Origin of the sequence: Bowmanella yangjiangensis (assembly GCF_017255015.1) — a bacterium.
Taxonomy (GTDB): Bacteria; Pseudomonadota; Gammaproteobacteria; order Enterobacterales; family Alteromonadaceae; genus Bowmanella; species Bowmanella yangjiangensis.
Genome location: NZ_JAFKCS010000019.1, coordinates 57672 through 100684 on the forward strand (window position 1 = coordinate 57672; position 43013 = coordinate 100684).

Genomic DNA, 43013 nt, shown 5'->3' on the forward strand with positions numbered 1-43013 from the left:
ACTGGCGTTGCTTACTACCTTTACCCAACACCCGCAGCTCGCGTTCACGGACGTCCAACAGATTCAAACCTGTGAGTTCGGCCAGACGCAACCCGCAGCCATAGGTCAGCTCTAACATGGCTTTATCACGAATCGCCAGAAGGTCATCACCTGGTTCAAAGTCGAGCAAACTAGCCATTTCGTCCACATGCAGCTGCTTAGGCAACGGCTTGCCACGTTTTGGCGCCTGAACGCCACTGGCAGGATTAAGTGTCAGCACCCGCATATGCACGAGATACTGACAGAAGGTGCGCAAGGCCGATAAACGCAAGGCAATAGAACTGGCGCTCAGACGCTGTACACGGGCTTTGTTTAATACGTTGCGGATATGCCCGGTTTGCAGCTGTGACCAGTCGTCAATAGGCAGGATTTCTGCCACCTGCTGCAGCTGGCGACTGTAATTTTCCAGGGTTTTGGGGGACAGATTTCGCTCATAGCGCAAATGGGCCAGAAACGTATCCAGCCGCTGTTCAAGGGCTGGTTTGAGCATGGGTTAATACTCCGCCAACTGCGGCACAACCAGGGTCAAAAACTTCTGCAACTGCGTGATCAACAAGGTATCCATGCCGGGGTGAAAGTGGTGCCCTTCATCACTGCCAATAGCTAGCAGGCCCATCTCACCACGTTCACCAATCAGCATCATGGCGACTGATTCAATGCGCTTTTCGCCGAACAACAACGCCTGTTCCTGCTGACTTAGCCGCCCCAGATAGTAAATGCCGTGATTAAAACGCTTATCCAGCAACAGACGCTTGCTGGTTTCCGGTAGGTCGTCGTCAAAACCAAAGAGTTTCAAAGACAATGCATGCAGTTCAAGTTGATGCAACAACACTTGTTCCAGGGTGGAACGTACCTCAAACAGGCTCTTGCAGCTAAACAAACGCAGATTCAGATCAGCATAGATCCGATAGATCCGCTCATTTTGCTTAGCGACAGACATCAGTTCATTAATTTGATGTTGCAGTTGGCGAACCTTCAAGCGCAGCTGTTCTGATTGACGCTCAACCAGAGAAACGGCACCCTTTTGCTGATGAGGGATGCGTAATGTATCCAGCACTGTCGGATAAAACAGGAAAAAGTCGGGGTTTGCTAACAAATAATCTCTGACCTGTTCGGAGGTCAGATTCTCGTTGTCGCTTAGCAACGCATCCGCACGTTTTTCCTGTCTCGACATATCACTCATAAACTGATGGTTCCATCAAACACATGGTCCGCCGGACCGGTCATTTTGACTACCTTGTCCCGTCCTTGCCAACGGATATTCAAGGTACCGCCGGGTAAATCTACCCGCACTTCGCTTTCCAATTTCCCCCACAACTGACCTATCACCACAGCCGCACACGCACCACTTCCGCAGGCCAGGGTTTCGCCGCTACCGCGTTCGTATACGCGTAATTTAATGTGATTGGGTGAAAGAATTTGCATGAAGCCAATATTGGCTCCTTCAGGAAATCTTTCATGTTGTACCAGCAAAGGGCCTAAGGTTTCAACTGGTGCCGTGTCAATATCAGGCACTTCAATCACACAATGAGGATTACCCATGGAAACGGCCCCGCAGAACACCGTGTGATCTTCGGCACGAATAATGTAGGTGGCTTCTTCTTTATTGGCTTTCAAAGGAACTTGGGCAGGCTCAAATTGCGGTTTGCCCATATTCACCGTCACCTGGCCGTCTTTTTCCAGGTAAAGCACCATACGACCGGCACGAGTGCCCACCACAATTTTGTTGCGATTGGTCAGGCCCTTTAACTTCACAAAACGCGCGAAGCAACGTGCGCCGTTACCGCACTGCGACACTTCGGAACCATCCGCATTAAAAATGCGATAATGGAAATCCTGATCCGGGTCATAGGGCGGCTCAACCATCAACAGTTGGTCAAAGCCGATACCGAAATTTCGATCCGCCAGTTGTTGAATCCTGTCCTTGGTAAAATACACGTTCTGGGTCACGTTATCGATGACCATAAAGTCATTACCCAGACCATGCATTTTTGAAAAGTGAATCTGCATCGGCACCACAGCTTTGTCCAATTGCCTTGTATTACGGAAGTTTATACTCGCCTTTATAGAGGTCTGCGAGCTTTTCTCGCTCTCGGATTAGGTGCATTTGCTCACCATCCACCAAAACCTCTGCCGGACGGCAGCGACTGTTGTAGTTGGACGCCATGGCGAATCCATACGCACCGGCGCTACGCACGGCAATCAGGTCACCTTCAACAAGCCCTAACTCTCTGTCCTTGCCAAGAAAATCGCCGGTCTCACAGACCGGACCAACAACATCATACAGGGCTTTAGTGCGATCTTGTGATCTGTCCACCTCGACGATGTCCATCCAGGCGGAATATAGCGCAGGTCTGAGCAGGTCATTCATGCCGGCATCAACCAGGGCAAAGTTCTTCTGTGCCCCCGTTTTCAGGAACTCTACCTTACTCACCAGGATACCGGCATTGGCCATGATGGCGCGGCCAGGTTCAAAGATAAGCGGTAGGTTGGGCCTGTCTTGCATACGACTAACAATAGCCTGGACATAAGCATCCGGATTCGGCGGTGTTTCATCCTTGTAGGTCACACCTAAACCGCCACCTACATCCAGGTGTTCAATTTCAATACCGATGGACGACAGTTCATCCACCAGTTCCAAAAGCCGGTCCAGCGCATCCACAAAGGGGGCGATATCGGTTAACTGAGAACCAATATGGCAATCCATCCCGACAATTTTAATATTGTCCATGGCCGCCGCTTCACGGTACACCGCCACCGCTTGCTCACGCTCAATACCAAACTTATTGGCTTTTAAGCCTGTAGAGATATAGGGATGAGTTTTCGCATCTACATCCGGATTAACCCGCAGTGAAATAGGTGCTTTTTTACCTAGCTCTCCGGCTACCTTATTAATACGTGACAGCTCGGAAGGTGACTCAACGTTGAAGCATTTAATCCCCTGATTAAGGGCGTAGGCAATTTCCTGCTCGGTTTTACTCACCCCGGAAAACACCACTTTACCTGGGTCACCACCGGCTTCCAGAACGCGTGTTAATTCACCACCGGAAACGATGTCAAAGCCCGAGCCTAAGCGAGCCAGCAAATTCAGTATGCCAATGTTGGAATTGGCCTTTACCGCATAGCAGATCAGGTGCGGGTGATTACCGACCGCGGCATCAAAGGCATGCCAATGGCGCTCAATAGTAGCGCGGGAATAGATATAACAAGGTGTACCGTACTGGGCGACAATATCAGCAACGGCGACATTCTCAGCATGCAGACGCTGATCCTGATAGGAAAAGAAATCCATCTATTTTTGCTCTTGTGGTTTGCTGCTTGATTGGGAGCTGCTTTGGGCCTCGGGATCTTTATTATCCTGAGCCTGGTCGGGTAGATACAGCGCGCCGTTTTTTCCGCAAGCGGTCAGCAACAGCACCAGAAATCCCACCGCATATTTCAGCTTCTTCACAGACAGTCTCATAACTATTCATAGGGTCTGCTATGATGGCATTGCCGGTAAAAAAAGCAAAGGCTGCCGTAACAGATTCACGGCAAGCTGTCGGTATCCTGATATCTGCTGCAATTTTCTTTGTCTGCGCATAAAAATTCTGGGGTTCTGTCATAAAGCCCATTTATAATAAGCGCCGTTAGACTACAGAGATTTTCTTCCGCTGCGGGCAAGCCTAGGGCTGCAAGCGCCAGAAATACGCATAAGTGGTACGGAATCAGTTCAGCATCTGACACCTTGCGCCTTAAATAATCAGGCGCACTCGCATGGAGCCTTGAAAGGTTTCACCCTGTTTTTCTTATCGACCAAAGGGAGACAATACCTTGGCAGATTGGACTATTGACGATGCAGAGCGTCTCTATCGTGTAAAGCGTTGGGGCGGCGGGTATTTTGAAATTGGCGAAAACGGCAACCTGCATATTACGCCGGTTCCGGGTAACCCCCAGGTTCGCATAGATTTCAAAAGCGTAATTGAAGAAATGAAGCAAGAGGGAATTCAATTCCCTGTGGTGGTGCGCTTCCACGACATTCTTCGCTCTCAGGTTGCGGAGTTAAACCAAACCTTCCGCAACCAGATTGAAGAAGCCGAATACCAAGGCAAGTACATGGGTGTGTATCCGGTTAAAGTTAACCAGATGCGTGAAGTGGTTGAAGAGATCGTCGATGCCGGCGCACCATTTGACTATGGCCTGGAAGCAGGCTCTAAAGCCGAGCTGTTGACCGTACTGGCCTTCAACACCAATGAAGCGGCCCTGACCATTCTGAATGGTTACAAAGACGAAGAATTTATGCGCCTGGCGCTGCTCGGACGTAAATTGGGTCGTAAGATCATTGTCGTGGTTGAAAAATACTCAGAGCTGCTGTCTTTGGTACGCATTGCCAAAGAACTGGAGATCGATCCTATTATCGGTCTGCGCTCCAAGATGACAGTGAAAGGTCGCGGCAAGTGGGAAAGCTCGGGGGGCGACCGTGCCAAGTTCGGCCTGACCATCGCAGAAATTATTAATGCTGCCCGGTATCTTGAACAGCAGGGTTTGGCGCATACGCTTAAGCTGCTGCATTTCCATATCGGCTCCCAGTTAGTGGATATCCGCTCGGTAAAAGATGCCGTGGCAGAAGGCGGCCGGATTTATGCAGAGCTACGCAAAATGGGTGTAGACCTGGAGTTTGTTGACGTGGGCGGTGGCCTGGGTATTGATTATGACGGTACACAATCTACCAGCGACTCTTCGCGCAACTACAGCATGCAGGAATATGTTGCCGACGTAGTGTACGGCATGAAGGAAGTGTGCGATTTGGAAGGGGTACCACACCCTAATCTGGTCAGCGAAAGTGGCCGTGCTATTACCGCGCACCATAGCTGCGTGGTGGCCCAGATTGTAGGCGAGATCAAAAACAGCACAGTACAGTTTGATACCTCAGAAGAGCAAGATGAGCACGTATTTGTGCGCAATATGCGCGATCTGGTGAACTCACTGGAAGAAGATGGTGACAATCTGCAGGAAATCTTCAACGATGCCTCGCAATGGAAAGAGCAAGCCATTGATGCCTTCAAACTGCGGGTGATTTCACTGTCTGAGCTGGCCAAGATCGAGACCTTCTACTGGCAGTTAATGACCTATCTGCACAGAAAGATCAAGGAAGTGGAGTTTGTACCAGAAGAGCTACAAGAGCTGAAGTACGATTTATCGTCCCAGTACCTGTGTAACTTCTCGGTGTTTCAGTCGGCTGCCGATACCTGGGCTATCGACCAGGTGCTGCCCGTAGTGCCGCTGACCCGCATGAATGAGAAACCCACAGTCAACTGTTCACTGGTGGATATTACCTGTGACAGCGATGGTAAAATTGACCAGTTTGTCGGTGAAAACGGCGTTGCCGATGTATTGCCTATCCATCCGCTTAAGCCGGGTGAAGATTACTTTATTGGTTTGTTCCTGACCGGAGCTTACCAGGACGTTATGGGTGATATGCACAACCTGTTTGGCCGCTTAAATGAAGTACATATCTTCAGTGATGATGACGATCCGGAAGACTTCTACATCGAAGAAGTCGTCACAGGTTCATCGGTCAGCAATGTGCTGTCGATTATGCAATACAATCCTTCGGCCATGGCCCAGGATGTAAAACGCATCATCGACAAACATGTCGCCGCCGGCAACATCAAACCTCGTGAAGGGGTGAAATGGACAGACTTCTATGAAGACTGTCTGCATGGCTACACTTACCTGAAGACCAGTAAGTAACGTCCTCTCAGGGCGCAGCCTGCGCCCTGATTTTCATCTGTTCAAAGAAATCTGCCCAGAAATTCACGGTGATCTCATTCATCAAATTGGACTCGGCATTCATTAAAAACACCATGGCAGTTTTATATTTGGGCGAAAAACCGATATCGGCCCGATAACCTTTTACCCAGCCACCATGATGCACTAACAGCTCACCATCAAACTCATAAACTCGCCACCCCAAACCATAATGGGCTTCTTTTAAATGCTCTCGCCAATGTCGGCGATGCAGTTCCTTACTGGTGCGTACTTTGGGGGTCACCAGTTGATCTATGGCATGACTGGATAACAAATGTGGGTATTGGCCCAGCATCAGTTTTGCCCATTGCCCCATATCGCGAATGCTGGCATTTACCCCTGCGGCAGGCGCAAAACGGTAATAGTCTTCGCTGACATTAACCTTGTGCCAGCGATTTTTAGCCAGCAGTACATGGGGTTTAGCCCAGTTGTCATCGCGCATCAGAGCCTGGCGCCCAACACCTGAGCGCGACATACCAAGGGGCATTAACAGATTTTCTTGTAGAAGCTGAGCATAATTTTGCTGCAGACTGTTGTTCAGCCCTTCTTCAACCACGGCGAACAAAGCATTCTGGTAGGTGTAGCAATTACCCGGTGCGCAGATGGGTTTGAGCCCGGCTAATTCATTCAGTACCCGCTTAACCGGATAATCCGCTTCAATAAGGTTATCGTAAGCGTTCGGCATATAGCCGCTGGATTGGCTGAGAATATGCCCTAAGGTCATTTTATTGGCTAATTCGGGCTTAAATGGATAATCCGGGGCTAGCCTGGATACGGGTTGATCCCAACTTAGCTTGCCTTGTTCCACCAGCTTGGCCGCTAATACTGAGGTAAAGGTTTTAGATACCGAGGCCAGTCTGAAAACGGTGTCTTGATCAACCTTCTGCTTACCATTCTTCTCGGTTTTTCCCTGGACAAAGATCTGGTCCGGCTGTCCGGTTGATACCACCAGAAAGGCATAGCCAGGAATGGCTTTATGCCGCGCAGCGGTTTTCACTTCATCTGCAAAGGCACCCAGCCAATTGTCCTGAGCGTTAGTGGTCAGACTGGTGGCGCACAATAACACCAGCCACAAAAGATGCTTCATTCTGCTTATTCTGTCTTGATCGCGAACCAGGCTAACCTGATTGTTACAACTATCCGATGATTCTGTCGGCCATTCTATCATCTGAATAACAATTTTGGCTTGAGTTCCGTTTTCATCGCATCTTTTCTCACAGACTCGTTACAATTGCGCCAAGCCAATCAGGATGCCGATCATGAACCCACTGCAATATCAACAAGCCAGACTGTCTCGCGACAGACGCTTTGATGGGCGTTTTTTTGTTGCAGTGAAAACTACCGGTATTTTCTGCCGGCCCATTTGTCCGGCCGTGGCGCCAAAAGAACAAAATGTAGAGTATTACCCACTAGCCGAACAAGCCATGCAAGCGGGTTATCGGCCTTGTCTGCGCTGCCGGCCAGATAGCTCTCCCCAGTCCTGGGCCTGGAAAGGGGTAGATACCAGTGTAGAAAGGGCCCTGCGCTTACTCAGTGAACACCCTGAGTTAAGCCTGGGACAGATAGCCGACAAGTTAGGGATGACGGATCGCTATCTACGCAAATTGTTCCAGGAGCGTGTAGGTATGGCACCCAAGCGCTATCAGTTATTTAAGCAACTGCTGCAAGCCAAACAACTGCTGCATCAAACTAATCTTAATGTAGAGCAGGTCGCTTTAGCCTGTGGCTTTCAGTCTGCCCGTCGATTGCAAGATAACTTTCGCCAGCATCTGCAGTTAAGCCCGGGGGAAATCCGTAACCACGCTGTACCAGGACAAAAAATGCAAGTGCAACTCAGTTTTCGCCCTCCTTACCACTGGCCAATGTTACGCGATTTTCTGGCACTTAGAGCCATTACCGATATGGAATGGGTAACAGACAACAGCTATGCGCGGGTGTTTCGCCATGCAGGCGCCAAGGGTTACTTTTGCGCTGAATATCAGGCAGACAAGCACTGCTTTAATGTCAGTCTGGAGCTGGATGATCTTAGTCAGTTTACCGGCGTAATAGCCCATATACGCCGTGTTTTGGATGTGGATGCCGATTCTGGCCTGATTGGCGAACGCTTGCGCCAGGCTGGCATATCTGCGGAGCAGCACGTGCAAGGTTTACGTTTACCCGGCGTTTGGTCTCCCTTTGAAGCAGGCTGCCGCGCCATACTTGGTCAACAGGTGTCGGTAAAGGCCGCCATCGGCCAGGTTAGCTTGTTGGTAACCCAACTAGGTGAACAAGGCGAAAAAGGCAGGTACTTTCCAGCCCCTGAGGTCATTGCTCATGCCGATTTGTCATTTTTAAAAATGCCGGCCAGCAGGCGTGATACCTTGCGCCGTTTTGCCGAGTACTGGGCTGCCTTTGGTGAACCAACAGAGCCCGATGAACTGCTGGCACTCAAAGGTATTGGCCCTTGGACGGTTAACTATATGAAGCTCAGGGGGTACTCTAACCCGGATGTCTGGCTGGACACGGACCTGGTGATCAAAAAGCAACTGCAACAGCAACCCGTGGATGCTGACTGTGTTGCCCCGTGGCGCAGTTATCTGACTTTTCAACTCTGGAGCCAGGCGTGAACAACCACTATTTGTATATGCCAAGCCCCATTGGCCTGATGGAATTATGCGCTGTAGAACAAGGCCTTCAGGCAATCACCTTTGTGGATGCACAGACCCAAGCCGAAACAGACACCCCCATATTGAAAAAGGCTGCTGAGCAGTTGGCTGAATATTTTGATGGGCGCAGGCAGGACTTCGATCTGCCGTTGGCCGCAAGAGGTACAGCCTTCCAGCAACAGGTTTGGCATGCGCTAGTTAGTATCCCTTTTGGCCAAACCGGCAGTTATCTGGATATCGCCAGAAAGATTGGCAATCCTGCCGCAGTCAGGGCAGTAGGTGCGGCGAATGGCAAAAATCCACTGTCTATTGTTGTGCCTTGCCATAGAATAATTGGCAGTAACGGTAATCTAACGGGTTACGCCGGAGGGCTGGAGCGCAAAGCCTGGTTGCTGCAGCATGAGCAAAGCCAGCAAAGGCTGGCAGACTGGTAGGGGTTCTCACTCGATAATGCCTGATCCTTATCTTCAACCTGACTGACCACCTGGTAACCCGTGGGGAATTTGGCTGCATCCAATGGGCGTTAAGTAAGATGAGTCAAACCAGCCAAGAAATAAGCTTCATTGCAATCCTTCCATTAAAGTGCATTTTCCGCTTATGGTTCAGCTTTATGAGCGTCGCGACTGGCACAAATCTCTACCTTGGTTAGAATAGCTGCCAAACAGGATCTAAAAGGAAACAACATGGCATTTTCTGTGGTTATTCTCGCAGCGGGCAAGGGAACCCGCATGAAATCCTCGTTACCCAAGGTATTGCACCCTATCGCGGGCAAACCCCTGGTTCAGCATATTATCGATACGGTAAATGGCCTGGGCGCCCAGAACATTCATCTGGTATACGGCCATGGCGGTGAACAGCTCCAGCAAGCGCTGGCCCACAACCAGCTCACCTGGTGTTTGCAAGCCGAACAATTAGGCACTGGACATGCCGTTCAGCAAGCGGTTCCAGCCCTGAAAGACGAAGAGGATGTCTTGATTCTGGTCGGTGACGCGCCATTGATCAAAACACAAACCTTGCGCCAGTTACTCGATGTAAAGCAGGACTGTGATCTGGCGTTACTGACAGTAGAACTGGATGACCCCACTGGCATGGGACGGATTATCCGTAACGGTGACCAAGTTGTGGCCATAGTCGAACATAAAGATGCCAGCGAGGCACAGCGCCAAATCCGCGAAATTAATACCGGCATGATGATCATGAAAGGTGCCGACTTGAAACGCTGGCTGGCAAACCTGAACAATGACAACGCCCAGGGCGAGTTTTATTTAACTGACGTAATTGCCATGGCCGCCGCGGAAGGTAAACAAATTCGTGCTGCGCATCCGCAAACCGCCACCGAAGTGGAAGGTATCAATAATCGCAAGCAACTGGCAGCGATAGAGCGCGCCTATCAGGCAGAGCAGGCTGAGCGCTTAATGATGGACGGGGTGAGTCTGCTGGATCCTGCACGTTTTGACCTGCGTGGCGAGCTAAGCTGTGGACAGGATGTCAGCATTGACGTCAATGTTATCGTGCAGGGCAAGGTACGGATTGGCAACAATGTACAGATTGGCGCTAACTGCATACTGATTGACTGCGAAATTGGTGACAACTCAGTTATCGAAGCCAACAGTATCGTGGAGCAGGCTAAAGTTGGCGTAAATTGTCAGGTGGGCCCCTATGCCAGATTACGCCCCGGTGCGGTGCTGCATGAGAAAGCCAAAGTCGGCAACTTTGTTGAGATGAAAAAATCCACCTTAGGTAAAGGCTCGAAGGCCAACCATTTGACTTACCTGGGTGACAGCGAGGTGGGCGAAGGTGTCAACATTGGCGCTGGCACTATTACTTGTAACTATGACGGCGTAAATAAATTCAAGACCGTCATTAAAGACGGTGCCTTTATCGGTTCCAACAGTGCACTGGTTGCTCCCGCCGTGATTGGCGTTAACGCCACCGTAGGGGCGGGCTCTATCATCACGCAAGAAGTACCAGATGAGCAACTGGCCGTCGCCCGCGCCAAACAACGCAATATTACTGGCTGGAAACGCCCGGTAAAAAAATAAACTACGCGAATCTTAGCACACGAGTAGGCCCGGCTTTACGCCGGGCTTTTTATTGCCTGTCATCTGCGGATGAGTTAACCAGGTGTGCGCCATGCTTTACATCGCGTAGAGGTGAATGCGCTTCGTTACAATATTTTTTACTTGCATCGAATAAATAATCACCTATCATAAGTTTCGTTGTGAAACTTTTAATTTCGATTTGATGTATAAACGAAACACTCAGCTACGTCGCCGCGCTATTGTTGATCGCCTGATGTCTCAGGGCGAAGTGACAGTAGAAGCGCTAACCAAAGCTTTCAGTACCTCTGAAGTGACTATCCGCAAGGACCTTACCGAGCTTGAACGGAATGGTCTGTTGGTACGCAAATATGGCGGTGCCATGCTGTTACCTCAGGATACTCACGAACTGGAAGAAGAACTTTCGATTCGAAAGCTATCTATTGCCAAAGCGGCCAGTCAGCTCATTCGTGATCATAATCGCATCATTATCGATAGCGGCAGTACCACCTCGGCACTGATTCCTGAGCTGAACCAAAAGCGCGGCCTGGTAGTGATGACCAATGCGCTGCATGTGGCCACCAGCCTGCTGGAGCTTGAGAACGAACCCACCGTCTTAATGACCGGCGGTACCTGGGATACCCAATCCCATTCCTTTCAGGGTCAAATGGCTGAACAGATGCTCAGAGCTTATAACTTTGATCAGGCATTTTTGGGCGCAGCCGGACTGGACCTTGAAAAAGGCACCACCACCTTTAATGAATTGACGCAGTTGTCCAAGGTAATGGCGGAGGTCGCACAGCAAGTCATTGTGCTGGCGGAGTCAGAAAAGTTACAACGCAAAATCCCAAATCTTGAGCTGCCCTGGTCGCTGATCTCTGTTCTGGTAACCGATGATCAGATACCGACAGAGGCCAAACGACAGATAGAACATAAAGGCGTAACGGTGATTTGCGCCGCCAGCGAATAAACGGAGAAAGACTATGTGTGGAATAGTAGGAGCCATTGCCGAGCGCAACGTTGTCAGCATACTGCTGGAAGGCTTAAAGCGACTGGAATACCGCGGCTATGACTCGGCTGGTGTCGCGGTACTGGACGCCCAGGGACAGTTACAGCGTGTGCGCCGTACTGGCAAGGTTCAGGAATTGGCAGATGCACTATCAGACAATCCCATTAAAGGCAGCACAGGTATTGCCCATACCCGCTGGGCCACCCACGGTGGTGTTACCGAAGCCAATGCGCACCCACACTTTTCCACCGCTCGCGTTGCCGTTGTACACAACGGAATTATCGAGAACTATCAAAGCTTACGTGAACAATTACGTGCCGAAGGTTTCCACTTCAGTTCTGATACCGATACCGAAACCATTGCGCATCAGGTAGAGCTGGAACTTAAAAGCACCGACAACCTGCTGACGGCAGTGCAGCGCGCAGTGAAGAAATTTCACGGCGCCTACGGTACTGTGGTTATCGACCAGCAAAACCCAGATAGCATGGTGGTGGCCCGTTCAGGCAGCCCCTTGGTAATAGGTCTGGGTATTGATGAAAACTTTATTGCCTCTGACCAGCTTGCGCTGCTGCCGGTAACCCGCCGTTTTATCTTCCTCGAAGAAGGAGATGTGGCTCGTATCAGCCGTACCGAAGTGCATATTTTTGATAAAGACGGCAAAGAAGTGCTGCGCCCCGTGCATGACTCAGAAATTGAACATGATGCCGGTGACAAAGGTGGCTACCGTCACTACATGCTTAAGGAAATCCATGAGCAGCCCACCGTGGTGCGCAACACACTACAGGATCGTCTGACCCAAAGCGGCGTTGACCCACAAATCTTCGGTGCCCTGGCGCCGGATCTATTGGCAAAAGTTAAACACGTGCAGATTATTGCCTGCGGCACCAGCTACCACTCGGGTATGACAGCCCGTTACTGGTTGGAACAATACGCCAATGTATCCTGTAACGTCGAGATTGCCTCTGAGTTCCGCTATCGCAAATCTTTTGTGCATCCCAACAGCCTGCTGGTGACCATTTCCCAGTCAGGTGAGACAGCGGATACCCTGGCTGCACTGCGTCTTGGTAAAGAACTGGGTTATATGGCCAGCCTGACCATCTGTAACGTGCCTGGCTCATCACTCGTACGTGAATCCGACCTGGCCTTTATGACACTGGCCGGCGCGGAAATTGGCGTGGCTTCCACCAAGGCTTTTACCACACAATTAACCGGTCTGCTGATGCTGACTCTGGCACTGGGCCAGTTTAACGGCATGGCAGAGAAGGATCAGCACAAAATTGTTAGCGCCCTGCATAGCTTGCCTGCCAAGTTGGAAGAAACCTTGGCATTGACCGGCAATATCGAAAAACTGGCAGAAGAGTTTGCCGACAAAAATCACAGTCTGTTCCTGGGTCGTGGCGATCAATACCCCATTGCGATGGAAGGTGCCCTTAAATTAAAAGAAATCTCTTATATTCACGCAGAAGCCTATGCGTCAGGTGAGTTAAAGCATGGCCCGCTGGCCCTAATCGATGATGAAATGCCGGTCATAGTAGTGGCACCCAATAACGAACTGCTGGAAAAGCTCAAATCTAATGTGGAAGAAGTGCGTGCCCGCGGCGGCATTATGTATGTATTTGCCGACAAAGATGCGCGCTTTGAGAGCGACGCCACCATGCGGGTGATTAACCTGCCGCATGTGGACAGCGTGATCGCCCCTATTGTTTATACCATACCACTACAGCTTTTAAGCTACTACGTGGCCATTATCAAAGGCACGGATGTGGACCAGCCGCGTAACCTGGCCAAATCGGTCACGGTGGAATAAGTTTCCAACCAAGAGTATCGGGGCCTTCGGGCCCCTTTTTAACGCTTTTATCATCACTTGATATGCTTATCCCAAAACGCACGGATAACGGAAATAATCACGTAACCATGTGTTTCCAGTGCAAAATGCCCGGTTTCGTAAAAGCGAATATCTGATTTAGAGATATCACGATTTAACTAAGTCGCGCCGCCGATGGTGCAGCATAGCAACCTGAGGAAACCGTATGAAAGTGGCTGCATTCCGCTCCAGGAAAAAAGAACAACGCCGATTTAGCCAATTCAGGCTTAAGACAGTTGATAGGCGCAAATACTCACGGCACAGGCCAGATTGAGTGATTCGATTTGGCCATTACCGAGAATGGTAAAAGCATCGGCTTGAAAGGCCTGCAGCGCTTCTGATGGCACGCCTCGGGCTTCGTTGCCAAATAAATAGCAGTGGTAATCAGCAAAGCCCGGCGCACTGATGTTCTGCCCCTGTAAATCCAGGTAGGCAAAGCGGCTAAAGCGTCGCGACAGGTCCGTCAGTTCCACATCCAGTTCAATGGGCAGATGGAAAATAGCGCCCATACTGGCGCGCACCACTTTGGCGTTAAAGGGGTCCACGCTATTGGGACTAAGCAATAAACGAAACTGCCCGAACCAGGCCAGAGTGCGAATGATGGTGCCCAGATTGCCGGGATCCTGTACTTCATGCAGATAAATGCAACGCTCGCCTTGTTGCAGTGAGGTGGCTTGGTTGCTCAAATCAGGCAGTGGCACACAGGCAATCATACCCTGCGGCGATTTAGTATCGCTAAGCTGGGCCATTTGTTTGTCATTAAGTACCACTTGCTGAAAATCAACATCCAGTTGGCTGGCCCATTCCTGCTGTGCTTCAGTGATATAAAGCGTGACCCGGCGTTTCTCGGTTCTGGCGTTAAGGGCCTTTTGCAGCTCCAGAATCAAATGCTCGCCTTCAACCAGATAATGGCCAAACTGGGTTCGGTACTTTTTCTGATGCAGCTTTTTAACGTCGTCTAGTTTCATATTTATCTGCCTGTCAGGCCTTTTATTTGGTATGTCACAGAGTTCAAGGAGAAAACCTAAGCCCTTTGAATTAGCGCCCCAACGTGCTTAAGGTTGCAAGCGCGCCGATGAACATTGGGGCTCTATCAACCCCTTCGAGCTTTTCGTGCCCTTTGTAGTCAGCAGACGCTTATACTCCCACTATCACCACCAAGAGTTGAAGAAACACGCAGCCAGCGACTTTTCAACAACGAGCCCCAGCTCGAGAAGCTGAACTGAATAGCCTTTTTTGCTCAGTGTTCGTTGTGGTTGGCCGTCTTTTCGCTCTAACACTCGCGGATTTTGCAATTCAGGGGCGCAAGCTTACAATATGCGCCGTTTTAACGACAGCAGACTCAGCTCATGGCCCGATCAAAAACCAGTAAAAAGTGGATGGACGAACACGTCAACGATCCCTATGTGAAAAAAGCCCAGATCGACGGTTACCGTTCGCGTGCCAGCTATAAGTTGTTGGAAATAAACGAAAAAGACAAGCTGTTCCGGCCTGGCAGTGTGGTAATGGATCTGGGCTCTGCTCCTGGCGGCTGGTCACAGATTGTCGCACCAATCGTAGGCGACAGCGGGCGGGTTATCGCCTCAGATATTTTGCCCATGGACGGCATTGTCGGCGTCACCTTTATCCAGGGTGATTTTACCGACGAAGCGGTTTACGAGCAGATCCTCAATTCCCTCGATGGCGCTCAGGTGGATACTGTGGTTTCCGATATGGCCCCCAATATGAGCGGGGTGAATACCACCGACCAGTATGCCTCCATGTATCTGGTGGAACTGGCGCTGGATATGGCCCGTAATGTATTAAAGCCGGGCGGCAGTTTCTGCGCTAAGGTATTCCAGGGCGTGGGTTATGAGGAGTACGTTAAGGATGTACGCACTTCCTTTAATCAGGTGCTGGTGCGCAAACCGGCCGCGTCCCGCCCACGCTCCAGAGAAGTGTATCTGGTCGGTAAGGGCTTTAAGGGCTGAGAAGGCCCTTAACGTTCAAGCAGATGCAGTTTGTCGGCCACGCCATTCCATTCATCGGCGTCGGCCGGTGGCGCTTTCAACTCGTTGATATTTGGCCATTCCTGACAAAGCTGCGCATTAATCTCTAAGTAATGGGATTGTTCCACTGGCAGCTCGGTATCCTGAAAAATCGCCTCTGCAGGACATTCCGGCACACATAAGGCGCAATCAATACAGATAGCCGGATCGATGACCAAAAAATTCGGACCTTCAAAAAAAGCGTCTACCGGGCAAACGGCTACACAATCTGTGTATTTGCATTTTATGCAGTTGTCGGTCACTACAAAGGCCATGGCGGGCAACTATCTCCAAGGGTTTGTGTTGGCGGCAAGTGTAAAGTAGCCTTCCCAAAACACAAGTTTGTTTGTAGCAAAAGCCCGTTTACCGGGCTGTTTACCTACCTAAAGCATAGCAACTGTTTTAAAATGCTTGGCCCTGATCCAGGCACCGCCCGGCAAGTAGACGAGTACCTTAATATGTTACGTTTAACCGATATCAAACTTCCCCTTAATCACGATGAGCAGGCGCTGGAATTGGCGATTTTGCGCAAGCTGGCCATCAGTAAGGAGCAGTTACAGAGCTTTACGGTTTTCCGGCGGGGCTATGACGCACGCAACAAGAAAGATATTCAGCTGATCTACACCCTGGACGTTGACGTCACCGGGCAGGATGCGCTGTTAAGCCAGTTTGACCAGGATCCGGCTGTGCGTATTACCCCGGATATGGAATATAAGTTTGTGGCCAAGGCGCCTGAGGATCTGGCTGAACGCCCGGTGGTGGTCGGCCTTGGCCCATGTGGGCTGTTTGCCGCTCTGATCCTGGCGCAGATGGGCTTTAAACCCATAGTGCTGGAACGCGGCAAAGCCGTAAGGGAGCGCACCAAAGACACCTTCGGGTTCTGGCGCAAACAGCCGCTTAATCCCGAGTCCAACGTGCAATTTGGGGAAGGCGGCGCCGGCACCTTCTCCGACGGTAAACTCTACAGCCAGGTAAAAGACCCCAAACATTACGGTCGTAAGGTGCTACACGAGTTTGTTGCCGCCGGAGCACCGGAAGAAATTATGTATGTCAGCAAACCCCATATCGGCACCTTTAAACTGGTGAATATGGTGGAAAAAATGCGCCAGCAGATTATCGACCTGGGCGGCGAGATTCGTTTCAGTACCAGGGTAGAAAGGCTGGAACTGGAAACGCACAATGACAGCCATAAACTCAAGGGCTTGCATTTATCGACCGGTGAATTTCTGAGCGCCTCCAAAGTGGTGCTGGCTGTGGGGCACAGTGCGCGGGATACCTTCGAGGCGCTCTACGAGCAAGGCGTTTACATTGAAGCCAAGCCTTTTTCTGTCGGCTTTCGGATTGAGCACGAGCAAAGCATGATTGACCAGTGCCGCTTTGGTGACAATGCCGGTAATCCTATCCTCGGCGCCGCCGACTACAAGCTAGTGCATCACTGCAAAAATGGCCGCAGCGTATACAGCTTCTGTATGTGTCCGGGAGGTACTGTGGTGGCCGCCGCGTCAGAGCCGGGCCGGGTGGTCACCAACGGTATGAGCCAGTATTCCCGCCATGAGCGTAATGCCAACAGCGCCATTGTGGTGGGCATCGAGCCAGAAAAAGATTACCCCGGCCACCCACTGGCTGGCATAGCGCTGCAACGCAAGTTAGAAGAGCTGGCCTTTAAAGCCGGCGGAGAGAATTATCATGCACCGGCCCAGCTTATCGGTGATTTCCTGGCTGGTAAGCCCAGCAGCGAGTTGGGGGAAGTGAAGCCGTCTTACACGCCGGGTATCACCCTTACCGATTTAAGCAAAGTGGTGCCTGATTTTGTTACAGAAGCTATTCGCGAAGCGATTCCGGCCTTTGATCGCCAAATCAGAGGCTTTGCCAAGGCCGACGGTATGCTGACCGGGGTAGAAACCCGCACCTCGTCGCCCGTGTGTATCAAGCGCGGTAAAGATTATCAGAGTATCAACGTGCAGGGCCTGTATCCGGCCGGTGAAGGAGCCGGTTATGCCGGTGGTATCTGGTCGGCCGGTATTGACGGCATTCGGGTGGCCGAAGCATTGGCTTTGGCGAGTCTGGCAGAATAACGCAAATGTAGACGCCGCCGCATAATCCGGCGGCGTTGGTTTTAGCGGCGGGCTTTTTTCAGCCGCTTGCTTTGCTCTTCGCGTTTCTCGGTGCGCTTTTCTTTGCGATCCTGCTTTTCAGGGGTTAACGAGCCTTCCTTAAAACGTTGCTTACGCTTAGCTTTATCCGCGGCTTTTTTAGCGGCAGCCTGCTCCATCTCGACCTTTTCCTGCACTAGCATCTCTGGGGTCTCCAGGCTGATGCGGCCCAGCTTGCCCGATTGCAGTTCGTTGAGCAGTACTTCGCAGATCTTATGTAAATTAACCCGGCCTCCGCTCATAATGGCGCCGCGCTTTTTAGCGGCCGCTTCCAGAAATTCCAGCTCGGTATCCGGCAGTTCTTCAAGCTTAAAGCGCTCCTGCATTTGCGCCGGATAAGCTTTGATCAGATAGTCTGCGGCATAAAAACCTACATCATCGTATTCCATCGCGGTATTTTTTACCGCGCCCGAGGCGGCTAAGCGATAAATGGAATTGGGGTTTTCGGGCTTGGGCCACAGCACCCCTGGGGTATCAAACAATACGATGCCGCTGCCCAGATTAATCCGCTGCTGCGCCTTAGTAACCGCTGGCTCGTTGCCGGTTTTGGCAATAGTACGCTCGGCCAGAATATTGATAAGAGTGGATTTCCCTACATTGGGAATGCCGGTGATCATGGCGTGGATGTCTTTTACCGAGGCGTCTTTTTGCGCACAGATAGTGCGTATCAGCTGCATGATTTGTTTAGTTTCGCCGGGCTTATCACTGGAAGTGGTGATGGTAGTCACACCACGCTCACTTTCCAGATGCGCCTGCCACTGTGCGGTAACCTCAGGGTCGGCCAGGTCATACTTATTGAGAATCTTAAGGCAAGGCTTATCACCGCGGATCCTGGCTATCTCAGGGTTTTCACTGGAGTAGGGAATACGTGCATCCAATACTTCAATCAGGATATCAACCTGACGCAAAGACTCCTTTATCTCTTTGAGGGCCTTATGCATATGCCCGGGAAACCAATGTAAAGCCACTTAAGCCGTCCTCAGAATATCAATTACCGGCATTCTACTGCATTTACTGGTTTAGTTTCGCATTCTGTTATTATGACCCCCGAGCAGACAATTAGCTCTACCATGCCAGAGCAAGCCTTCGGCTCATCACCAGCCAGTCCAGAGTGATGATCATCAGTATGGCCAGAGCAGAAAGTGGAAAGCACAGTGCGGCCAGCAACATCAGACCGGCTGCCACTTTACTGTATGAAGGCCTGGCCGGAGGGGGCGCAGCCAGCGCACGGCGTTTGGGACGCCGCTTCCACCACAATATCAGGCCGCTGATGCTCAGCAGCAAAATCAGGCAAACCAGCAACACATTCAGTAGCCAGTTCCATACCCCCAAATCACCCTGGTGAAATGGAATGGAAGCGGCCATGGCCTGTCCCATCAGGGGGTAATCAGCAAAGCGGATATCCGCCAGTACCGCGGCATTGGATTTATCCAGATGTACAATGCGTTCTTGCAAGGGGTTGTTGATATCACCGGCCATGGTGGTGGCGGAAATAGTCCATACGCCGCTGTCATCCAACGGGAAATGCACCCTATAGCTACTCAAGCCCTGCTGAGCGGCAATAGCGATGACCTGATCAAGCTCCAGCGTTTGCGGGCCACTTGCCGATGCCGGCATAAGGGTTTGTTCCATGGCCCAGGGCACCTGATGCATGCCTGTATGATTCATGCTCTGATGCTGTTGTGCGCTTTTTGCGCCTTTAAAACTGGTACCTGGCAATGACCCCCAGGGTTGCACCAGCATACCGCCCCAGACATTGGTCCAGGCCAGCCCGGATAGCAGGAAAAACAGCAGCGGCAAGGTTACCAGCAACCCCACCACTTTATGGACCTGCCGCCACTGACTGCGGCTGGCCGGGCGCAAGTTAATGCTTAGCGCCCGCCATCCGGTTCTGGGCCAGGCCAGATAAAGCCCGGACAACACCATCAGGATACCCAGCCCTGCAGCGGTCTCAATCAATGCATCACCCAGTTTGCCCAGAAATAAACTGCCATGCAGATCCTTCAGCCAATTATACAGGCTGTGAGCAGGCTGCTGGCTGGCCAGAATCTCGCCGTTGTAGGGATGAATAAACACCTGTTCACCACCTGCGCCATGGCCAGCATGGCCGCCCTGATGATGAGCTGCAGGTTGCAGATAAAACTGCGCCGCACTGCTGGCATTGTGTGGGGCAATATACAATTTAACACTAGCATCAGGGTAATGCTGGCGGACCTTTGCCAGCAACTGTGAGGCTGGTAGTGGTTTGGCGTTTTCCTCTACCTGTATACTGGACTGTGCAAACAACGACTCGGGTGGTTTGCTCAGCAGCATTAGCAGCCCGCTTAACAGCAGTATCAGCATAAATGGCATCACCAGCAGCCCGGCATAATAGTGCCAGCGCCAGACCGCCTGATAAAACCGGCCATTTTGTTTGTCTGTCGGCGGGGATACCGACTTGTTGATAGCAGTGCTTAACACTTAGAACCCCATCCTGAAACCGGCATAAAAAGAACGGGGTTCACCGGCCTGTAAGATCGCCGCATCAGCACTGGCCTGATTTCTGACACTGACCAGTGACACATAGGCGCGATCGGTCAGGTTGCGCAGCTCGGCAAAAATCTCCCAACTATTGCCGCTGTAACCACCGCGCAATCCCAGCAGACTGTAGCCGTCAACCTCGTAGCTGTTGTTAAAATCGGCATAGCGCGCATCCACTTTGTCAAAGGTGGGGCCAATAAACCAGCCATTGTCGTGCCGGTAAATCACCTCACCTCTGAGCACATACCCCGGTGCGGCGGGCAACGTATTGTTGCCATAGTGGCTATCCTTGTCGAAGGAGAATTCATTCAGGGTCAGACTGAGTTTAGGTTCGAGACGATGCGTGCCTTTGCCAAGTTCCAGGCTGGCTGCCAACATGGCTTCCAGCCCGGCGTGAATGGTGTTATCCACATTGGTGGCCAAGCTGGTTCCTGGTGCATTTGGATCGTCCACCGACAATATCTCATCCTGTAATCTGGCGTAATACAGCGCCAACTCCCAATGCCACAGCCCACTTTGCCCCAGGTTGTTAGTGCCGCGGCTACCTATCTCAAAGACTTCACCCTGCATGGCCTTAAGGGCACTGTCATCGGGGCTGGCATCGTCTTCCAGTTCGTAGTTTGTCGGCGGCTCGTATAAACGACTGAGATTAGTGAAGAGTTCGATATTGTCATGCCACTGATAAATCAGACCAAACCTGGGATTAATACTCTGATAGTCAGCATCCGGGTGATACAAGGCACCAGTGTCGACGTTCAGATTGCGCACCTCGCGACTGGCCAGTACGCCCTGCACGCCGTAAATCAGCTTCCAGTTTGGCGCAAATTGCCAGCGATCCACCACAAAGGCTTCCAGACTGTCGGCATCATTGTCCACCCTGGTCATCAGCTCGGTTCTGCGCCCCTTGTCATGACGGTAATTTCCACCTTTGACACTGGTCTGGCCGTAATTCAGCCCCATTAGCACATCATGCGCATCCCATTGATGGTTGTAGCGCAGCGACAAGCCGCTGTTGTGCTGGTCGGTGTCAATCAGCAGGCTGAAGAACGGGTTATACACTATGGGGTGATACAGGGCCTGCTGCTCGTGGGACAATCCCACCGACAAGCTGCTGACGGGACTGATATCCCACTGCGTTTTACTCGCCACACGCCAGCTGCGCACATTGTATTGATAATGCCCAAGCTGAGCGCCAGCCTCGCCCTGATAAGGGTCCTGATCAAACTCAGCACGGCTTAGTGCACCTGGCAGTTCCTGATCATTGTCGATATAGGTCAGATACAAGCGGGTGGAGATGTTATCACTGGCCTGCCAACCGCCATTGGCATACAGGCTTTGCCTGTTTTGTTGCTGATGGCCGCGAAAACCATCCCAATTGCGACTTTCCAAAGTGACCACCCCATCCAGATTACCACTCACCTTAGCCGCACTTAGCCGCCCTTGCCAAAGACCATGGCTGCCGCCGTTTATCACCAGTTGCAGTGGCCCTAAATCATGGGCCGTGGGGGAAATGAAATCAATCGCGCCGCCCAGCGTGCTGGCGCCGTAAGTCAGCGCATTGGCACCGCGTGCTACCACCGCATAACGGGTACTTAGCGGGTCAACGCTGCGATTGTGATTATTGCCGTCGGCGGCGGTGATGGGCAGGCCGTCCTGCAACAATTTGATGCCGTTGCCGTCATAGCTGGTGGCGTCCAGATTCGAGCCCCGGCTGGAAAAAAAACTGGAGTCGCCGGTGGAGCCGCTGGCCACCCACAGGCCAGGCACAAAACGCAGCATATCGGCCAGATTCGCCACATAACGCTGATAAAAGTCTTCGCTGTCGACAATGCTGACGCCGCCTGGCGTTAAGGCTTGCTCAGACTCAATATCCAGCTTGCTCTGGGCACCTTTCACCAATATGCGTTCGAGTAGCTGATTATGGTTATCAGGGTTGGCATCATCCGCATAGGCTTGTGGTACCAGGCATAGGGCAAGGCAGCTTGCCAGAAGGTTGCGCCGGGTGGTGAGCATTGTGTTTCCCTTGCTTGTCAGTGAGTTAGAAAACCTTACTGAAAAAAGCCATTAAGGGGGATGCGACAAAATGTCGCAGGTGGCCAATTTGGCCAGCTTTAAGGTGCGACAATATGCCGCATTGCCTGCAGCGCCGGAGTTTTTACAATATGCCGTATCATCCTGTTGATAGAAAACGGATTTCCAGATGCGTCATGTATTGAGATTACTGCTGACCCTGCCTTTTGCACTGCTGTCTGTCAGCGCCTTTACCCACAGTTATGCCAACAGCAAACTCAGCATTGACCATCCCTGGGCTCGGCCTACCCTGGCGGTCACCGGCACGGGGGCAGTGTATATGAATATCGATAATCCGTCCGAGCACGAAGAACGTTTAATGACTGCTACCGTAGCGGATAGTCTGGCGGAAACCGTTCAGATTCATCAAACCCTGATTCAAGACGATATGGCCTTGATGCGAGAAGCGCGAGAGGGCCTGATTATTCCTGCCAAGGGCAATCTACATTTAAGCCCAGGCGGTGCGCACATTATGCTGATTGGCCTGAAGACACCGTTGAAAGAGGGGGATACCTTTCCCCTGACCTTACACTTCGCACACAGCGGCCAACTGGAGGTTCAGGTGAAAGTGGAAGACAACCCCGGTGCCTCCACCATGCAGCATCATCACCATCACTGACAGTGAGTGAAAAATCGGTACACTGGTGAACAATTTCCATCCGCCGGGGCGACTTGCTGCTGAGTACGTCCTGGCGGACTTCTAACTAAATCGGATGTCACCGGATGCTGACCCAGTACTTGCAGACCAACCGCCACCTGCTTCAACTGATTAAACTCAGATATGGCTTTATCCTGCTGCAATTGCTGGCCATTTTATTAGCACAATACTGGTTTGGTTATGAATTACCCTATATCAGCCTGAAAATTGTGATAGCGGCTGAACTGGCAGTAAATATGATTCTGTACTTTTGCTATCGCGGCAATCGTAACGCTCATCCAGCAGAGTATCTGTTGCAGATCCTGCTGGATATCATGTTTTTGACCTTACTACTGTATTTTGCTGGCGGTGCTACCAATCCTTTTGTGTCCCTATTACTGTTGCCTGTCGCTATCGCTGCCGTAACCTTATCACGCGGTCTGCTAATGTTGGTCAGTATGTCTGCATTAACGGCCTATACTGCGCTACTGCTAAGTATCAGCCCCCACCAATTGCACAATATGGATATGCAACAACACTTCATTGGTATGTGGGTGAACTTTGTTTTATCAGCCTTAGTGGTGGTGCTTGTTGTCGCATCGCTCGCCAGGGCGATGCAACAACAAGAACGTTTCTTCGGTCAATTGCGCGAAGAGCAATTGAGGCAGGAACAATTGGTAGCTTTAGGTACCACAGCGACACAGTTTGCCCACCACATGGCCACACCACTGGCAACAGCCACTCTGCTTACCGAAGAATTACAGGAAGACATGCCCGATAAGCCCTTGTTGCTGCAACAGCTTGGTCAACAACTCCAACATTGCAGTCGTCACTTGCAAAGTTTTCGCGCTATCGCCGAGGAAGTAAAACAGAATAAAAAGCGTAATATTCCGGTGGCTCTACTATTTAAACAGTTGAAGGAGGAAGTACAGCTGAACTTTGCCAATATTCAGCCTCAGTATGATCTGATCGCAGAGCAAAATCAGGCTGTCCGTGCAGATACGACCTTGCTACCGGCACTACTAAACCTAATCCAGAACGCTGTGCAAGCCAGCCTAAAAAACCATCATCAACGCATACAGCTTAGTAGTCAGACAGATCAAGAGCACCTGACATTGCGTATCCGCGACTTTGGCAAAGGATTTCCAGCACAGAGTTTGCTTGCGCTGGGAGCCAGTCTGGTAGAAAGCGAGCACGGTTTGGGTATAGGTGTCATGCTCAGTCATGCCACCCTAGATCGACTGGGCGCGCAGTTGAGACTTTATAATCACAAGGAGGGAGGGGCAGTAGCCGAAGTCAGCATGAATCTGGTGCCAGCAGTATGAATACCTTGTTATTGATCGAAGACGAACAAAGCTTCGCCGATGTATTGCAGCGACGGTTGACCCGCCATGGTTACGAATGCCTGCATGCGTCGGATCTGACACAAGGCCTAAATTTGGCACATCAATACCATCCCAGTCATCTGGTACTGGATATGAAAGTGGGCATACAAAACAGTCTCAGCATTTTGCCTTCCTTGCGGCAAAGTTTACCTGAAGCCCGAATTATCCTGCTAACCGGCTACGCCAGTATCGCTACAGCCGTAGAAGCGATCAAAATAGGCGCTGATGACTATCTTGCCAAACCGGTGGACACCCAAGCCCTTATTCAAGCACTGAATGGAAAGGCCCCTGCGGTAGAGACCCTGCCGACCATGTCCACATCCCGACTGGAATGGGAGCATATTCAGCAGGTGATGATGCAAAACCAGGGTAACATCTCGGCAACGGCACGCCAGCTAGGTATGCACAGGCGTACGCTACAGCGCAAATTAGGCAAAAAGCCCAAGGGCGAATAACACCAAAATATCAGGCCGTTCTATGCCAAGGGAAGGCGAAAAATCAGGGTAAGGCGCTTAACATAGGTATCAACTGCCTGGCAGCGGCGCGGGCCACATCGGCAATATCCTGACGATCGGTATTGTCACCCACTTCATAGGTGACCGCATGCACACCGTAGGTATCGGCGATATACTGCTTAAACACCCCTCTGTCTTTGTTATGGCCAGGCTTGATATTGACCGGATAAGGTTTAATTACCTCGGCTAACTTAGCCAGCCAGTTATCCACCAAGTCTGGCGGCGTCAGGCCATAATCCGTTGGCATGGTGTAGAACACATCATGATGGGTGGAATGAAAATCCATCGCGAAGCGAATCTTGCCGCCGCTGGCGACAATCTTTTGCAGATATTGGTGTACGGCCTGGACTTCCGGCTGCTCACGGCTGAACCAATCACGGTTTAAGTCCACCCCACCGACATTGTGCCGCCAGTTTCCGGCATAAACGCCGTCCGGATTCATATTTGGCACCAAAAGCAGATTAAATCTCTTACGCAATTGAGCTGCCTCAGTGGATGCACCCAGCACCTCATCAACAAAATGGTCCATGGCCATGGCACCAGTAATTTCCGGCGGATGCTGGCGGCCTATAAAGACCAGCCAGTCGCGGCTGTCGGCATAAGAAACTAGCCCCTCTATGGGTTTACCTTGCACAGACTGACCCAACTGTATCAGCGCCAAGCCTTTTTCCTGCCACTGTTTTTGCCACTGCTGGTAATCATCGTTATCCAGAATTTCCTGGCCCGCCAACCACAAGGTGCCCTCGGGCAGAGTCAGTTTGATATGCATACTTTGGCCATCAATCTGATAATCCACGGGTTGCCAATGCTGTTTGTCCAAACTGATCTTAGGCAGATAGCGGGGTTTGCCGTGTTCAACCAACAGCTCCAGTTCGATATCTTGAGACTGGCTACTTACCAATTTCAGGGCATACCAAGGGCTGGGGTTAATCGGCAGATTTTCTGGCTTGAGGGTTAAACGGTAGCTATCTGGTGCCAATTGCTGACACTGATTGTAGCGCCCCATGGCAAAGTTCTTATGGATACTCAGCTTGTCAGACTGGCATTGGTCAGCAATAGCCAGATTGCTGACCAATGCCAGCAGTATTAGCGCATACTTCATGGGCACTCTCTTACTAAAATGGTTTCTGCCACCTTAGCCAAGAATGCCCCCCTGCGCTTATTCAATAAAATTGGCTACTCATACCCTAAAGCCATCCACTGCATTGGCTGTTATCCTGCCTTTGCCAAGCTATCATCAAACAGTGCTGCCAACTTACTACGCAATGCCTCTGGCGCATTAATGTTGAACTGCTTACGCAGGCAGACGATAACCTGTTCAGGTGTGGTCAGGGTTGTCACATCCAGCAACTCACCGCCCTGATAGCGTTTAAACTCGCGGTTGCGCAGGGTGTAACGATATTGGCCAGCGATCCTGGCCGCCACCAGATTGCGCACAAACACAGAGTCAGGGTGGGTGGACACATACCAGTTAAATACCTTGTAATCGGCATCCTGCTTAGGCTCCAGGTTGAATTGATAGAGGGTTTGCCAGCCACGGCTTTGCTCAAAGGCCAACTCGTAGTACCCCTGCTCTTCGGTGATTTTGTAATTACCATGCGCGGTAACCTGCACGTCGCGGCTATCCAAACGCAAAGGCACTGAAGGTGTAGTCACCCCAAAGCCCACGTCCACCAAGTACTTCACGTCTGACAAAGTCAAAATTAGCAACATATGCGAGGCCGGGGTTTGCACTTCCGGGGGCACTCCCCACCTGACCCTGGCGGCCAGCCCTATTACCTCAAAGCCAAGAGACATTAATACATCACGAAACAGCGCATTCTGCTCATAACAATAACCCCCTCGGCCTTCGACGACTAACTTGTTCATCACGCTGTCCGCAGATAGATCGACTGGCAGCGACATAAAGGCGTTGAGATTTTCAAACGGGATACTTTGCGTATGCCTGGCGACAAGGCCTGACAAGCTTGGTAAGTCCGCTGTCAGGGTTCCCTGATAGTCGATACGTTGTAAGTAGCGCGAAAGTCCAAGTTCAGTCATTGGGATACTCCTTTAGTTGATACCCCAACAGGCTAAAACCTCAACTTAAGCTGAGGTCAAGAGCAGGTTTACCTTATCAGCCACATATTCATCTTTGCTTACATCTTTACCAATAATCAAAAACGCCATTTTCTTATTAGAGGAATTCACTTATATGTCAAAATCTTAGTAGATACATTGGTCGCGCAGATGGCGCACTGAAAGTTCAAAAACTCGTCTGATTGCATAAATAGCAAGGTAGGCGCCATTGCTTACATACATTCCTGTATGTATATTCGCGAACCTATGCTGCCAAAAGTGTCAGTTAACTAAATTTGAGGTATCGAATATGCAGAGCAAACTAAGGTGGGTGCTGACTGGCATTGCGGCGGTCGCGATGGTGGGTTGTGAAAAGCCCCAGGCTCCAGGTATGGCACCTGGCGTGCCGGAAGTGGAAGTCGTTACCCTGGCACCTCAGGCAATAAACCTTTCCACAGAACTACCTGGACGTACCGTGGATTTCCGTCAGGCAGAGATCCGTCCACAGGTCAGCGGTATACTGCAAAAACGCCTGTTTGAAGAAGGCCAAATGGTTGAAGCGGGGCAGGTGCTGTATCAGATTGACCCCGCGCCCTATCAGGCCACACTCAGCAGTGCCGAAGCCACGTTAGCCAAGGCCAAAGCCGTGCTTCGTAATGCGCAATTAAAAGCCAAACGAATTAAAGAGCTGCTTGCCACTAAAGCAGTGAGCACACAGGACTACGATGATGCGTTGGCTGCCGAGTTGCAGGCAAAGGCCGAACTAGCCAGTGCCGAGGCGAGTTTGCTGAGCGCACAAATTAATCTCGACTACACCCAGATTAAGGCCCCTATCAGTGGGCAGATCGGCCGCTCCTCAGTAACCGAGGGCGCATTATTAACGGCCAACCAAGCACAGGGGCTGGCCACTATCCGCCAGTTAAACCCTATTTATGTGGATTTAACCCAATCCAGCACAGAGATACTTAAACTCAAACGCCAGTTGCAGCAAGGTGAGTTAACGGCAGTACCGGAAACCGCTGTCACGCTCAAACTTGATGACGGCAGTGTTTATCAGCATCAGGGCAAATTGCAGTTTTCTGAAGTAAACGTAGACCCCAGTACAGGCATGGTCACTATTCGCGCCGTATTCCCTAACGAGCATGGTGAGCTGCTGCCAGGAATGTTCGTTCGTGCTGAGGTTCAGTTGGGTGTAGAGCCACAGGGCTTGTTGATCCCACAAAAAGCACTCATCCGCACGCCCAAAGCGCAAGCCTCGGTCATGCTGGTCAATGGGCAAAACCAGGTTGAAGCCCGCATTATCGAGGTGAGCCGGGCCATCGGCCAATATTGGTTAGCCGAATCCGGTATTCAGGCTGGCGATAAAATTATTGTTTCGGGCTTGCAGAAAGTTCGCCCCGGCGCCCCCGTAAAAGTGCTTGAGCATGCAGTAACGCAGGGCGAAACGGCGAGCGCAGGAGAGTAATTAATGGCAAATTTCTTTATCAACAGGCCGATCTTTGCCTGGGTTATTGCCATCGTCATCATGCTGATGGGAATCCTCTCCATTAAGCAGTTGCCGGTGGAACAATACCCCAAGATCGCGCCGCCAGCGGTAACCATCAATGCCAGTTATCCTGGCGCGTCAGCTAAAACCGCCGAAGATGCCGTCACGCAGGTTATTGAGCAGTCTATGAATGGCCTGGACAACCTGATGTATATGTCTGCACAGAGCGATTCTGTGGGCAATGTTACTGTTACCCTGACCTTCGAGACCGGTACCGATCCGGATATTGCGCAAGTCCAAGTGCAGAACAAGCTACAGCGCGCTATTCCATTGCTTCCGCAGGAAGTGCAGCAACAAGGTGTATCCGTTGCTAAATCCAATGGTAGCTTCCTGATGGTCGTCGGATTTATCTCCGAAGACGGCAGCATGAAGCGCGATGACATCGCCGACTTCGTGGTATCCAACGTTAAAGATCCGGTCAGCCGGACCCCTGGGGTAGGAAACGTCACCGTTTTCGGCAGCCAATATGCTATGCGCGTCTGGCTGGATGCCAATAAGCTCAATCAATACAAGCTCACGCCCACCGATGTCACTGCAGCAATTCGGGTGCAGAACAATCAGGTGACGGCGGGTCAGTTGGGTGGCGCTCCGGCATTACCCGGCCAACAGTTTAACGCGGCTATACTGGCTCAGAGCCGTCTGAGCAGCCCAGAGGAATTCGGCAATATTTTGCTACGCGTCAATGCTGATGGTTCACAGGTGAAACTGCGGGATGTGGCAAAAATTGAACTGGGTGGTGAGAACTATTCAGTAATAGGTCGCTACAACGGCATGGAAGCGACGGGTATCGCCATCGAAATGGCGACTGGTGCCAATGCGCTGGATACCGCAGAGGCCGTTAAGGCCAGTCTTGAGCAACTTAAGCCTTATTTCCCCAATGGGCTTAAAATCGAGATCCCCTATGACACCACGCCGTTCGTAGAAATCTCCATCAGCTCAGTGGTACAGACACTCTTTGAAGCCATCATCCTGGTTTTCGTAGTGATGTATTTGTTCCTGCAAAATCTGCGCGCTACCTTGATCCCGACCCTGGCCGTCCCCGTGGTATTGCTCGGAACCTTCGCCATTATGACGGCACTGGGATTCTCAATTAATACTTTGACTATGTTTGGCATGGTGTTGGCCATTGGCCTGTTGGTAGATGACGCCATAGTCGTAGTGGAGAACGTTGAGCGGGTAATGAGTGAAGAAGGCTTGTCACCTATTGAAGCCACACGTAAGTCCATGGGCCAGATCACCGGCGCCCTGATCGGTATCGGTCTGGTGCTTTCCGCGGTCTTTGTACCTATGGCCTTTATGGGCGGCGCAACCGGGGTTATTTATCAGCAGTTCTCCATCACTATCGTATCGGCCATGGCACTATCGGTGTTGGTGGCATTGATTTTCACACCAGCACTCTGCGCCACTATGTTAAAGCCAATTAAAAGCGACCATCATGCCAAAGGCGGTTTCTTCGGTGCTTTTAACCGCGGCTTTGATCGCTCCAACCAAAGTTACCAACGCATGGTAGGAGGAATGCTAAACCGTCCGACCCGTTCCATGCTGGTATACGCCGCCATCGTAGTAATTATGGGTGTGATGTTTATGCGCCTGCCGTCGTCTTTCCTGCCGGAAGAAGACCAGGGTATTTTCCTGACGATGGTGCAATTGCCGACCGGCGCCAGCCAGGAAAGAACTGAAGAGGTCATGAAAAAGGTTGCTGATTACTATCGTGAAGAGTCCTCTGTGCGTTCGGTATTTACCGTCTCCGGCTTCAGCTTTGCTGGTCGGGGTCAAAACGTGGGCTTGGCTTTCGTGCGTTTAAACGATTGGGATGAACGAGATAGCAGTCAGAGTGTGCAAGCCACTATTGGCCGGGCGATGGGGTATTTCTCGACTATCAAGGAAGCACAGATCTTTGCCTTTAACCTACCGCCCATTGTGGAACTAGGCAGAGCCAGCGGCTTCAGCTTATTCCTGCAGGATCGTGGTGCCCTTGGTCATGAAGCCTTGTTGCAAGCCAGAAATCAACTTCTGGGGATGGCTGCACAGCAATCCGATTTGGTTGCCGTGCGTCCCAACGGTATGGAAGATGCGCCACAATTACAGATTGATGTCGACCAACTCAAGGCTCAGGCACTGGGTATTTCACTGTCAGAAGTAAACCAGACCTTGTCCATCGGCTGGGGCTCGACCTATGTCAATGACTTTGTAGACCGTGGGCGGGTGAAAAAGGTCTATGTGCAGGCTGATGCTCAGTTCAGGATGACACCGGAAGACCTTCAGCATTGGTACGTGCGTAACAATCAGGGGGAGATGGTGTCCTTCTCATCCTTTGCTACCAGCCGCTGGGTTTATGGCCCACAACGCCTTGAGCGTTACAACGGGGTATCCGCCATGGAGATTCAAGGGCAAGCAGCACCAGGATTCAGCTCAGGTGATGCTATGGCGACAATGGAGCAGCTTATTGGTGAATTACCCAGAGGCATAGACTTCGAGTGGACTGCCACCTCTTATCAGGAAAAACTATCTGGCTCTCAGGCTCCCGCCCTGTATGCGTTGTCCGTATTAGTGGTATTCCTGTGTCTGGCTGCACTGTATGAAAGTTGGGCTATTCCTTTCTCTGTCATTCTGGTGGTGCCACTGGGCATTATCGGGGCGTTGAGTGCCGCATTTCTGATGGGCCTGCAAAATGACGTGTACTTCCAGGTGGGTCTGTTGACCACTATGGGACTGGCTTCCAAAAACGCTATCTTAATTGTGGAGTTTGCTCGGGAGCTGCAAGGTCAGGGGATGGCGTTGATGAAGGCGGTACTGGAAGCAGTGCGCTTGCGTCTGCGCCCCATCATCATGACTTCGCTGGCCTTCTCGCTGGGTGTACTGCCCCTTGCGATCAGCAGTGGCGCGGGTTCTGCCAGCCGCAATGCGATAGGTATTGGGGTACTGGGAGGCATGCTGTCGGCCACCTTCCTGGCCATCTTCCTGGTACCAGTATTCTATCTGGTAGTGCAGAAACTCTTCGTTAAACAGCGAACCTAGTAAAAAAGCCGGACTTAGTCCGGCTTTTTTAATCCTAGCAATAATCCGTCAATCAGTTCTGCGGCATGGTTTGCCAAGTCGCACTGCTCCGGGTGCAACAAATACTTGGCTATCAGCCCCCCCAGATAAGCGTTTAAAGCACTGGCTGCCAAGGCCGGCGTTATGGCTGGGTTTAACAAACCTGCCTGGGCTGCTCGACTAAACGCTCGCTGCATAGTGTCATGCACTTCGTTGTTCAGATGTTCTTGCTGACGTACGGCCGGGTTAAGCTCGTCGATGTATTCACAGCGATGAAAGACTATGGTGAGTACCCGACGATGCTGCTCACTCTGCCCAACAATTTCCAGAGAGCGAATCATCACATCGCGAATACGCAAAAAAGGATCGGTCTCGGTGGAATGGTCGAGTTCGGAAAGCATTTGCCTGAAGGGCAGCCGGATACGCTCCAGCATGGCATTAAACAAATCTGCTTTGTCGGTAAAATGCCAGTAGATAGCACCGCGGGTTACGCCGGCAGCCCTAGCGATTTTCTCCAGCGTGGTACGTGATACACCCTGTTCATAAAATAGCTGCTCCGCTGCATTGAGGATTGTGCAACGGGTTGCCTCGGCATCGGCCTTGGTTCGCCTTACCATACGACTGGTCTCTGTATTATTCTTGTTTTGTGCCCTGAATAATACCATAGCCAAGCGCCGAAAAGGCAAATGCCGGGCTAATCCTTGACCTGAATCAGCCCTTTGCTTGTTGACGCTTCCAGTCATCGGTAAGCAGGCCAGCATAGCCCCAATCCTGTTCCTCAATTTCCTGAATAACTATATGGGTATGTTCCGGCTTTTTACCCAGCACTCGGGTCAAGGACTCGGTGAAGTCCTTAACCAACTCGGCTTTTTGCTCGCGGGTAGCGCCCTTTGTAATCTGTAGGTTAACGTAAGGCATTACGGCATCTCCAAAGGGACGGCTTACGCCAACCCTTCATCTGTATCAACATGTTCAGCCTTATGGCGTTCGGCGATTTCATCTGACAACGCCTGACGACTACGTTTTTCGGTCAGCTTGCGCTCGGTTAACCAGAAGAAAAACAGGGGCAGGAAGAACACAGCCAGGAAGGTTGCCGCCAGCATACCGCCCATTACCCCGGTCCCTACACTGTGCCGGGCACCGGCACCGGCGCCTGAACTGAATGCCAACGGCACTACGCCGAGAATAAAGGCCAGCGAGGTCATGATGATAGGTCTGAATCGCAAACGAGCCGCCTCCAGTGCGGCCGTCGCCGCACTCCAGCCCTGCTGATTTTTCATCAACGCATATTCGACAATCAAAATGGCGTTTTTACCCGCCAAACCTAACAACGTGACCAAACCAATCTGGAAATACACGTCATTGGTCAAACCTGCCACCCATACCGCTACCAACGCACCAAAGGTACCAAAGGGCAGGGCCAGCATCACCGACAAAGGCAGTGACCAACGCTCATAAAGTGCAGCTAATATCAGGAATACCATGATAGCCGCCATACCCAGCGCCAATCCTGTGGTACCTGAACTGCGCTTCTCCTGGAAGGCAGACCCCGTCCAATCGTAGCTGATGTCCGGTGGCAATACCTGGGCGGCAATACGCTCAATCTCAGCAATGGCCTGGCCTGAACTGTAACCAGGAGCAGGGTTACCCATAAGTTTCACCGCTGGTAGGTTGTTGTAGCGATCTAAACTGTCAGGACCGGTGCTGTACTCGATATTCGCAAAGGCCGAGATGGGTACCATTTCCCCTTTGCTGCTGCGTACATAGATGCGCCCAATGTCATCTGGTGACATACGAAAATCAGCATCAGCAGACATCAATACCTGCCAGGCCCGGCCAAACTTATTAAAGTCATTAACGTAATAGGTGCCCAGGGTACCCGCCAGGGCATTAAAGGCACCATCAATAGGCACACCCATAGCGTGAGCCTGCTCACGGTCCACATCAATCTTTAGCTGAGGCGTGTTCGGCCGCCATAGGGTTTGCACACCCGCCAAAATCGGGCTTTGCTGGGCAGCTCCCTGCATGGCTTGCATGGCCTGTACCAGTTTCTCTGTGCCACCATCCCCACGGTTTTGCAGATAGAATTCAAAACCACCGGTATTACTCAAGCCAAAGATAGGCGGCGGGTTAAAGGCCAACACCAAGGCTTCCTTGATATGTGCGGTTTTCATAAACAGCTCGTTTACCAATTCCGGGGTAGTGATGTCGCGCTCATCCCAGTGCTTCTGAGTGACGAAAATTGTCGCCGCACTGTTTTTGTAACCACCACCAATAAAGTCAAAACCGGTAAAGGCCACCACGTTGCTGTTGGCGGGGTTTGACTGAATAGCGGCAAGCACCTCGGCAACCACTTCCTCGGTGCGCTCCAACGAAGCCCCATCCGGCAGGAAAATAGCTGAGATATAAAAACCTTGATCTTCATCGGGGATCAGAGAGCCTGGTGTGGCTTTCCACATGCCGCCGGTGATCGCTATCATGCCCACCACCAGCGTCAGGCCAAGCAAGCCACGACGCAGGAAGAAGCTCACCGCGCCTACGTAATTGTGAGTTACCCGATGAAACCAGTTATTAAACCACTGGAAGAATCCTGCGGTCTTTTTATGTTCGGCACGCAGGATCAACACACACAGCGCGGGCGTCATGGTCAGTGCCACCACACCAGATAAAGACACCGAGATAGAGATAGTAATGGCAAACTGACGGAACAACTCACCGGTCAAACCGCCAAGGAAAGCAATAGGGACAAATACGCTGCAAAGTACCAAAACGATAGCCACCACCGGCCCGCTTACTTCATGCATGGCCTTAATAGCCGCATCCCTGGCATTGAGGTGCTCTTCGTGCATGATACGTTCAACGTTCTCCAATACCACGATGGCATCGTCCACCACTATGCCTATAGACAACACCATACCGAACAGAGTCAGGGTATTGATGGAGTAACCCAGCATATACAAACCGGCAAAGGTGCCTAATAACGACACCGGCACCGCCAGCGTAGGAATCAAGGTGGCCCGCCAGTTTTGCAGGAACAGGAAGACGACCAGGAACACCAGAATCATGGCTTCCACTAAGGTCTTTAGCACCTCCCGAATCGACACTTCGACAAAACGGGTCGTGTCGTAGGGAACAGCATGCTCTAACCCAGCCGGGAAACGACTTTTCAGTGCAGCAACAGTTTCGTTAACTTCTTTAGCAACATCCAACGCATTGGCGCCGGGTTGCAGGAAGATCCCCACCAGCACAGCGTCTTTACCGTTAATACGACCGGCAAAGTCATAATCTTTCGAACCCAGTTCAACCCGCGCCACATCTTTAAGACGCAAGGCACTGCCATCAGGGTTTGAGCGAATCAAAATCTGTTCAAACTCTTCTGACGAACTTAAACGCCCCTGTGCTGTGACACTGTATACCAATTCTTGTGGGGAACTGGATGTTGGCGTAGAGCCAATGCGACCCGCTGCATATTGCGAGTTCTGCTCGCGAATAGCCCCGGCGATTTCCTCAACCGTCACCCCTAACTGACTCATTACATCCGGACGCAACCAAATACGCATGGCGTAGTCTTTTGCACCAAATATCTGCACATTGGTGGTACCCGGAATACGCTTAATTTGGTCAAGCACATTCAGGGTCACATAGTTGGAAGTCCACAGAGAATCGCGGCTGCTATCCGGTGAGTAAAACGCATGTACCTGCAGGAAACTGGACGAGCCTTTCTCTACCACTACACCCTGACGGCGGGTTTCTTCCGGCAACCTGGCTTCTACCTGCTTGATACGGTTGTTTACGTTGACCGCAGCTTGATCCGGGTCGGTGCCAATCTCAAAGGTCACCATAATAGTAGTGACACCTGAGCTAGTGGACGTTGAGGACATATACATCATGCCTTCCACACCGGTAATGGCGTTCTCGATAGGGGTCGCCACAGTCTGCTCAAGCACTTCTGCCGAGGCACCAGGATAAACCGCCATCACCTGCACTACCGGCGGTGAAATTTCCGGGTATTGAGCGATCGGCAAGCTGCGCATGGCGGCCAATCCTGCCAAGACCACAAAAATAGAAATAACGAAGGCGAAAATTGGCCTGTCGATAAAGTAACGAGAAAACATGCTAACTCCCTGTTACTGAGCAGAAGATGATGACTGTCCCGCCAACACCACCGGCATACCCGGGAAGAAGATATGTGCCATACCCTCAACGATCACTTGGTCACCGCTTTTCAACCCTTTATGAATGACCCAGCCATTCTCAATGCCCTGAGGCGTCTCCAAGCGCACCCACTCACCCACTTCAACCGGAGCTGGCTGGGCGATATTGCCTTGTTCGCCTTTGGCAAACAGGTACACATATTTACCTGTGCCACTGTCTAGCACGGCTCGCTGCGGTACCACAAAGGTGTTGTCGCGGCTGGCACCTTCCAACACCACACGGACAAACTGTCCGGGCCGCAATTTAAAGTCAGGGTTAGGTACAATCGCCTGTAACTCAGAAGTGCCTGTCATGGTATTGATGCGCACATCACGGAAATTCACTTCACCTATGTGCTCATAAAACGAGCCGTCTTGCAGTTTGATTCTTGTCTGCCAATGACCCTCTTTTGGCAGAGTTAACTTGCCACTTTCTACATCCTTGCGCATACCAAGCTGTTCACGTTCGGACAAGCCGAAACGAATTCGTATAGGATCAAGTTGGGTAATTTGTGTCAGTAGTACATCAGGCCCTGGCACATAAGTTCCTTCAGAGACCTGCTCACGACCAGCGATACCTGTCACCGGCGATTCCACTTTGGCGTACTCCAGATTTAAGCGGGCATCCTGTAGCCTGGCTTCTGCGGCCTTGACATCAGCCATGGCAATCTCTTCGGCCGAAATAGCATTGTCCAAATCCTGCTGCGAGACACTGTTTTGCTTACGCAGCGGTGTCAGACGCTTTACGTCACGACGAGCACTTTCCAATCGGGCCTTTGCTGCCAGCAAATCCGCCTGAGTACGGGCTACTTCTACTTCGAAAGGTTTCAGGTCAAGTGTAAACAGTGACTGCCCCTGTTCCACTTTGTCGCCTTCTTCAAAGTTACGTGACTCCAGAATGCCGGCAACCCTGGCGCGAATTTCCACTTCTTTGGAACCAGATAACGTGGCGGGTAACTCAATAGCAAAAGGTACGGTCTGCGCTTTCATCGTAAGCACTTCAACAGATGCGGGATGCATCCCACCCATCCCATCTGCGGCTGGTGGTTGCTGGCCGCAAGCAACAAGCAAAGTAGCCAAAGAGACTACCGCCAGTTTAGCGTGCAGAGAAAAATTCCTTTTGTATTTACCCATAGGAGCACCGATAGTAGAGAGGCTGAAGCGAATAACCTTAATTTGCTTAAGGCCATGTGATAATAACAACTGAGATAATAACTTGGATAAAGTACACGATCTCGTATACTTTAGCTACGGCTTTATTCGTTTCAAAATGTATCGGCAACTGCTGACCGAGGAGTTAAGTTTGGGTCGAAGTGATGAGAAGCACAATGATATTTTATGTGCTGCTATCCGGGAGTTCTGTGAGAAGGGCATGATGGCAACCACTATGGAGGCTATTGCCAGCCGTGCCTGTGTGTCCAAACGTACCTTGTATAAACACTATCCATGCAAGGAAGACCTGCTGGACGCCGTAGTCAGTCTGTTGCTGGAACGTGTCGAGCCTCTGCAAAAAATGACCTTTGATCCGCAGCGCCCTATCGCCGAGCAACTTAAGGAACTCAGTCAGAAAGTGCTATCGCTGGTATGCGACGAGCACTACCTGCGTTTGAGTAAAATTGTCATTATTGAGTCGATGCGCTCAGAAAAAGAAGCGCTCCGCTTAAATCAGAAGTTCAGTGATTGTGAACAAGACATGCACAACTGGTTTATTCAGGCCAGCAAAGCAGGCGCGCTCGGACAATTGGAACCTGGCTTGGCGGCAGCCATGTTCTATGGAGCGATTAAAGAAATGGCTTTCTGGGATCAAGCTATATGCTGGAAGCCGTTGTTAAATGAACAAGAAGCAAGAAAGTTGATGGAACAAACCTGTCGTTTTTTCCTTACCGCGATTCAATCCAAGTGCTAGTCAAAGCTAGTTCTCCCGATCTCAGAGCATAAGTAGAGCAAGGTAGCCCCGTATACAAAGGGATTTTTGTCTTTGTTAACGCAATAGTACAGTTGGAAATGCTCCATCTTCGCGCGGCTGGAGAGCATGTCCATAATGTAGTCTTTTTGATAGTCATTCATTGCCGCAATATTTGGCCGCACCCGATCACGCAATGCAGCTAATTCCTGACGTTCTGCAGTCTGTGCAATTTCCGTCATCCAGTTCGACAAACTTTGTTGAATATCCCCTAGCCAGTACTGCACAAAAGACGAGCGTAATACCACCACCAGTAAGGCAATTTCCAAAATGATAATAAAGGTACGTTTCATTGTGCTACATCAATAGTCAAGTACGGTGAAAATCATACCTTATAGACTGGCAAAGTCCCATATGACTTGCTTATCTGCCGGGATAACTAGCAATAAGTATTCATTACTATGCTTAAATTTAATTTAGCGAATCAAGCGATACAATGTGTCAAAAATTCGGGAGGTTCACCGGAGTAACCATCCAACCCCTTGTCATTTAACGTTATTTTAACAAATGTCAGGAGAAATCTGGTTTATTCTGAGGTAGACGACCTTGCAGCCAGCTAAATTAAACTTATAATTTTCAGAAATTTTTGAAACTTCAAAAACAAACAAAAATAGCTGAGTAGCGATGAGCTAATATGCTTTACAGGCATTCAGGTCGCGCTATTGTAAATAAAATAAGGGAACAGCTAGATTCCTCAATGTGCATTACCAGAGACCAGGACCCATGAGTGAACGAATCCCAGTAAAAGATGTAACTCCCGTACAGATTCATCGGCCAGCAGAGCAGGAAAGTCCGGATGCTTCGCGCAAACGCATTTATGTGCGAGCCGTACAAGGCCCTCTGGAAACCTTCCGACGCTATTTTGGCTTTTTCTTTCTGGCCATATTTGTGCTTTTGCCTTGGATTCAATATGACGGACATCAGGCTATCCTGTTGGATATTGGCGAACAGCGCTTCACCATTTTCGCCCTGACGCTCTGGCCACAAGATCTCACCATACTTGCCTGGATTTTTATTATTGGAGCCTTTGCGCTGTTTTTCGTCACCACCTTTGCCGGTCGGGTTTGGTGTGGTTTTCTATGCCCTCAAACCACCTGGACTTATATGTACGTCTGGTTTGAAGAGAAGATTGAAGGTAGCAGGCACCAACGCATGAAGTTGGATGCCCGGCCCATGGACTTTGATAAATTTTGGCGCAAAGGCCTTAAACATCTGTGTTGGTTGATTATCGCCGTGCTGACCTCACTCACTTTCGTAGGTTATTTCACCCCAATAGACAGCTTGTTCATCGACTTCTTCACACTGCAAAACAGCTTCTGGATCGGTTTGTGGGTATGGCTTTTCGCTTTCTGTACTTATGGTAACGCTGGTTGGATGCGCGAAATCATGTGTACCCATATCTGCCCTTATGCCCGCTTCCAGTCAGTCATGTTCGATAAAGACACTTTTACCGTGACCTATGATGAAAGGCGCGGCGAAAAGCGTGGACCGCGGGGCCGTAAAGTTAGTCGAGAAGCCTTGGCTGCTGATGGCGTAGGTGACTGCATCGATTGCAGCCTATGTGTTCAGGTTTGCCCAACAGGCATAGACATTCGTAACGGCCTGCAATACGAATGTATTAACTGTGGCGCCTGTGTTGACGCCTGTAACGGCGTCATGGATAAAATGGGTTACCCCAAGGGGCTTATCAGTTATACCACCGAACATAAGATGAAAGGCGGACATACCCATATTGTGCGTCCCAAATTGGTGGGATACGCCGTGGTATTAATGGTCATGATAGGCTTCCTGGCACTGGATTTATTTACCCGGATACCTTTGGATGTAGATATTATTCGTGACCGTAACCAGCTTTACCGTGAGACCAATGATGGGCTGGTGGAAAACGTATATACTCTGAAAATCCTGAACAAATCCCAGCATGATGCTCGCTATATTTTGTCGGTAGAGGGCTTGGATGGGCATCGACTGACAGGTAACCGGGAGTTTCTGGTACATGGCGGTGAGGTTTATGTCGAGCCTATCAGCGTCGCCATCGACCCATACAAGCTCGAAAGTAGCATTGTTGAAATTCGCATTAAGGTACAATCTCTGGACAATGAAGAAGTGAGTGTGGTCGCACCGACCAAATTCTTGTACCGATAGGAACCTAATGTCCGATTTCAGCTTCCATAGTCTGACCCCGGATCTGATCCTGGATGCCATTGAAAGCACTGGCATCCGGGTGGATTCAGGCCTGCTGGCCCTGAACAGCTACGAGAACCGCGTCTACCAGTTCATGGATGAACAGCGCAAACGCTATGTCGTTAAGTTTTACCGCCCCAACCGTTGGACAACGGCGCAAGTTCAGGAAGAGCATGACTTTGCGGAAGAATTGCTGGAACAGGAAATCCCTGTCGCCGCGCCGCTTAAATTAAACGGCCAGACTCTGCACCAATATGAGGGTTACAGCTTTGCCTTGTTTGCTTCTGTGGGCGGACGGCAGTTTGAAGTAGACAATCTCGATCAACTGGAATGGATGGGGCGCTTTATTGGCCGTTTGCATGGGGTTTCGAAAACGCGTCCCTTTACTTCACGCCCCGGTATCGACACACAGAGCTTCCTGTTTGAACCCCGCAAAGAACTGCAACATAGCAACCTGGTGCCGGAGTCACTGAAAACCCCGTTGTTCACTATTATGGATATGGTGATAGACAAGGCTGCCGGTCTTTATCGTCCTGGTAACCAGATCCGTCTGCACGGTGATTGCCACCCTGGCAATATTCTGTGGCGTGACGGACCTACTTTTGTGGATCTGGACGATTGCAGAATGGGTCCAGCCATTCAGGATCTGTGGATGATGCTATCAGGGGATCGTGCTCAGCAATTGCTGCAACTGGATACGCTGGTGGGTGCCTACGAAGAGTTCAGTGATTTCGACCATAAGCAACTGGTGTTGATTGAGCCGTTGCGCGCCATGCGTATGGTGCACTATATGGCCTGGTTGAGTCGTCGCTGGGAGGACCCAGCCTTCCCTCAGGCTTTCCCCTGGTTTGCCACCGACAAATACTGGGAGCAGCAGGTATTAGCACTGAAGGAACAATACTCAGCCTTGCAAGAGTCCCCATTGTCACTGCTTCCCTGAGGGAGGTTGCTACTTTTGTGCCCATAAGACCAGTTGAATCCAACTGGTTTTTTTATAGCTTTACTTTATAATCCCGCTCGATTGAGGTGCCTTCTGTAATAACAAAAGGTGAAACGGGAAGTCATCTGACGCTGCCCCCGCAACGGTACGCAAGTATCAGAATCATCATGCCACTGTAGGATTTTACTATGGGAAGGCGATTCTGCTGCCACTTTGGCACTTGCCAGCCCGGAGACCGGCCTTAATCCAATCAACGGCGCAAGGGACTGGATTTGAAAAGATCCATACTCAGACAAGCCCATTGCCGCCACCAGGAAACCAGCGCTCGGGTGGAGCGCCAACCTAGGTACAAAACTATGCAATTCAAACACACAACTTTAGGGTTGGCGGTGTTCGCCAGCCTGTTCGGCACTTCTGCAGCTATCGCGCAGGACGATATTGAAACCATCAGCGTGATTGGCGCGCGCCAGCCCATTGAACTGTCACGTTTAAGCGCGTCGGTTTCCGTTATTGACCGCGCAGAAATTGAAAACTCCGGGGCTCTCAATCTAGCAGATATACTCCGCAGTCAAGCAGGTATCAGCATCTCCCAATCCGGCGCAAAGGGCACGGAAACTCGTGTAAGACTGCGAGGCAGTGAATCTAACCACATATTGGTATTGGTTGATGGCGTTGAGATTAATAACCTTAGCGACGGAGCCGTGGACTTTGCCCACGTCAATCTGGATAACGTTGAACGAATCGAGCTCTTACGCGGCCCTCAGAGTGCTTTATGGGGTAGCGGCGCGGTAGCAGGCGTACTAAACATTACGACGCGCCAGGGCACAGAGCAGACTCGTGGCGGTGCGCGAATTGAAGTAGGTGAGGACAGCAGCGCCAAACTCGCAGCAAATGTAAGTGGTGCAGCAGACGCCTTTAACTACGCTCTGTCTGTCAGCCACTTCTCTACCGACGGTCAAAACATCTCTGCTCAAGGCAATGAGCGCGATGGATACCGCAACAACGAATTTAATACCCAGCTAGGTTACAAACTGTCAGAGCAGGTAAGAGTGACAGCGAATTTACGCTATGTAGATTCCTACAACGAGTATGACGCGGGTGGAGCTGATGCTGAACTCTATACACATGGTCGTTTTGCCAGCGGCAAATTGGGTTGGTATTACACAGCGGTAGATACTCGCTGGCAACATGAAGCCGGATATCAGTTCAGCCGCAGCGAAACCGTTAGCAATCTGACGAGTGAGGCCGATAGCAATAAGCAACGCTGGTATTGGCAAAGTGCTCTGAACTACAGCCAGGCTGGTCGTATTGCAATGGCGTTAGAACATGTAGATGAAGAATTTACTCAAATTGGTTTAGCGAGTGTTTGGGGGGACCCCAACCAGACACAGGAAAACCAAACCCAGTCCGCGGTGTTAGATGTAGTTCATGAAGTTCTAGAGGGTCTGAGCCTTACTGCCAACAGCCGCTATGATAGTAATGATGAGTTCGATGATGCACTAACCTTCCGCTTAGGTGGGAGTTATTTGTTAGATGGCGGGCATAAGATCTATATCAGTCATGGTAAAGCTGTAAAAAATCCCACATTGGTTGAACGCTTCGGTTACTTCCCAGCAGACTTTCTTGGTAACCCTGCACTTGAACCAGAGAAGAGCATTAGTACGGAGCTCGGAGGCCAGTATCAGATAAACGCCGACTGGTTCACCGAACTTAACTTGTACTTCACGGATCTAGAAAACGAAATTAACGGTTCGTTTTTTGACTTAGCGAATGGACGCTATACAGCTATAAACGTGGCTGAGAATAGTAAGCGCAGAGGAGCCGAATGGCAGCTTAAAGGAACAATTGGTGAGCTTAAGGTAGACCTTAACTACAGTTATCTTGATGCGAAAGAGAAAGTTAAAAAAACCGATCCTCCTCGGGTTGAAGAACAAACAGAAGTTCGCCGTCCTCGCCATCAAGCCAATTTAACACTAAGTCAGGACTTTTTTGAGCAAAAAGCTAATGCGTATATACAGCTACAGTATCAAGGAACAAGAGAAGATACCTTCTTTGGCACCTATCCTTATGCTCAACTAAAGCTCAATGCTGTAACCTTAGTGAATGCTGCCGTAAGCTTTAAACCAGACCAACATTGGACCTTCGCGTTGCGCGCTGAAAACCTCTTTGACCACGACTATGAAGAGGTAATAGGTTACCAGCGCCAGGGGCGCACGGCTTACATCAGTGCTGGCTATCAGTTCTAACTAGCAGGGGCGGCAACGCCCCCTTTTTTGTCAGTCTTAAACCACCTCCTATGGAGGTGGTGATCGTCCAGTCGGGGCTATGCCCGTAAAGCGCCCATGCTAGATACTGACTTTTGTTTGTTACCAGCAAATAAAAGGAGTAAATAGCATGAGC

35 protein-coding genes and 1 riboswitch (1 of these 36 only partly in view) are annotated in these 43013 nt (G+C 50.8%); of the genes, 17 read left to right on the plus strand and 18 right to left on the minus strand.

What is annotated here, in order from left to right; translation table 11 throughout:
• The 5 genes in view from xerC to lptM are tightly spaced (at most 31 nt apart) and all read right to left on the minus strand, a layout consistent with a single transcriptional unit that may run on beyond the window.
• Positions 1 to 529, minus strand: partial view of a tyrosine recombinase XerC gene (xerC, locus tag J0A65_RS16685; protein WP_206595455.1) — the 5' portion only. It extends 365 nt beyond the left edge of the window; only the first 529 of its 894 coding nucleotides appear in the window; the start codon lies at positions 527 to 529; its stop codon lies beyond the left edge, outside the window.
• 3 nt (positions 530 to 532) lie between these two features.
• The gene (locus J0A65_RS16690; RefSeq protein WP_206595456.1) at positions 533 to 1222 is read right to left on the minus strand and encodes a DUF484 family protein; all 690 of its coding nucleotides are present in this window, start codon (positions 1220 to 1222) and stop codon (positions 533 to 535) included.
• A complete protein-coding gene (gene dapF, locus J0A65_RS16695) occupies positions 1219 to 2049 on the minus strand; it encodes a diaminopimelate epimerase (protein ID WP_206595457.1) in 831 nt (276 codons plus the stop codon). The genes J0A65_RS16690 and dapF overlap by 4 nt, the downstream gene beginning before the upstream one ends.
• Before the next feature lie 31 nt (positions 2050 to 2080).
• Positions 2081 to 3331: a diaminopimelate decarboxylase gene (gene lysA / locus J0A65_RS16700; protein ID WP_206595458.1), complete on the minus strand. Its 1251-nt coding sequence runs from the start codon at positions 3329 to 3331 to the stop codon at positions 2081 to 2083.
• Complete coding sequence (gene lptM / locus J0A65_RS16705; RefSeq protein ID WP_206595459.1) at positions 3332 to 3490, minus strand: LPS translocon maturation chaperone LptM; 159 nt, start codon at positions 3488 to 3490, stop codon at positions 3332 to 3334. It abuts the gene before it with no gap.
• A 362-nt stretch (positions 3491 to 3852) separates the two neighbouring features.
• Between lptM and speA the strand changes: the two genes are divergently transcribed.
• Entirely contained in the window at positions 3853 to 5772 is a 1920-nt protein-coding gene (gene speA / locus J0A65_RS16710) for a biosynthetic arginine decarboxylase (protein ID WP_206595460.1), read from the plus strand.
• 7 nt (positions 5773 to 5779) lie between these two features.
• Here the strand turns inward: speA and J0A65_RS16715 are convergent, their stop codons facing one another.
• The gene (locus J0A65_RS16715) at positions 5780 to 6916 is read right to left on the minus strand and encodes a serine hydrolase domain-containing protein (RefSeq protein WP_206595461.1); all 1137 of its coding nucleotides are present in this window, start codon (positions 6914 to 6916) and stop codon (positions 5780 to 5782) included.
• 169 nt (positions 6917 to 7085) lie between these two features.
• Between J0A65_RS16715 and J0A65_RS16720 the strand changes: the two genes are divergently transcribed.
• The 5 genes from J0A65_RS16720 to glmS all read left to right on the plus strand — a co-directional run bounded on the left by J0A65_RS16720 (position 7086) and on the right by glmS (position 13329).
• Positions 7086 to 8435, plus strand: a complete 1350-nt coding sequence (locus J0A65_RS16720; protein WP_416135315.1) for a DNA-3-methyladenine glycosylase 2 family protein — start codon at positions 7086 to 7088, stop codon at positions 8433 to 8435.
• A 17-nt stretch (positions 8436 to 8452) separates the two neighbouring features.
• Positions 8453 to 8908 carry a methylated-DNA--[protein]-cysteine S-methyltransferase gene (locus tag J0A65_RS16725; protein ID WP_206595492.1) on the plus strand — a complete coding sequence of 152 codons (456 nt, stop codon included), beginning with the start codon at positions 8453 to 8455 and terminating at the stop codon, positions 8906 to 8908.
• Positions 8909 to 9157: 249 nt separating this feature from the next.
• Positions 9158 to 10516 carry a bifunctional UDP-N-acetylglucosamine diphosphorylase/glucosamine-1-phosphate N-acetyltransferase GlmU gene (gene glmU, locus J0A65_RS16730; protein WP_206595463.1) on the plus strand — a complete coding sequence of 453 codons (1359 nt, stop codon included), beginning with the start codon at positions 9158 to 9160 and terminating at the stop codon, positions 10514 to 10516.
• Between the two features lie 202 nt (positions 10517 to 10718).
• Positions 10719 to 11483 (plus strand): DeoR/GlpR family DNA-binding transcription regulator, encoded by a 765-nt coding sequence (locus J0A65_RS16735; RefSeq protein WP_206595464.1) that lies wholly within the window; start codon positions 10719 to 10721, stop codon positions 11481 to 11483.
• A gap of 13 nt (positions 11484 to 11496) precedes the next feature.
• On the plus strand, positions 11497 to 13329 hold the full coding sequence (glmS, locus tag J0A65_RS16740; protein ID WP_206595465.1) for a glutamine--fructose-6-phosphate transaminase (isomerizing): 1833 nt from the start codon (positions 11497 to 11499) through the stop codon (positions 13327 to 13329).
• A 284-nt stretch (positions 13330 to 13613) separates the two neighbouring features.
• Here glmS and J0A65_RS16745 read toward each other — a convergent pair whose 3' ends face one another.
• On the minus strand, positions 13614 to 14354 hold the full coding sequence (locus J0A65_RS16745) for a TrmH family RNA methyltransferase (RefSeq protein ID WP_206595466.1): 741 nt from the start codon (positions 14352 to 14354) through the stop codon (positions 13614 to 13616).
• Between the two features lie 381 nt (positions 14355 to 14735).
• Between J0A65_RS16745 and rlmE the strand changes: the two genes are divergently transcribed.
• Positions 14736 to 15356, plus strand: a complete 621-nt coding sequence (gene rlmE, locus J0A65_RS16750) for a 23S rRNA (uridine(2552)-2'-O)-methyltransferase RlmE (RefSeq protein ID WP_206595467.1) — start codon at positions 14736 to 14738, stop codon at positions 15354 to 15356.
• Positions 15357 to 15364: 8 nt separating this feature from the next.
• Here the strand turns inward: rlmE and fdxA are convergent, their stop codons facing one another.
• The gene (fdxA, locus tag J0A65_RS16755; RefSeq protein WP_206595468.1) at positions 15365 to 15688 is read right to left on the minus strand and encodes a ferredoxin FdxA; all 324 of its coding nucleotides are present in this window, start codon (positions 15686 to 15688) and stop codon (positions 15365 to 15367) included.
• A 183-nt stretch (positions 15689 to 15871) separates the two neighbouring features.
• Between fdxA and J0A65_RS16760 the strand changes: the two genes are divergently transcribed.
• Positions 15872 to 17488, plus strand: coding sequence for an NAD(P)/FAD-dependent oxidoreductase (locus J0A65_RS16760; protein WP_206595469.1), 1617 nt, complete (start codon positions 15872 to 15874; stop codon positions 17486 to 17488).
• A gap of 41 nt (positions 17489 to 17529) precedes the next feature.
• Here J0A65_RS16760 and ylqF read toward each other — a convergent pair whose 3' ends face one another.
• The 3 genes from ylqF to J0A65_RS16775 form a co-directional block, all read right to left on the minus strand.
• On the minus strand, positions 17530 to 18534 hold the full coding sequence (gene ylqF / locus J0A65_RS16765) for a ribosome biogenesis GTPase YlqF (protein WP_206595470.1): 1005 nt from the start codon (positions 18532 to 18534) through the stop codon (positions 17530 to 17532).
• A gap of 97 nt (positions 18535 to 18631) precedes the next feature.
• Positions 18632 to 20026, minus strand: a complete 1395-nt coding sequence (locus tag J0A65_RS16770) for a PepSY-associated TM helix domain-containing protein (protein WP_206595471.1) — start codon at positions 20024 to 20026, stop codon at positions 18632 to 18634.
• Complete coding sequence (locus J0A65_RS16775) at positions 20027 to 22099, minus strand: TonB-dependent receptor family protein (protein ID WP_206595472.1); 2073 nt, start codon at positions 22097 to 22099, stop codon at positions 20027 to 20029.
• 187 nt (positions 22100 to 22286) lie between these two features.
• Here J0A65_RS16775 and J0A65_RS16780 point away from each other — a divergent pair, with 187 nt between their 5' ends.
• The 3 genes from J0A65_RS16780 to J0A65_RS16790 all read left to right on the plus strand — a co-directional run bounded on the left by J0A65_RS16780 (position 22287) and on the right by J0A65_RS16790 (position 24633).
• Positions 22287 to 22775: a copper chaperone PCu(A)C gene (locus J0A65_RS16780; RefSeq protein ID WP_206595473.1), complete on the plus strand. Its 489-nt coding sequence runs from the start codon at positions 22287 to 22289 to the stop codon at positions 22773 to 22775.
• 104 nt (positions 22776 to 22879) lie between these two features.
• Positions 22880 to 24118: a sensor histidine kinase gene (locus J0A65_RS16785; protein ID WP_206595474.1), complete on the plus strand. Its 1239-nt coding sequence runs from the start codon at positions 22880 to 22882 to the stop codon at positions 24116 to 24118.
• Positions 24115 to 24633 carry a response regulator transcription factor gene (locus J0A65_RS16790; protein WP_206595475.1) on the plus strand — a complete coding sequence of 173 codons (519 nt, stop codon included), beginning with the start codon at positions 24115 to 24117 and terminating at the stop codon, positions 24631 to 24633. Before J0A65_RS16785 ends, J0A65_RS16790 begins: the two co-directional genes overlap by 4 nt.
• 43 nt (positions 24634 to 24676) lie before the next feature.
• Here J0A65_RS16790 and J0A65_RS16795 read toward each other — a convergent pair whose 3' ends face one another.
• Together J0A65_RS16795 and J0A65_RS16800 are read right to left on the minus strand one after the other, a co-directional pair.
• The gene (locus J0A65_RS16795) at positions 24677 to 25795 is read right to left on the minus strand and encodes a M14 family metallopeptidase (RefSeq protein ID WP_206595476.1); all 1119 of its coding nucleotides are present in this window, start codon (positions 25793 to 25795) and stop codon (positions 24677 to 24679) included.
• Between the two features lie 110 nt (positions 25796 to 25905).
• Positions 25906 to 26733, minus strand: coding sequence for an arylamine N-acetyltransferase family protein (locus J0A65_RS16800; protein ID WP_206595477.1), 828 nt, complete (start codon positions 26731 to 26733; stop codon positions 25906 to 25908).
• Between the two features lie 328 nt (positions 26734 to 27061).
• On the opposite strand from J0A65_RS16800, the gene J0A65_RS16805 reads away from it, so the two are divergent.
• A complete protein-coding gene (locus J0A65_RS16805; RefSeq protein ID WP_206595478.1) occupies positions 27062 to 28216 on the plus strand; it encodes an efflux RND transporter periplasmic adaptor subunit in 1155 nt (384 codons plus the stop codon).
• 3 nt (positions 28217 to 28219) lie between these two features.
• Positions 28220 to 31315 (plus strand): efflux RND transporter permease subunit, encoded by a 3096-nt coding sequence (locus J0A65_RS16810; RefSeq protein WP_206595479.1) that lies wholly within the window; start codon positions 28220 to 28222, stop codon positions 31313 to 31315.
• 14 nt (positions 31316 to 31329) lie between these two features.
• On the opposite strand, the gene J0A65_RS16815 is transcribed toward J0A65_RS16810, so the two are convergent.
• The 4 genes from J0A65_RS16815 to J0A65_RS16830 all read right to left on the minus strand — a co-directional run bounded on the left by J0A65_RS16815 (position 31330) and on the right by J0A65_RS16830 (position 36660).
• Positions 31330 to 31950, minus strand: coding sequence for a TetR family transcriptional regulator (locus tag J0A65_RS16815; protein WP_206595480.1), 621 nt, complete (start codon positions 31948 to 31950; stop codon positions 31330 to 31332).
• Positions 31951 to 32044: 94 nt separating this feature from the next.
• Complete coding sequence (locus J0A65_RS16820) at positions 32045 to 32251, minus strand: tautomerase family protein (protein ID WP_206595481.1); 207 nt, start codon at positions 32249 to 32251, stop codon at positions 32045 to 32047.
• A gap of 23 nt (positions 32252 to 32274) precedes the next feature.
• Positions 32275 to 35448: an efflux RND transporter permease subunit gene (locus tag J0A65_RS16825; protein WP_206595482.1), complete on the minus strand. Its 3174-nt coding sequence runs from the start codon at positions 35446 to 35448 to the stop codon at positions 32275 to 32277.
• Between the two features lie 12 nt (positions 35449 to 35460).
• A complete protein-coding gene (locus tag J0A65_RS16830) occupies positions 35461 to 36660 on the minus strand; it encodes an efflux RND transporter periplasmic adaptor subunit (protein ID WP_206595483.1) in 1200 nt (399 codons plus the stop codon).
• Between the two features lie 82 nt (positions 36661 to 36742).
• Between J0A65_RS16830 and J0A65_RS16835 the strand changes: the two genes are divergently transcribed.
• Complete coding sequence (locus tag J0A65_RS16835) at positions 36743 to 37432, plus strand: TetR/AcrR family transcriptional regulator (protein ID WP_232850016.1); 690 nt, start codon at positions 36743 to 36745, stop codon at positions 37430 to 37432.
• Here the strand turns inward: J0A65_RS16835 and J0A65_RS16840 are convergent.
• Positions 37429 to 37782 carry a hypothetical protein gene (locus J0A65_RS16840; RefSeq protein ID WP_206595484.1) on the minus strand — a complete coding sequence of 118 codons (354 nt, stop codon included), beginning with the start codon at positions 37780 to 37782 and terminating at the stop codon, positions 37429 to 37431. The two genes, J0A65_RS16835 and J0A65_RS16840, sit on opposite strands and share 4 nt — an antisense overlap.
• Before the next feature lie 430 nt (positions 37783 to 38212).
• On the opposite strand from J0A65_RS16840, the gene ccoG reads away from it, so the two are divergent.
• The 3 genes from ccoG (at position 38213) to J0A65_RS16855 (ending at position 42859) form a co-directional block, all read left to right on the plus strand.
• Positions 38213 to 39634, plus strand: coding sequence for a cytochrome c oxidase accessory protein CcoG (ccoG, locus tag J0A65_RS16845; protein WP_206595485.1), 1422 nt, complete (start codon positions 38213 to 38215; stop codon positions 39632 to 39634).
• A 7-nt stretch (positions 39635 to 39641) separates the two neighbouring features.
• Positions 39642 to 40613 (plus strand): serine/threonine protein kinase, encoded by a 972-nt coding sequence (locus J0A65_RS16850; RefSeq protein WP_206595486.1) that lies wholly within the window; start codon positions 39642 to 39644, stop codon positions 40611 to 40613.
• Between the two features lie 67 nt (positions 40614 to 40680).
• A riboswitch (cobalamin riboswitch) is annotated at positions 40681 to 40871 on the plus strand.
• A gap of 98 nt (positions 40872 to 40969) precedes the next feature.
• Positions 40970 to 42859, plus strand: coding sequence for a TonB-dependent receptor plug domain-containing protein (locus tag J0A65_RS16855; protein WP_206595487.1), 1890 nt, complete (start codon positions 40970 to 40972; stop codon positions 42857 to 42859).
• Positions 42860 to 43013 lie beyond the last annotated feature (154 nt).

What these genes read in the sequence shown, in the direction of transcription:
- J0A65_RS16810 (WP_206595479.1), top strand. Translation starts at nt 28,220, where the DNA reads ATGGCAAATTTCTTTATCAACAGGCCGATCTTTGCCTGGGTTATTGCC.
- J0A65_RS16830 (WP_206595483.1), bottom strand. Translation starts at nt 36,660, where the DNA reads ATGGGTAAATACAAAAGGAATTTTTCTCTGCACGCTAAACTGGCGGTA.
- glmS (WP_206595465.1), top strand. Translation starts at nt 11,497, where the DNA reads ATGTGTGGAATAGTAGGAGCCATTGCCGAGCGCAACGTTGTCAGCATA.
- J0A65_RS16715 (WP_206595461.1), bottom strand. Translation starts at nt 6,916, where the DNA reads ATGAAGCATCTTTTGTGGCTGGTGTTATTGTGCGCCACCAGTCTGACC.
- glmU (WP_206595463.1), top strand. Translation starts at nt 9,158, where the DNA reads ATGGCATTTTCTGTGGTTATTCTCGCAGCGGGCAAGGGAACCCGCATG.
- ccoG (WP_206595485.1), top strand. Translation starts at nt 38,213, where the DNA reads ATGAGTGAACGAATCCCAGTAAAAGATGTAACTCCCGTACAGATTCAT.
- J0A65_RS16790 (WP_206595475.1), top strand. Translation starts at nt 24,115, where the DNA reads ATGAATACCTTGTTATTGATCGAAGACGAACAAAGCTTCGCCGATGTA.
- J0A65_RS16690 (WP_206595456.1), bottom strand. Translation starts at nt 1,222, where the DNA reads ATGAGTGATATGTCGAGACAGGAAAAACGTGCGGATGCGTTGCTAAGC.
- J0A65_RS16735 (WP_206595464.1), top strand. Translation starts at nt 10,719, where the DNA reads ATGTATAAACGAAACACTCAGCTACGTCGCCGCGCTATTGTTGATCGC.
- J0A65_RS16760 (WP_206595469.1), top strand. Translation starts at nt 15,872, where the DNA reads ATGTTACGTTTAACCGATATCAAACTTCCCCTTAATCACGATGAGCAG.
- dapF (WP_206595457.1), bottom strand. Translation starts at nt 2,049, where the DNA reads ATGCAGATTCACTTTTCAAAAATGCATGGTCTGGGTAATGACTTTATG.
- J0A65_RS16745 (WP_206595466.1), bottom strand. Translation starts at nt 14,354, where the DNA reads ATGAAACTAGACGACGTTAAAAAGCTGCATCAGAAAAAGTACCGAACC.
- J0A65_RS16775 (WP_206595472.1), bottom strand. Translation starts at nt 22,099, where the DNA reads ATGCTCACCACCCGGCGCAACCTTCTGGCAAGCTGCCTTGCCCTATGC.
- fdxA (WP_206595468.1), bottom strand. Translation starts at nt 15,688, where the DNA reads ATGGCCTTTGTAGTGACCGACAACTGCATAAAATGCAAATACACAGAT.
- J0A65_RS16780 (WP_206595473.1), top strand. Translation starts at nt 22,287, where the DNA reads ATGCGTCATGTATTGAGATTACTGCTGACCCTGCCTTTTGCACTGCTG.
- J0A65_RS16725 (WP_206595492.1), top strand. Translation starts at nt 8,453, where the DNA reads ATGCCAAGCCCCATTGGCCTGATGGAATTATGCGCTGTAGAACAAGGC.
- J0A65_RS16795 (WP_206595476.1), bottom strand. Translation starts at nt 25,795, where the DNA reads ATGAAGTATGCGCTAATACTGCTGGCATTGGTCAGCAATCTGGCTATT.
- J0A65_RS16800 (WP_206595477.1), bottom strand. Translation starts at nt 26,733, where the DNA reads ATGACTGAACTTGGACTTTCGCGCTACTTACAACGTATCGACTATCAG.
- J0A65_RS16785 (WP_206595474.1), top strand. Translation starts at nt 22,880, where the DNA reads ATGCTGACCCAGTACTTGCAGACCAACCGCCACCTGCTTCAACTGATT.
- J0A65_RS16855 (WP_206595487.1), top strand. Translation starts at nt 40,970, where the DNA reads ATGCAATTCAAACACACAACTTTAGGGTTGGCGGTGTTCGCCAGCCTG.
- J0A65_RS16850 (WP_206595486.1), top strand. Translation starts at nt 39,642, where the DNA reads ATGTCCGATTTCAGCTTCCATAGTCTGACCCCGGATCTGATCCTGGAT.
- J0A65_RS16825 (WP_206595482.1), bottom strand. Translation starts at nt 35,448, where the DNA reads ATGTTTTCTCGTTACTTTATCGACAGGCCAATTTTCGCCTTCGTTATT.
- J0A65_RS16820 (WP_206595481.1), bottom strand. Translation starts at nt 32,251, where the DNA reads ATGCCTTACGTTAACCTACAGATTACAAAGGGCGCTACCCGCGAGCAA.
- J0A65_RS16815 (WP_206595480.1), bottom strand. Translation starts at nt 31,950, where the DNA reads ATGGTAAGGCGAACCAAGGCCGATGCCGAGGCAACCCGTTGCACAATC.
- lysA (WP_206595458.1), bottom strand. Translation starts at nt 3,331, where the DNA reads ATGGATTTCTTTTCCTATCAGGATCAGCGTCTGCATGCTGAGAATGTC.
- rlmE (WP_206595467.1), top strand. Translation starts at nt 14,736, where the DNA reads ATGGCCCGATCAAAAACCAGTAAAAAGTGGATGGACGAACACGTCAAC.
- J0A65_RS16840 (WP_206595484.1), bottom strand. Translation starts at nt 37,782, where the DNA reads ATGAAACGTACCTTTATTATCATTTTGGAAATTGCCTTACTGGTGGTG.
- J0A65_RS16805 (WP_206595478.1), top strand. Translation starts at nt 27,062, where the DNA reads ATGCAGAGCAAACTAAGGTGGGTGCTGACTGGCATTGCGGCGGTCGCG.